Here is a 54274-nt window from a genome sequence, read left to right on the forward strand (position 1 = left end):
CTCGGCCAGCTTGCGGCTGCCGCGCAGCCAGTCGAGGTAGCGCGTGACCAGCGGGTCTGGCGGCGGCGCTGCGCCGCCGGCGGGAGCAGGCGGCGCGACCGCGTCGCGCGGCGGCCGGCGTGCAGTCATGGCGTCACGGCGTCGGGCCCGGAGCGCGGCTTCAGTCGCGCAGCCGGTTCAGCGCGGCGCCGGCGACTTCACCGATCTGCGACAGGTAGGCGGTACCCATGCCTTCATGGAAACGGCGCGGGTCGGGCGAGCCCAGCACCAGCAGGCCAAAGGCGGCGCCGCGCACGTCGGCGCCGGCCTCGGCCTCGCCGGCGCGCACCGGCACGCGCAGCGTCACCATCGCCAGCGAGGTGACATCGTCGCGCTCCAGCAGGCTGGCCGCCTCGAAGCCGCTGTTGCTGCCGCAGTACGGCGCGCGCAGGCCTTCGGCAAAGATGCGCAGGTCCTCGCTGGCGCCCTGTGCCACTTCCATGTGCGCGTACTGTTCGGCGACATCCCACAGCTTGAGCGCCACCGCCGGCACGTCGAACACCTGCTGCAGGCCGTCCTGCACCGCATACGGCAGCGCATGCGAATCGGCCTCGGCCAGCAGGCGCAGTTGCCAGTCATGCAGGCGCTGCTGGGTGCGGTCGTTCTCGTGGCCATGGCGGACCAGGTCCGCCAGGCGCAGCTCCAGGCCCTTGTTCTTCTCGCGCAGGATTTCCATCTGGCGCTCCTGCAGCGACACGGCACGATGGCTGTGCGGGCTGGTCAGCTGCACCGCGGCCAGCAGCTCGGCATGCTCTTCGAAGAATTCAGGATGGCTCTGCAGGTAGGCGGCAACGTCTTGGGCGTTCATGGGGCGTGGACCGGTAGAGGTAAAGTGGGTGGCAGTTTAGCAAAGGGGCCATGACGGGCGCTGCGAAAGCGTTCGAACCCGCGCTGACAGACTCCCTCTCCCGCTTGCGGGAGAGGGAGCAACCCTCACTACGTCTGGATCAGCCGCTTCTGCCGCGAAATGCTCATCAGGATGCCGATGCCCGCGCCCAGCGTCACCAGCGCGGTGCCGCCGTAGCTCAGCAGCGGCAGCGGCACGCCCACCACCGGCAGGATGCCGCTGACCATGCCCATGTTGACGAAGGCATAGGTGAAGAAGATCAGCGTGATCGACCCCGCCAGCAGCCGCGAGAACAGCGTCGGCGCATTGGCCGCGATAAAGAGTCCGCGGAAGATCAGCAGCAGGTACAGCACCAGCAGCACCGCGTTGCCGATCAGGCCGAACTCTTCCGAGTACACGGCGAAGATAAAGTCGGTGTGCTTTTCCGGGATGAACTCCAGATGGGTCTGCGTCCCCTTGAGCCAGCCCTTGCCCTCGACTCCGCCCGAGCCGATCGCGATGATCGACTGGATCGTGTGGAAACCCTTGCCCAGCGGATCGCTGGTCGGGTCGAGCAGCGTGCAGACGCGGTGCTGCTGGTAGTCGTGCAGCACCGGCCAGTTCACGCCCGGCGCGCACATGTCGTTCTGGAACGTGATCAGCAGCGTGATGGCGACCACCAGGATGCCCATCAGCGGCAGGATCAGCTTCCACGACAGCCCGGCGAAGTAGATCACGTAAAGGCCCGCGGCCATCACCAGCAGCGCCGTGCCCAGGTCCGGCTGCTTGGCGATCAGGCCAACCGGGATCAGCAGCAGGCCCAGCGCGACGATGAAGTCGAACCAGCGGATCACGCCTTCGCGCTTCTGGAAATACCACGCCAGCATCAGCGGCATCGAGATCTTCATGATCTCGGACGGCTGGATCACCATGCCGACATAGAGCCAGCGGCGCGCGCCCTTGCGGATCAGGCCGAACATGGCCACCGCGATCAGCAGCGCCACCCCCACCGTATAGATCGGCACCGCCACCCGCATCAGCGTCTGCGTCGGCAGGTAGGCGATCACGAACATCACCACGTACGACAGCAGGATATTGCGCAGCTGGTCCTCGACCCGGCCCGGCATGTCGATGGCGGCCGAGTACAGCGCCACGATGCCGGTGGCGAACAGCAGGAATACGATCAGCGAGAGCGGCTTGTCAAAACCGGTCAGCGCGGTCTTGACCAGGGACATGACGCGGCGTCGATCCATGCGCGTCTCCTTCAGCGAGTGGCGTCGGCACCGCTGGCTGCCTTGGCAGCCACGGGCCTGACGCGTGGTTTGGGCGCGGGCGCCTTGGCCGGCACGGCCGCCGCCGAGGCCGGCGCGGGAGTCTGCGGCTTGCTATGGCCCAGCGCCTGCAGCATGCGCTGGTCCAGCGTCTGCACCGCCGAGGCCGGGGCGATGGCGTCGGGGTCGAGCATCGCGGCGATCGCCTCCGGCGTCGGCACCTGCGCGGCCGAGGCCGCCGCCACCGCGCTGGCGTCAGCGCCGCTGGCCGGGGCGCCGCCGCTGGACATCACCGTGGCGCTGGCAATGCTGGCGGTCTGGCCGGTGGTGAACACGCTTGGCGTATCCACCGGCGCGCGGCCGGCCACGCGCTCGCCGGCGGGCGGGGCAATCGCCTCCAGGTCGGCGGGCCACTTGCCGGTCAGGTAGTAGTCCATCACCTTGCGCGCGATCGGCGCCGCCACCGCGGCGCCGAAGCCGGCGTTCTCGACGATCAGCGCGATCGCGATCTTTGGCTGGTCCGCCGGCGCGAACGCGGTGTACAGCGAATGGTCGCGCTTGTGCTCGGCCAGCGCGTGGTGGTTGTACTTCTCGCCCTTGGCCAGGCTGTAGGTCTGCGCCGTGCCGGTCTTGCCCGCGGACTCGTAGGCGGCGCCGGCAAACACGCGCGCGGCCGTGCCCGAGTGTGTCACCGCCACCATGGCGCGCTTGATCACGTTGATATCGGCCTGCTTGAACGGGATGGTGTAGCTTTCCTTGGGCACGGTCAGCGTGCGCTTGCGCGTGACCGCGTCTTCGATGGCCTTGACCAGGTGCGGCTTCATCACCTTGCCGTCGTTGACGATGACCGAGGTCGCCTGCGCCAGCTGCAGGATGGTGAAGCTGTTGTAGCCCTGGCCGATGCCCAGCGAGATGGTCTCGCCCTCATACCACCTCTGCTGCTCGGGCTTGCGGTAGGCCTTGCGCTTCCAGTCGGTCGACGGCAGGATGCCGCGGCTTTCGCCCTCGATGTCGATGCCGGTGATCTGGCCGAATCCCAGCGGCTTCATGAAGTCATGGATGCCATTGACGCCCATGTCGCGCGCCAGCGCGTAGTAATAGGTGTCGCACGAATGCACGATCGAGCTGTGCATGTCGACCCAGCCGTGGCCGCCCGGCTTGTCGTCGCGGAAGGTGTGGTTGCCCAGCGTGAAATAGCCCGGGTCGGACATGCCCCACGCCGCGGTGCGCTTGCCGGTGGTCAGCGCCGCCAGGGCCATGAACGGCTTGTAGGTCGAGCCCGGCGGATAGGTGCCCCGCAGCGGCCGGTTCAGCAGCGGCTTGTCGGGCGAGCCGTTGAGCTCGTTCCAGGTATTGGTATCGATGCCCTCGACGAACAGGTTGGGGTCGAAGGTCGGCTTGGAGACGAAGGCCAGGATGTCGCCGGTGGACGGCTCGATCGCCACCAGCGCGCCGCGGCGGTTGCCATAGAGCGCCTCGGCCAGCTGCTGCAGGCGGATGTCGAGCGACAGGATCAGGTTGTTGCCGGGGGTGGCGGGCGAGGTCGACAGCGTGCGGATCGGGCGCCCGCCCGCGCTGACTTCCACTTCCTCGAAGCCGGTCAGGCCGTGCAGCTCGCTCTCGTAGCTCTGCTCCAGGCCGATCTTGCCGATGTAGTTGGTGCCCTTGTAGTTGTCGGCATCCTTGCGCGGGTCATACTTGGCGCCGTCGGCATCGTTGGCCACGTCCATGGCCTCGATGCGCTCCTGGTCGCGCTGCGAGATCCGGCCCAGGTAGCCGATCACGTGCGAGGCCGACTCGCCCAGCGGGTACTGGCGGAACAGTCGGGCGCGCACGTCCACGCCAGGGAAGCGGAAGCGCTGCGCGGAGAATCGCGCCACCTCCGCGTCGGTCAGCTGGCTGCGGATCGGCAGGCTTTCGAAGCTGCGCGACTCCTCCATCAGCCGCTTGAAGCGGCGCCGGTCGCGCGGCTGGATTTCGACCAGGCTGGACAGGCCCTCGATGGTGTTGTCGAGCGTATCGGTCAGCTTGGACGGGGTGATCTCCAGCGTGTACGCCGAATAGTTGCGCGCCAGCACGATGCCGTTGCGGTCCATGATGATGCCGCGGTTGGGCTCGATCGGCGCAACCGAAATGCGGTTGTCCTCGGCCTTGGCCGAGTACTGGTCATGCTTGTACCACTGCAGCCACAGGAAGCGCGAGAACAGCAGGCCGAAGCAGACCACCGTAAACAGCGCCGCGGCCGCCACGCGGATGCGGAAGCGGCCGATTTCCAGTTCGACGTTGCGGATTTCGGTCATGGTACTGCGTGGCCTGGAGAAATCGGTGGTGGACGGTGGCGGGCGATGGCGATGACGATGGCGGCGTCAGATCGGCCGGGTCTCGTCGACATCGGTCGAGCGGCGCTGCGGCGCCAGCAGCAGGCTGGTGGCGAGCGGCCACAGCAGCGCCTCGATCGCCGGCGCCAGCAGCAGCGGCCAGCCGGGCAGCGGCGCGCCCATCGCCAGCCGGATCAGCACCGGCACCGCGTGCGCGATGAACAGCAGCGGCAGCACGTGCAGCGCCTGGGTATAGACCGTGAACCACAGCACGCGGCGGTGGATGGTGATGGCGAAGTAGGCCAGCAGCGTGTACGCCAGCGCGTGCTCGCCCAGCAGCCGGGCATCGTGCACGTCCATCAGCAGGCCCAGCAGGAAGGCCACGCCCATGCCCACCTTGCGCGGCTGGTGGATGTTCCAGAACACCAGCACCAGCGCCACCATGTCCGGGATCCACAACGTGGTGCCCCACGGCATCAGGTTGAACAGGAACGCCAGCACGAAGCTGAAGGCAATGAAGGCCGGGTTGACCGGCCGCAGCAGGTATTGGGGATTGGTCACCGTGGTGCCTCCTTGGCGGGCGCGGCCTTGCCGGCCGCGGCGCTGTCGGCGGCGGCGCGCGCCGCGGCGGACTTGGCGCCCTTGACCGGCGCTTCCGGCCGGGCCTCGACCGCTTCGCGCGCCGGGATGGCGGCGTCGTAGCGCACCACCAGCAACTGGCGGTGCGCGCGCACGCCGGCCACCGGCTCGCAATAGACGCGCGAAAACGCGGTATCGGCCTTGCGCTCGATCTGCACGATCTTCGCCACCGGCAGGCCGGGCGGATAAGTGCCGTCGAGGCCCGAGGTCACCAGCAGGTCGCCCTGCTGCAAGTCGGCGGCGGCGGCCATGAAGCGCAGGTCGAGGTGGCCCGCGCGCGCGCCGCCGAAGGCCACGCTGCGCAGGCCGTTGCGCACCACCTGCACCGGGATCGCCTGGTCCTTGTCGGTCAGCAGCGTCACCTCGGACTGGAACGGGGACACGCGCGTGACCTGCCCCACCACGCCGCGCTCGTCGATCACCGGGTAGCCGGCGCGCAGGCCGTGCTGGCTGCCCTTGTCGATGACGATGCGCTGGCTGTACGGGTCGCGCGCGTCATACAGGATCTCGGCCGCGGTCACCGGCGTGGCCGACTGCTGGGCAAGCCCGAGCAGCTTGCGCAGCTGGTTGTTCTCGGCCTCGAGCTGGGCCTGGCGCACCGAGGCCTGCGCCTGCTGCACCGCGTTCTGGCGCAGCTCGCGGTTCTCGGTGGCGAGCGTCGCCGACGACTGCGCATAGTCGAACATGGTGCGCAGCGCGTCGCGCGGCGCCAGCACCAGGCGCTCGACCGGCATCAGCACGGTGGCGGCAACCTGCCGGCCCACTCGCAGCGCGTCGAAACGGGCGTCGACCACCAGCAGCGCCAGCGCGATGCCCACGTACAGGACCAGCCTGGCGACAGCCGAGGTGCCTTGCTTGAAGAGCGGCGGAGGGGAGTAATCCATTTACCCGAACAAAGGCCGGAGGCCACGCGGAAACGCCCCGCCGCCCGCCTTGCCGCGCCCCGTCCCCTGGCGGGGACAGGCGCGGCACGGTCGGGCGGCGGGAGCTGCCAGGGCCCGGCCCCGGCGGATGCGGCGCCGCGACGCCGCCATGATCGGTCGATCCGGCAGGCCGCGCATCGCCACGTGAGCGTCCTGCTTACTCGTAGGAGAAGATGCTGCCGAGCTTGTCCATGCGTTCCAGCGCCATGCCGGAGCCGCGCACCACGCAGGTCAGCGGGTCTTCGGCGACCAGCACCGGCAGGCCGGTTTCTTCCGCCAGCAGGCGGTCCAGGTCGCGCAGCAGCGCGCCGCCGCCGGTCAGCATCATGCCGCGCTCGGCGATGTCGGCGCCCAGTTCGGGCGGGGTCTGTTCCAGCGCGATCTTCACCGCCGACACGATCTGGTTGAGCGGATCGGTCAGGGCTTCCAGGATTTCGTTGGACGAGACCGTGAAGGCGCGCGGGATGCCCTCCGACAGGTTGCGGCCCTTGACTTCCATCTCGCGGACCTCGGAGCCCGGGAAGGCCGAGCCGATTTCCTTCTTGATGGCCTCGGCGGTCTGCTCGCCGATCAGCATGCCGTAGTTGCGGCGGATGTAGTTGACGATGGCCTCGTCGAACTTGTCGCCGCCGACGCGCACCGAACCCTTGTAGACCATGCCGCCCAGCGAGATGATGCCCACCTCGGTGGTGCCGCCGCCGATATCCACCACCATCGAGCCCGAAGGCTCCGACACCGGCAGGCCGGCGCCGATCGCGGCCGACATCGGCTCCTCGATCAGGTACACCTGGCTGGCGCCGGCGCCCAGCGCCGATTCACGGATGGCGCGGCGCTCGACCTGGGTCGAGCCGCACGGCACGCAGATGATGATGCGCGGGCTCGGGCGCAGCAGCTTGCTGTCATGCACCATCTTGATGAATTGCTTGAGCATCTGCTCGGTGACGGTGAAGTCGGCGATCACGCCGTCCTTCATCGGGCGGATCGCCTCGATGTTGCCCGGCACCTTGCCCAGCATCTGCTTGGCTTCCTTGCCCACCGCCGTGATGGTCTTCTTGGCGTTGGGGCCGCCCTCCTGGCGGATCGCGACGACCGAGGGCTCGTCCAGCACGATGCCCTTGTCGCGCATGTAGATCAGCGTGTTGGCGGTGCCGAGGTCGATCGCCAGGTCGTTGGAGAAGTAGCTGCGGAGAAATCCGAACATCAGGAATCCTGTCTGTGATGGTGTTCGCGGGTAGGCGAAGCGGCCGGCGCCGCGAGCGGCCCGGCCACGAAATACGTTGTGTTGAATACGGAATGGTTCTCGGCTTCCCGCTCCGCCCGCCGCCCGGGCCGGAGGCTGTCCGGCCGGATGGGGATGGGATCGGCACCGCCGGCGCCACGCACGCGCCGGCCCTACGGGAACCTTTGATTAGACCCCGCCGAAAAGTTCGCGGAAATGTGCAGACGCCGGCGCATCATGCTGGCTGTCGCGCAACATGCGGGGACCGGCGGCAAGGCCTAATCAGAGGACCCAGGTTTGCCCTTCGGGCGCCTTCGGACACCGGGCGCGCAGGCGCCGGCCGCAGGCCATGTGGCGTAGGCGTTGCCAAAGGTCGGTAACTCGCAATGATACCTTATAATTCTGGCTGCTTCGGGCGTTTACAGCCTGAAAATACCTGCAATTCTGACGACTCCGGGGCGCCCTCCGGCGCCCATGGTCAGGCCCCGGGCCGCGCGACGCAGCGGCCCCGTGAGCCAGCCGCCGGCGCAGCCCGCGCCACCCTTCGTATCTGAGTATCCGAGCATCGATCCACACGCCATGGCCCTCGACCTATCCGACGTCAAGCGCATTGCCCACCTCGCCCGCATCGAAACCAGCGATGACGAGGCCGCCCAGACGCTTGCGCAGCTGAACAACTTTTTCTCGCTGGTCGAGCAGATGCAGGCGGTCGACACCACCGGCATCGAGCCGCTGGCGCATCCGCTGTCGGCCGTGCGCGACATGGTCCAGCGCCTGCGCGAGGACGTGGTCACCGAAGCCGACCGCCGCGCCGACTACCAGCGCCCCGCGCCGGCCACCGAAAACGGCCTGTACCTGGTGCCCAAGGTCATCGAATGACCCTTGCCCGGCCCGTGCCGCCCCGCGCCGCCAGGCACGACACGGTCCGCCCGCCAGTACAACACCCCTGATGCCAACCGACTGTCATGCCCTTTTCCGCTGATTCCGTGACTTCCCTGCGCCAGCTTGCCGACGCCCTGGCCGCGCGCACCGTCTCCGCCGAGGAACTCGCGCGCGAGTTCCTGGCCCGCATCGAGCAGGCCGCCGCGCTCAACGCCTTTATCCACGTCGATGCCGAACTGACCCTGGCCCAGGCCCGCGCCGCCGACCAACGCCGCGCGCGCGGCGAAGCCGCGCCGCTGACCGGCGTGCCGGTCGCGCACAAGGATGTGTTCGTCACGCGCGGCTGGCGCGCCACCGCCGGCTCGAAGATGCTGGGCAACTATGAAAGCCCGTTCGATGCCACCGTGGTCGAGCGCATGGCCGCCGCCGGCATGGTCACGCTGGGCAAGACCAACATGGACGAGTTCGCGATGGGCTCGTCCAACGAGAACTCGCACTTCGGCCCGGTGCAGAATCCGTGGGACACCAGCCGCGTGCCCGGCGGCTCGTCGGGCGGCTCGGCCGCCGCGGTCGCCGCAGGCCTGGCGCCCGCCGCCACCGGCACCGATACCGGCGGCTCGATCCGCCAGCCGGCATCGTTCTCGGGCATCACCGGCATCAAGCCGACCTACGGCCGCGTGTCGCGCTACGGCATGATCGCCTTTGCCTCGTCGCTGGACCAGGGCGGCCCGATGGCCCACACCGCCGAGGACTGCGCGCTGCTGCTCAACGCCATGGCCGGCTTCGACCCCCGTGACTCGACCAGCATCCCGCCCGCGCAGGGCGGCGTGGACGAGGACTACACCCGCCTGCTGGGCCAGCCGCGCGCCGGCGCCACGGCCGAGCGTCCGCTGGCCGGCCTGCGCATCGGCCTGCCGAAGGAGTACTTCGGCAAGGGCCTCGCTGCCGACGTCGAGCAGGCCGTGCGCGCCGCGCTGGCCGAGTACGAGAAGCTGGGCGCGACGCTGGTCGAGGTGTCGCTGCCCAAGACCGAGCTGTCGATCCCGGTGTACTACGTGATCGCGCCGGCCGAGGCCTCGTCCAACCTGTCGCGCTTCGACGGCGTGCGCTACGGCCACCGCGCCGCCGACTACCGCGACCTGCTCGACATGTACAAGAAGACGCGCGCCGAAGGCTTCGGCGCCGAGGTCAAGCGCCGCATCATGGTCGGCACCTACGTGCTGTCGCACGGCTACTACGACGCCTACTACCTGCAGGCGCAGAAGATCCGCCGCATCATCGCCGACGACTTCCAGCGCGCCTTCGCCCAGTGCGACGTGATCATGGGCCCGGTGGCGCCGACGGTGGCGTGGAAGCTGGGCGAGAAGACCTCGGACCCGGTGCAGATGTACCTGGCCGACATCTTCACGCTGTCGACCAGCCTGGCCGGCCTGCCCGGCATGAGCGTGCCGTGCGGCTTCGGCGAGGGCAACATGCCCGTCGGCCTGCAGCTGATCGGCAACTACTTCGACGAGGCGCGCCTGCTGCAGGCCGCGCATGCGTTCCAGCAGGCGACCGACTGGCACCTGCGCCGCCCCGCCAAGGCCTGACCATGACCCGCACCCTGCTCCGCCTGCTTGCCGCCGCGGCGCTCGCCGCGCTCGTCGCCGGCTGCATCCAGCTGCCGATCATCGGCAAGCCCACGCCGATCGCCAGCCGCGACATCGACCTGGCCGGCGACTGCCGCCGCACCGAGGAAGACGGCTTCCGCGAAGACGCGCAGCTGCGCATCTCGGACAACAGCGTGCAGCAGTTGTCGTGGAAGCTGTGGGTCGGCAAGCGCGGCTCGTGCAGCTTCAACCTGGCCGACTTCCGCCAGACCCAGAAGAAGCCGCATATCGAGCTGCGCGCCAACGACGGCAGCGGCTGCAAGCTGATGGTGTGGCAGGATCCGCGCCGCGTCACGCTGGCGCACGCCAACTGCCAGCAGCGCTGCAGCCCGGGCATCTATGAGGAAGCCTGGCCCGTGATGTTCGAGCCGGGCACCGGCGCCTGCGCCCGCACGCGCTGAAGCCACTGTCGCCACTGAAACCACTGAAGCCGGCCATGGTCCACGCCCCCGCCACCACGCAACACGCGCCGCGCGCCGCCCGTCCGGCGCGCGCGTGGCTGCGCGCCGCGGTGGCGCTGGGGTTTAGCGCATGGCTGGCCGGCGCCGCGGCGCATACGCCGGATCTGCCGGCACCCGCGCTGGACGCGCCGGCACCGCTGACGCCGGCGGGCGTGCTGGCGCCCAACGCGGTGAGCCGCGCCGCGCCCGCCTCATCGGCAGCCGCCAGAACGGCAGCCGCGCCCGTGCCCGCGCAGCGGGTCCAGCTGCGCGGCGATGCCGCCACGCCGGCGCTGACCGCCTACTGGTTCCTGCCGCGCGAAGGCGCCACGCCGCGCGCGCTGCCGGTGGTGGTGGCGCTGCACGGCTGCGGCGGCCTGCTGGCGCAGCGCGCCGCGCGCGACGGCACCGCCGCAGCGGGCACCGACACCGCCGACGTTGCCGCGCTGCTGCAGCAACGCTACCGCGAATACGCGCACTGGCTCACCGAACGCGGCTACGCGGTGCTGATGCCAGACAGCTTCAGCGCGCGCGGCAAGCCGCACGGCATCTGCGCCGAACCCATCGACAACCGTGCCATCGACGACCGCACCCGTCGCGCCGACGCGCTCGCCGCGCTGCGCTGGGTGGCGCAGCAGCCCGCGGTCGACGCCGCGCGCATCGTGCTGCTGGGCTGGTCGAACGGCGCGCAGGCGGTGCTGGCCACCGTCGACGCCAGCCGCCCGTGGCCGGCCGGCACGCCGCAGGTCGAGCGCGCGGTGGCGTTCTACCCGGGCTGCAAGCGCGCGGTGCAGCAGCACAGCTTCCGCCTGCGCTCGCCCTTGCTGCTGATGATCGGCGGCGCCGACGACTGGACCCCGGCGACCCGCTGCGCCATGCTGCAGAGCGCGGTGCAGGCGCGCCAGCCGGGCGCGCGCTTCCGGCTGGAAATCTTCCCGGGCGCCTATCACGGCTTTGACGGCACCAGCGAGCTGCATCGGCGCACCGACGTGCCCGCTGCCGCCATGCGCAAGAGCCAGAGCGTCACGGTGGGCGGCGACGCGGTGGCACGCGTGGCCGCGCTGGCCCAGCTCGACTCCTGGCTGGCCAGTCCCGACCCCTGACGGCACACGAACACCAGACAGAACACCGGGGCGGCGCTGCCGCTCCCTTGCAACAGACAACACCGAAAGAACCGAACAGGAATACCGCCATGCAATGGGAAGTGGTGATCGGCCTCGAAACGCACGCGCAGCTGTCGACGGCCTCCAAGATTTTTTCCGGCACCTCCACCGCCTTCGGCGCCGAGGCCAACACGCAGGCATCGCCGGTGGACCTGGCGCTGCCGGGCGTGCTGCCGGTGCTGAACCAGGGCGCGGTCGAGCGCGCGATCCAGTTCGGCCTGGCGATCGGCGCCACCATCGCGCCGCGCAGCGTCTTTGCGCGCAAGAACTACTTCTACCCCGACCTGCCCAAGGGCTACCAGATCAGCCAGTATGAGATCCCGGTGGTACAGGGCGGCACCATCACCATCCAGGTCGAGGGCAAGCAGGGCGAGTCTTACGAGAAGACCGTCAACCTGACGCGCGCGCACCTGGAAGAAGACGCGGGCAAGTCGCTGCACGAAGACTTTGCCGGCATGACCGGCATCGACCTGAACCGTGCCGGCACGCCGCTGCTGGAAATCGTCACCGAGCCCGACATGCGCAGCGCCGCCGAAGCGGTGGCGTACGCCAAGGCGCTGCACTCGCTGGTGGTGTGGCTGGGCATCTGCGACGGCAACATGCAGGAAGGCAGCTTCCGCTGCGACGCCAACGTGTCGGTGCGCCCGGTCGGCCAGAAGGAATTCGGCACGCGCCGCGAGATCAAGAACCTGAACTCGTTCCGCTTCCTGCAGCAGGCCATCGAATACGAAGTGCAGTGGCAGATCGCCGAGATCGAAGACGGCCGCAAGATCCAGCAAGCCACCGTGCTGTTCGACCCGGACACCGGCGAAACCCGCGCCATGCGCACCAAGGAAGACGCGCACGACTACCGCTACTTCCCCGACCCGGACCTGATGCCACTGGAAATCGACGCCGGCTGGATCGAGCGCGTGCGCGGCGAACTGCCGGAGCTGCCGGCGGCGATGCAGGCGCGTTTCGTCTCGCAATACGGCCTGTCGGCGTATGACGCCACCATGCTGACCGCGACCAAAGCTTTCGCCGCCTACTACGAAGCCGTGGTCGCCGGCGCGGGCGCCGCCAGCGCCAAGCCCGCCGCCAACTGGCTGATGGGCGACGTGGCCTCGCAGCTCAACCGCGAGGGCATCGCCATCGACGCCGCACCGGTCACGCCGGCGCAACTGGCCAGCCTGCTCGCGCGCATCGCCGACGGCACGGTGTCGAACAACACCGCCAAGAAGGACGTGTTCCCGGCAATGTGGGCGGGCGAGCACGGCGGCGACGCCGACGCCATCATCGCGGCCAAGGGGCTGAAGCAGATGTCCGACAGCGGCGAGCTGGAGAAGATCATCGACGACGTGCTGGCCGCCAATGCCAAGTCGGTCGAGGAATTCCGCTCGGGCAAGGAAAAGGCATTCAATGCGCTGGTCGGGCAGGCGATGAAGGCGACCAAGGGCAAGGCGAATCCGGCGCAGGTGAACGAGTTGTTGAGGAAGAAGCTGGGCTGAGCCCGAGCGGTTCAACCTGCGCCGGTTTGCGCCCCTCTCCCGCTTGCGGGAGAGGGGCCGCGTTGTCGTGACGGGCAGTTCTTGCCTACATCCCCGCCCTTCCCTTCACCGTCTCCTCCAGCAGCGACCTCAGCTTCGCCAGCGATCCCGGGTCTCCACCCGCCGCGGAGCGCGCGTACCAGATCTTCGCCTGCTCGATATCCTGGTCGACCACGCCAGGCTCGCCGCGCTCGTAGAAGCTGCCGACGATGTACTGCGCGCCGCCATCCCCCGCGCTCGCCGCGCGCCGGTACCACGCAAACGCCTGCGCGTAGTCGCGCGGCACGCCGCGCCCGGTGAAATAGTTCGTCGCCAGTTCCATCTGCGCCTGCACATGGCCGCCCTGCGCCGCGCGCTCGTACCAGCGGTTCGCTTCTTCCAGCGATTTTGGCACCAGTTCGCCGCGCTCGTAGAGATCGCCCCAGGTGTATTGCGCGTGGGTCATGCCGTTGTCGGCCGCCTTGCGCAGCCACGCCAGCGCCTCTTGCGGCCGCGCGGCGGTGCCCTCGCCGCGCAGCAGCATCATCGCGTAGTTGAACTGCGCGAGGCGGTTGCCCTGGCGCGCGGCGCCGGCGAAACCGTGCAAGGCTTCATCGAAGCGGCCCGATTCGTAAGCCGCGACAGCGTCGCGGGTCTGCGCCTGCGCGGGAGCTGGCGGCTGCGGGGCGGCGGCGGCCGGAGGCAGGCACAGCCATGCGCTGAGGATGCCGGCCAGCACGGCGGCATGCGGGGAACGGGCTTTCGACATGGCGGACTCCGGGCGCTGGGCCTTCTCTGTTCCAGTTTAGGAGTCAGCCGGAGTACCGGATAGCGGCTGGATTATCGACGCGAATAATCAAGCAGCCAGCAATGACGACCCGATCATTCGTCGCGCTAATGGATACAAAGCCCAGCTCAGATCCAGCCCGCGCGGTGCAGCCGCCGCCACAGCGCGCCACACGCCACCGCGGTCACGCCAATCACCGCCGGATAGGCGTAGTGGACTTTCAGCTCGGGCATGAAATCGAAGTTCATGCCGTACAGGCTGAACACCACGGTCGGGATCGCCAGGATCGCGCCCCAGCCGGCCAGCCGCTTGACCACCTCGTTCTGGCCGACGGTCACCAGCGCCAGGTTGACCTGCACCGCCGTGGTCAGCATTTCGCGCACCACGTCGAGCGTGCGCACCAGCCGGCTGGCGTGGTCTTCGATGTCGCGGAAGTAGGCGCGCAGCTCCTTCGGCACCAGGTCTTCGTGCAGCCGGATCAACTGGCCGCACATGTCCTCGATCGGGCTGACCGCATTGCGCAGGCGCAGCACCTGGCGCTTGATCTGGTACAGGCGCTCGATTGCGGCGCGGTCGAATTCATCCCGGAAGATGCCTTGCTCCAGCGCCTCGAAGGTGTCCTCCAGGCGCGTGACGATGGGCAGGTAGTGGTCGACGACAAAGTCCATCAGCGCGTACAGCACGTAGCCGGGGCCGTTCGCCAGGCCGTGCGGGTCGTGCTCGCAGCGCTCGCGCACCGGCGCATAGGTGCTGCTGGCGCCGTGGCGCACCGAGACCACGTAGTTGGGGCCGACGAAGAGATGGGTCTCGCCGACCGCGACTTCGTCTTCCACCAGTTGCGCGGTGTTGAGCACCACGAACACCGAATCGCCATACGCCTCGAGCTTGGGGCGCTGGTGCGCGTTCGTCGCGTCCTCGACCGCGAGGTCGTGCAGGCCGAACGCCTGTTGCGCCTGGCGCAGCAGCGCCAGCTCAGGCTCGTGCAGGCCCAGCCAGATAAAGGTGCCGGGCACCGCCAGCACCGCCGGGATTTCCTCCATGCTCACCGTGCCGAGCCGCTTGCCCTGCCGGTAAGCCACGCAATTGACGATGGCGCCCATGGAAACTCCGCTGATCAGATGGCGCAATCGTAACAAGGCTTTGCACGATGCCCGCACGGCGCGGTTCCGCTGCCGCGCAAGCCGCGCCGGCCCCACTTGCGCCGCGCCACCGGCGTGCGCATGGAGCCCACGCGCCACCTGCGGTACATATCGATCCAATTGTTACAGTTCGCGACAGATACAACGTTAGAATGTGGCATTTCCACGGTCACCCGGCTATGTCCCAGAAGAAATCGCCACGCTTCGAGCTGCGCAGTGGCAACGTCGACGCCCTCCTTCTCGCCCTCCAGACCGCCGACATGGCTGCGCTGCGGGATGACCTCCTCACCCGCTTCGAAGCCACCCCCGACTTCTTCTCCAATGACGTGATCGCGCTGGACCTGCGCGCGCTGGAAGACGACAGCGAAGTCGCGCTCGGCACCGTGATCGACACGCTGGCCACGCTCAAGGCCCGCGCCATCGGCGTGGTGGCCCGTGCGGGCCAGCGCGAGTGGGCCGAGCGCTTCGGCCTGCCGCTGCTCGACAGCCAGTCCCGCCGCAGCGGCGCCACCGAGCGTGCCGCCGAGGCCAAGGCCGCTGCCGAACAGGCGGCGCGCGAGGAAGCCACCCGCGCCGCGGCGCAGGCGGCCACCGACGCCGCCGTGGCCGCCGCCATGCGCCAGACCCAGACCCTGCTGATCGACAAGCCGCTGCGCTCCGGCCAGCAGGTCTACGCGCATGGCGACGTGGTCATCATGGACGTGGTCAGCTACGGTGCCGAGGTCATCGCAGAAGGCAACATTCATATCTATGCCCCGCTGCGCGGCCGCGCGCTGGCGGGCGTCAAGGGCAACACCGCCGCGCGCATCTTCAGCACGTGCATGGAGCCCGAACTGATTTCCATCGCCGGCATCTACCGGACCGCGGAGCAGACGCTTCCGGCCGATGTGCACGGCAAGACCGCCCAGGTGCGCCTGGCCGATGAAAAACTGATCCTCGAAGCGCTGCGGCTCAAGTAACCGCTCGCCCCTCGGGACCGAATCGCAGAGAGCGCAAGCTTCAACTTATTACTGGACCAAAGAGCCATGGCAAAAATCATCGTTGTGACCTCCGGCAAGGGAGGCGTCGGCAAGACCACCACCAGCGCCAGCTTTGCCGCCGGCCTGGCCCTGCGCGGCCACAAGACTGCCGTGATCGACTTCGACGTCGGCCTGCGCAACCTCGACCTGATCATGGGTTGCGAACGCCGCGTGGTGTATGACCTGATCAACGTGGTGCAGGGCGAAGCCAACCTGCGCCAGGCGCTGATCAAGGACAAGAAGTGCGAGAACCTGTTCATCCTGCCGGCCTCGCAGACGCGCGACAAGGACGCGCTCACGCGCGAGGGCGTCGAGAAGGTGATCGACGGCCTGATCGAGATGGATTTCGAATACATCGTCTGCGACTCGCCCGCCGGCATCGAATCGGGTGCGCTGATGGCGATGTACTTCGCCGACGAGGCGCTGATCGTGACCAACCCGGAAGTGTCGTCGGTGCGCGATTCGGACCGCATCCTCGGCATCCTGGCGTCCAAGACCAAGCGTGCCACCGAGGGCGGCGAGCCGATCAAGGAACACCTGCTGATCACCCGCTACAACCCCAAGCGCGTGCATGGCGGCGAGATGCTGTCGCTGACCGACATCCAGGAAATCCTGCGCATCAAGCTGATCGGCGTGGTGCCGGAATCGGAAGCGGTGCTGCACGCCTCCAACCAGGGCACGCCCGCCATCCACCTGGAAGGCAGCGACGTGTCCGACGCCTACAGCGACGTGGTGGACCGCTTCCTCGGCAAGGACAAGCCGATGCGCTTCACCGACTACCAGAAGCCGGGGCTGTTCTCGCGCATCTTCGGCAACAAGTAACGGTCAAGGAGGGCTCACCCCATGTCGATCCTTTCCTTCCTGCTGGGAGAGAAGAAGAAATCCGCGTCGGTCGCCAAGGAGCGGCTGCAGATCATTCTGGCGCATGAGCGCACCGGCCATTCCGCCCCCGCCGACTACCTGCCCGCGCTGCAGCGCGAGCTGGTGGCGGTGATCTCCAAGTACGTCAAGATCGGCGACCAGGACCTGCGCGTCAGCCTGGAACGCCAGGACAACCTCGAGGTGCTCGAGGTCAAGATCGAAATCCCGCAGCACTGAGGACAGGACCCGGCAACGCCGGGTCCATGCACCTTCGGGGCTCCCCGCCCCGTCCCTGCTTCCACCTTCGCACCCCTCACGTGCGCCCCGCCGCCGCGCCAGCGCGCGGCTTCCAGGCCGTGCTGTATCGCTGCCGCAGCCCCCGAATGCAGAATTCTGTAGCGGCCAGACAACGGAATTGCACCAATTTCCTGCTTGAAAGCGCGGCTCCAAGGAGTTTTGTGTCCTTGTTCCTTACGTTTTGTTAAATTTTCGCGGCGTTTACACGAAACGTAGACCTTATCCCCGCCGTGATCCGGCGAAGGGCACAGTACAAGACAGAAAAGGAGCACCATGAAGAAATCGGCCATCGTCCTCGCAGCCGGCAGCCTGTTGGCAGGTTCGGCTTTCGCACAAACCTCCGTCACCCTGTACGGTATCGTCGACCAGAGCATCCGCTTCCAGACGAACGCGAACGCCAACAATGACAACTCGTGGGAACTGACCAACGGCGCCATCACCAACAGCCGCTGGGGTATGAAGGGCAGCGAAGCCCTGGGCAACAACCTGAAGGCGATCTTCCAGCTGGAAGGCGGCTTTGACCCGGATACCGGCCGCGCCAACCAGAACAACAGCCTGTTTGGCCGTCAGGCGTATGTCGGCCTGTCGGGCGACTTTGGCACGATCAAGCTGGGCCGCCAGTACACCGAAGGCTTTAACTTCTTCGGCGACTACGATCCGCTGACCATCGGCAACTACACCAACAACGCCTGGCCGTTCTTCCTGACCCAGTTCCGCAACAACAACGTGGTCAGCTACGCCGGCAAGTTCGGCGGCCTGGAGGTCGGCGCCAGCTACGGCTTCGGCGAGCAGCCGGGCAGCATGAGCCAGAACCAGTACTGGGGCACCCGTGCCGCCTACTCGTTCGGTCCGTTCGGCATCGGCGGCGTGTACCAGGAAGTCCGCGATATCAACGGCAACAAGCAGCAAATGTGGGGCGCTGCCGGTAAGTACGCCTTTGGCCCGGCCAAGCTGTTCGTCGGTTACATCGGCGGCAAGGACCGCACCGGCGTCATCGACAACGGCTTCCTGAACAACTCGGCTGCCGCTCCGGCACCGGGCGTGGTCGCCGCCGGCGCCGCCAGCAACCCGCGCAAGGACACCATCGGCTACATCGGCCTGACCTACCAGGCCACCCCGGCCCTGGCGCTGACCGGCGTGTTCTACGGCGACTACGTCGAGAACAAGAACGGCGTGAACAACAACAACGGCCGCCGCTACACCGGCGTGCTGCTGGCCGAGTACTCGCTGTCCAAGCGCACCCAGGTCTACGGCACGGTTGACTTCAACAAGGTTTCGGGCGGCACCACCACCGAAATGCCTGGCCGCAACAACCAGACCGGCGCTGCGCTGGGCATCCGCCACATCTTCTGATCGGGACCTGATCAGCAGTTCCTGGCAAAAGGCACCTTCGGGTGCCTTTTTTCATGGGCGCGGCCGGCGCCGCAGCCACAGGTACCAGCCGGCCTGCGCGGCAGCGCCCTGCATCGGCTGCAGCGGCACCAGCAGCCCGCCATGGCGCGCCACCACGCGCTGCGCGCACAGCAGCGCGGGTCCGGGACGGGCCAGTTGCGCGGCGCCCGAGTCATCGGGCTGGAACACGATCGACAGCGCCACGCCACCGGCATGGCCCCGGCACGCGGTGCGCAACGCCGTGCCAGGCGCCGCCGCGCCGATGGCGCTGGCCAGCAGCCATTCCAGCGTGCTGGCGAGCATCGCCGCGTCGCCGCCGATGCGCGGCAGGCGCCCGGCCGGGCGTTCCAGCCGGATCCCGGCCTCGCCGGCTTCGGACCAGACGCGGTCCAGCACTGCATCGAGCAGGGTTTCCATGGCGATCCGCCGCATCCGGTAGGCATGCCGGGTTTCGCGCAGCAGCCGGTTCAGGTCGTCGATATGGCGCAGCGAGCGGCGCGCATGGCCGCCCACCTGCGCCATCAGCGCCGCATCGGCCTGCGAGCGGGTCTGGCGCAGCGCCAGCCACGCCAGCAGCGACGCGTTGGGCTGGCGCAGGTCGTGGCCCAGCACATGCAGCAGCATGTCCAGCACGGCGGCCGGGTCGCGCACGTTGCTGCCGCTTGCTGGCGCCGGCACCGCAGGGGCGCCGCAGCTTCGTCGCACCAGCCGGCTGGCGCCCAGGCACAACGCCGCAGCAACCAGCGCAAGGCGCAACTGACGCGCCGTCATGCCGCGGCCCGCTCGGCATGTGCCACGCGCTCCAGCCGATAGCCATGCGTATAGACCGGGGTCAGCCGCATGCCGTGCTCGGCCTGCAGCCCCAGCTTGCTGCGCACGCGCGATACGTGGGTATCGATGGTGCGCGACATCGGCGAGATCTCGCGGCCCCAGACCGCGGCGGTGATGTGGTCGCGCGTGACGATGCGACCTTCGTGGCGGAACAGCAGCACGGCGAGATCGAACTCCTTGGGCGTCAGGCCGATCGGCTGCCCGTTGCAGGTGACCCGGCGCAAGGCGCAGTCGAAGGCGTAGTCGCCCAAGCGCAGCGGCGCGTGCGGCGATGCCTGCGCGGGATACGCGCGCCGCAGCAGGCATTCGATGCGCGCGGCCAGCTCGGCCGGGCGGATCGGCTTGACCATGTAGTCATCGGCGCCCGCGGCGAGCGCGCTGACGATATCGTGCTCGGCATCGCGGCAGCTCAGGAACATGACCGGGATGCGCCGGTCCAGGTGGGTGCGCACCCAGGCCAGCACCTCGCGGCCGGACAGGTCCGGCATCTGCCAGTCCAGCAGCAGCAGGTCGAAGCCGGCGTCGCGCAGCGCCAGCAGCAGGCGCCGGCTTTCGCTGAAGCTGACGCATTCGAATCCCGCGCTGGCGACGACCTGGCGGATCAGCGCCGCATCCGCGGGCGCGTCCTCGAGCGATGCAATGCGCGATGCCGTTTTCTTTCCCATGTTGCCTCCGACGTAGCTGGCCATCAGCGGGACATTTAATCCGGTGTCGCGGCCCGCCCGAATAGGAAAGCGCTCAATCTCGCCTTTCAACAATCTTTTACTTCTCGCCTCAGCGGGCCGCTCCTACCATGGGCTTCGCTGCGGGCCGACCCGTGCCCACGCAACCTGTTTGTCGAGCTGTGTCCACCCCGGCGGCGCACTGCGGTGCGTCCGCGCACAGGAGCCACGTCCGTGAAGATCGCCGCGCTGCAGGCGGACCCCACCCTCGCCGTCAGCATCGAACAGACCCTGCGCCTGAACGGCCACCAATGCACGCGCTACCTCAGCGGGCGCGCACTGATCGGCGCGCTGCGCGGCAGGTCGTTCGACCTGCTGATGCTGGATTGCGATACGCCGGGCCTGCCGGCGCTGGAAGTGCTGGCGTGGGTGCGCCGCACCTTGGGCAACGAGATGCCGGTGATGCTGACCGGGGCCTCGAACGAAGAAGGCTTTGTCGCCGCCTGCCTGGCGCAGGGCGCGGACAGCTACGTACCCAAGCCGCTGCGCAGCGCGGAACTGGCCGCGCGCGTGCTGGCGCTGCTGCGCCGAGCGCGGCCGGCCAGCGCCGACTGCGACCTGGAACACGGCCCGTTCCGCTTTGCCACCGCCGAGCGGCAGGTGTGGGTGCAGGGCAAGCCGGTGCTGCTGGCCCCGAAGGAATTCGACCTGGCGGTGCTGCTGTTCCGCAACCTGGGTTCGCTGGTGCTGCGCCAGACCATGGTCGACCAGGTCTGGCGCTATCACATGGACGCGGCCTCGCGCACCGTGGACAGCCACTTGTCGCGCGTGCGCACCAAGCTGGCGCTGTGGCCGCACAACGGCGTGCGGCTGTCGTCGGTGTACGGGCTGGGCAGCCGGCTCGATGCGGCCTAGCGCGGCCGCGGTGCCGGCGCCCGGCTGGTGATTCAGTCAGCCTTGATGCCGGCTTCCCTGACGATGCGGGCGTTCTCCGCGGACTCTTCGCGGATGGCCTTGGCAAACTGCGCCGGCGTGCCGCCGGTCGGCACTTCGCCGCCCTTGAGCAGGCGCTCATGGACTTCCGGCTCGGCCAGCGCCTTGTTCAGCTCGGCGTTCAGGCGGTTGATGATGGCCGCGGGCGTCTTGCCCGGCGCGAACACGCCGAAGGTGGAGGTGAGGTTGGCCTTGGGGTAGCCCAGCTCGGCCAGCGTCGGCACGGCGGGCAGGCTCTCCAGGCGCTTCGGCGCGCCCACCGCCAGCGCGCGCAGGCGGCCGGCCTGCATATGCTGGCTCAGCACCGGGCTGGCGTTGGTGCTCATCACCTCGAACTGGCCGCCGAGCGCATCGTTCATCTGCTGGCCCGCGCCCTTGTACGGAATCAGCACGATGTCGGACTTCGACTTCTGCTTGACCTGTTCCAGCACCACATGGCCGACGGTGCCCAGGCCCGAGGTGGCCCAGCGTACCGAGCCAGGCCTGGCACTGGCCTGGCCGACCACGTCGGCAAAGCTCTTGCCGCTGAAGGCGGAAGTCGCGACAACCAGCACCGGCGAGTACATCACGCTCATCACCGGCGCCACGTCCTTCTGCGGATCGTAGTTGACGCGTCCCACATGCGGATTCAGCGTCAGCGGGCTGGTCGCGGCGAAGCCAAGGGTGTAGCCGTCCGGCGCGGCCTTGGCCACCGCATCGATGCCGATGCTGCCGCCCGCGCCGGCCTTGTTCTCGACCACCACCGAGGTACCCATCTGCGCCGACAGGCGCTCGCCGAGCGCACGCGCGACGGTGTCGCTGATGCCGCCGGTGGGATAGGCGACGATCAGGCGGATCGGGCGGCTGGGATAGGCGTCGGCCGCGGCGGCCGTGGCGGGGGCCAGAGCGGCGGCACTGAAGGCGCACGCTGCGGCCAGCAGCGACGAGCGGAAGGGAATGGCCATGATGGGAAAGCGGGAGAGATTCGACGGAAGCGGCCGCGCGGCGGCAATGGGCCGGCGCGGCGCGGAACAGCCGCTATCTTAGCCGATCATGCGGCGTGCTCAGCGCTCCAGCGGCCGCTCCGGCACCCACGAGACAAAGAGCTCGTTGGCGCGGTCGTAGAGCCGCCAGCCCGTGCCGCAGTCGCGGCAGCAGAACGACAGCATGCTGTACGGCACCCCGGCGGCGCTCTGGGTGACTACCGGGGCCGTGCCCCGCAGCGCCAGGCAGGCCGGCGGCTCGCGCCGGCGCGGGTCGTCGGCCAGCGCCAGGCAGCGCTCGCAGGGCGGCGTGGCGGGGGCGGCGGAAGGGTCTGGGGCGGCTGGCATCGTCGGCGGGAACGGGCACGTCTGACTTGAGTGCCCGCCATGATGCCGCAAAATTCCGCCCGGCAGCAGCACCCTTCGCGGATGACATCAGGCCGTCTGCGCGCGCGCCACCGTGGCGGGCGCGGCCGCGCGCTGGCCAAGCCACACGCTGCCCAGCACCAGCAGCGCGCCCGCCGCCTGCACCGCCGTCAATGCCTGCCCCAGCACCAGGAAGCCGAGCACCGTGGCGCTGACCGGACTGAGCAAGCCCAGCGCCGCCACCGCCGCCGACGGCATGCGCCCCACCCCGCGGAACCACAGCGCGTAGCTGAAGCCGGCGCCGACAACGCTGAGCCACGCGTAGCCGAGCCAGTTGGCCAGCGTGAAATGCCCAGGCAGCGGTTCCAGCACCAGCGCGAACGGCAGCAGGAACAGCCCGCCCGCGCACAACTGCCATGCCGTCAGCACCAGCGGCGAGACCGGCGGCTGCCAGTGGCGCGTCAGCACCGTGCCCACCGCCATCGACACCGCTCCCGCCGCCGCCGCCGCCACCCCGACGGCATCCAGCCGCGCGGCCGGTCCGAGCACCAGCAACGCCACGCCCAGCAGCCCGCCCGCGCCGGCCATCCAGGCGGCCGGACGCGGTCGCGCCCCCAGCCAGGCCCATGCCAGCACCACCACGATCAGCGGCTGGATCGCGCCGACCGTGGCCGCCACGCCGCCCGGCAGGCGGTAGGCGGCGATAAACAGCATCGCCTGGAAGAAGCCGATATTGAGCACGCCCAGCACCGCCGCGCGCCACCACCAGCCGCCCCGCGGCAACTGCCTGCCGAAGGCAAGCATCGCCAGACCGGCCGGCAGTGCCCGGATCACGCCGGAAAGCAAGGGCTGCCCCGGTGGCAGCCACTGGCTGGTGACAAGGTAGGTGCTGCCCCAGATCGCCGGGGCCAGGCCGGTCAGCAGGATGTCCTTCAGGCTCGGACCGGCTGCGCCGGAAGTGGAAGTGGAAGTGCCATTCGCCTTCATGTCGATATTCTTGACGTCAAGATAATTCACTTTACGAAGGCGATCGATTGATGTCAAGATACTTCGATCCGTTTCGTTCTGCCGCCCTGCCCTGATGACCGCCCGCCGCAAATCCGAAGACCCACCCGACCATGTCGACGGCATCCTCGCCCAATGGGCGCGCGAACGCCCCGATCTCGATGCCTCGCCGATGGGCATCCTGGGGCGGCTGGGCCGGCTCAACCGTCATACCGGCCGGGCCATCGAGGCCGCGCTGGGCGCAACCGGGCTGCAGCCATGGGAATTCGATGTGCTCGCGACGCTGCGGCGGGCCGGGCCGCCCTATGCGCTGTCGCCGGGCGCGCTGATCGGCTCGCTGATGATCACCTCGGGCACCATGACCAACCGGCTCGACCACCTGGAGCGGGCCGGGCTGGTGCGGCGCGAGCCCAACCCGGAGGACCGGCGCGGGCTGCTGGTGGCGCTGACCGACGCCGGCCGCGAGCGCGTCGACCACGCGGTGGAGCTGCACGTGGCCAACGAGCACCGCCTGCTGGAAGGGTTGACCGCAACCGAGCGCGCGCAGCTGGCCGCGCTGCTGCGCCGCTGGCTGCGCATGTTCGAGCCGCCAGCGGGCGATGGCGGCGAAGGCAAGCCAGGCGACTGAGCGCCGCGCTTGCCGGAGGCGCCTCAGGCGCGCTGCGGACGCTCGCGCAGATCCGGCAGGAACACCGTCAGCAAGCCCAGCAGCGGCAGGTAGGCGCAGTACTCGTACACCGCGCGGATGCCGTGCGTATCGGCCATGCCGCCCAGCACCGCGGCGCCGATGCCACCCATGCCGAAGGCAAAGCCGAAAAACAGGCCCGAGACCATGCCGACCTTGCCGGGGATCAGTTCCTGCGCGAACACCAGGATCGCCGAGAACGCCGAGGCCAGGATAAAGCCGATGATGAAGGTCAGCACCGTGGTCCAGAACAGGCCCACGTGCGGCAGCAGCAGCGTGAACGGCGCCACGCCCAGGATCGAGGCCCAGATCACGCGCTTGCGGCCGATGCGGTCGCCGATCGGGCCGCCCAGGATGGTGCCGGCGGCGACCGCGAACAGGAACAGGAACAGGTGCAGCTGCGCGTCCTGGCGCGCCAGCGAAAAGCGCTCCATCAGGTAGAAGGTGTAGTACGAGGTCAGGCTGGCCATGTAGAAGTACTTGGAGAACACCAGCACCATCAGCACTACCATGGCCCGCACCACCACGCGCGTGGCCACCGGCCTGGCCGTGGCGCCGGCCGCCTTGCGCTTGCGCGCGCCCTGCGCCAGCTGGCGCGCGTACCAGCCGCCGATGCGCCACAGCACCACGATGCCCACCAGCGCCGCCAGCGAGAACCACGCCAGGCTGGCCTGCTGGTGCACGATCAGCGCGGCCAGCAGCGGGCCCATGGCGCTGCCGCCGTTGCCGCCCACCTGGAAGATCGACTGTGCCAGCCCGTGCTGGCCGCCCGACGCCATGCGCGCCACGCGCGACGACTCGGGGTGGAAGATCGACGAGCCGGTGCCGACCAGCGCCGCGGCCACCACCAGCACACCATAGGTAGGCGCGACCGACAGCAGCAGCAGGCCGGCCAGCGTAAAGGCCATCGCCACCGCCAGCGAATGCGGCTTGGGATGCTTGTCGGTGTACAGGCCCACCACCGGCTGCAGCAGCGACGCCGTGATCTGGTAGGTCATGGTCAGCAGCCCGATCTGGGTGAAGCTCAGGTTGAAGCCGCCCTTCAGCATCGGATAGATCGCCAGGATCAGCGACTGGATCATGTCGTTGAGGAAATGGGCGAAGCTGATGGCCGACAGCACGCGGAAACCGGTGCGTTCCGCCTGCGGTGACGCAGAAAGGGACGGGGCCAGGGATGGGGTCGCGGGGGCTGCGCCAGCCGGCGCGGAGTCGATGGTTGTGCTCATTGGCGGCTCTCGACAAACGGAAAGCGGCCAGCGGGGGCGCCGGCCGGGAAAGGATCTGAGCACCGATGCTAGCTGGCGCGCCCACGCCTGTCCTGCGAGAATAGGTCCGCAACCTTGGAGAAAAGGACATGGCGCGCGCCCCCCGCCCTCTTCCCGCCGCGGCACCCACCAGCCGCCGATCCCGGCAGCCGCTGCCCGATCCCACGCCCGAGACCCTGGCGCTGGGCGATACCTACGCCGATCCGCCGCCCTATTTCCGCTTCGACCGCAGCCCGCTGCCGGTCACCGCGATGGCCGCCGACTACCTGCCCGGCCACATGACCCAGCCGCACCAGCATCCGCACGCGCAGCTGATCCACGCGGTGCACGGCGTGATGGTGGTGGCTACGGCCGATGGCCAGTGGATCGTGCCGCCCACGCGCGGCATGTGGATGCCGGGCGGCACCACGCATTGGATCCGCATGGTGGGCCGGGTGCAGATGCGCACCGCCTATATCCGCCCCGATGCCGCGCCGGACCTGCCGCAGCGCTGCACCGTGCTGGGCATCTCGCCGCTGCTGCGCGAACTGATCCTGGCCGCGGTGGAGATTGCCCTGCCCTACGCGCCCGACACGCGTGACGCGCGGCTGATGCGGCTGCTGCTCGATGAAGTGATGCTGGTGCCGTCGCTGCCGCTGCACCTGCCGCGCCCGGCCGATGCCAGCCTTCGGCAGATCTGCGACGCCATCGCCGGCGCGCCCGACACCGCGCTGACGCTGGCGGACTGGGGCGCGCGGCTGGGGCTGGATCCCAAGACCATCCAGCGCCGCTTTGCGCGCGAAACCGGCATGACCTTCGGCCAATGGCGCCAGCAGGCGCGCCTGCTGGCCGCGCTGGAAAAACTGGCGGCCGGCAGCAAGGTGGTGGATGTGGCGCTGGACCTGGGCTATGACAGCCCGAGCGCGTTCGCCACCATGTTCCGGCGCCAGTTCGGCGTGCCGCCGAGCGCGTTCTTCCGCTAGGGCAATGCGGGCGCGAGGCGCAAGCCGTGCTCAGTTGCCCAGGTAGCGCTCCACCAGCCGCGTCCAGTAAGCGGCGCCAACGGTCAGGTTGTCGTCGTTGAAGTCATAGCCGGCGTTGTGCAGCAGCGGCTGGTTGGCGCCGTTGCCCAGGCGCACGAAGCAGCCGGGACGCTGCTGCAGGAAGTAGGCAAAGTCCTCGCTGCCGGCGATGCGCGCGGCGTGGTCCACCACCTTGCCGCCGCCGACCAGTTCCTCGGCCACCTGGCGCGCGAACTCGGTCTCGCGCTCGCTGTTGACCAGCACCGGGTAGCCGCGCACGTAATCGATCTCGGCCACCGCGCCATAGCCTTCGGCGTGCGAGGTGGCGAGCTGGCGGATGCGGTGCTCCAGCGCGGCCCGCACCTCGGGGCTGAACGAGCGCACGCTGAGCTCCATGCGCGCGTGGTCGGGGATCACATTGGGCGCGTGGCCGGCGTGCAGCGTGCCGATCGTGACCACCGCGGTTTCGTTGGGGTCGACATAGCGCGACACCACCGACTGCAGCGCCATCACCAGGCTGCCCGCCACCAGGATCGGGTCGACCGACTGGTGCGGCCGCGCGGCGTGGCCGCCCTTGCCGCGGATGGTGATGGTGACGGTGTCGCACGCGGCCATGAACGGGCCCGCGCGGAACAGGAATGTGCCCTGCTCCACGCCCGGATGGTTATGCAGGCCGAAGATGGCATCGCACGGAAAGCGCTCGAACAGCCCGTCGGCAAGCATGCGCTCGGCGCCGCCGCCAGCGCCGATTTCCTCGGCCGGCTGGAAGATCAGGTGCACGGTGCCGTTGAAATTGCGCGTGCGCGCCAGTTGCCGGGCCGCGCCAAGCAGGATCGCGGTGTGGCCGTCGTGGCCGCAGGCGTGCATGCGACCGGCATTGGCGCTGGCGTATGGCAGCGCGGTGCGCTCATGGATCGGCAAGGCGTCCATGTCGGCGCGGATGCCCACGCTATGGCCGCTCTCACCACAGCGCAGCGTACCCACCACCCCGGTGCCGCCCACGCCGCGCGTGACCGCGTAGCCCCACCCTTCGAGCAAGGTGGCGACCAGGCCGGCGGTGCGGACCTCTTCGAAGGCAAGTTCGGGATGCTGGTGGATATTGCGCCGGATGGCTTCGAGCTCGGCGCGGCTGTCGAGGGTATCGGCCAGCGCGCAGTATCGGTGCTTCAGCGATGAGGCGGGGGACTGAAGAGTGGCGCCGAGGTAAGACTCGATTTCGGGGGCGTGCTCGGACATGACGTTTTGCTCTCTGGCGAAACCTGTATAACCAGTATTTCACGCAGAAAAGGCGAGCGAAACGTCAGGCCCCGGATTTCCTGTAAAACCATGTAATCCGGCCGCTTTGTGCGCCGGAACTGTTGCCCTAATCGTACGCTTTGTGTGAAAACCAAACGCTTTGTATGAAAGCGTATCGATGGGGAACCCTTCCGGCGGCCGCGGTCACCGCTCGCCGTAGGCCACGACCCGCTGCGATTGCTCGCCCAGCCCGTCCACGCCCAGACGCATGGTGTCGCCGGCCTTCAGGAAGCGCGGCGGCTTGCAGCCCATGCCGACGCCGGGCGGCGTGCCGGTCGCGATCAGGTCGCCCGGCAGCAGCGTCATGAAGCGGCTGACATAGCTCACCAGCGTGGCCACGTCGAACACCATGGTGGCGGTGGTGCCCTGCTGCACGCGCTCGCCGTTGACCTCCAGCCACAGCCCCAGCGCCTGCGGATCCGCCACTTCGTCGCGCGTTACCAGCCACGGGCCGGCCGGGCAGAAGGTGTCGCAGCCCTTGCCCTTGTCCCAGGTGCCGCCGCGCTCGATCTGGAACTCGCGCTCCGAGACATCGTTGACCACGCAGTAGCCGGCCACGTGCTCCAGCGCCAGTTCGCGCGAGACGTTGCGCGCGGTGGTGCCGATGACCACGCCAAGCTCCACTTCCCAGTCGGTCTTGTGCGAGCCGAACGGCAGCATCACCGCGTCGTTGGGGCCATTGAGCGAGCTGTTGGCCTTCAGGAACACGATCGGCTCGGCCGGCAGCGGCATGCCGGCTTCGGCAGCGTGGTCGGCATAGTTCAGGCCAATCGCGACGATCTTGCCGAGTCCGGTCCAGGGCACGCCAAAACGCGCGCCTTCGATGACAGGCAGGGTCTGCGGGTCGATCTGCGCCAGCGCATCCAGCGCGGCCGGCGCCAGCTGCGCCGCATCGACATCGGGGATCACGCCGGACAGGTCGCGCACGCGGCCTGCCTCATCGATCATGCCAGGGCGCTCGGCGCCGGGATTGCCTACTCGAACCAGTTTCATCGTCGTCGTGGGGTGGTGTGTTCTTGGAAGGGGTTCAGGCGGATTGCTTGAGCGCGCCGTTGCGCGCGTGGCCCTCGGCCAGCGTTTGCGCCACCACGGTCAGCACTTCCCGGGCGGTGTTCTCGGAATGGCTGCGCAGCACCTGGGCCAGCCGCGGCCGGCCGGGTTCGCGCAGCGCGGCCATGATGGCCTCGTGTTCCTCGTGCGACTCCTGCCAGCGCAGGGTATCGGCGTTGGCGGCGCCGCGGGCCCGGTGCACCTTGCTCATCAGCGAGGCGTAGACGCTGGCCAGCACCGGGTTGGCGGCGCCGTCGATGATGAGCTGGTGGATCTCCTGGTTGATGCGGAAATAGTCGGTGCGCCGGCCAGCGGCATGGGCGTCGATCATGGCCTGGTGGCGCCGCTCCAGCTTGGCCATCGCGGCCGCGCCCAGACGCTGCGCCGCCAGTTCCCCCGCCAGCGCCTCCAGCCCGTGCAGGGTTTCGAAGGTGGCGCGCAGTTCTTCCAGGTCCAGCGGCGCCACGCGGTAGCCGATGTACTGCCGGTGCAGCACCAGCCCCTCGGACACCAGCACCTTCAGCGCCTCGCGCAGCGGCGTCTTGGACACATCGAAGGTCTCGCAGAAGGCCCGTTCGTCGATGCGCGCGCCGGGCGGCAGTTCGCCCTCTTCGATCATGGTGCGCAGCCGCGCGGCGATTTCGGCCGACATGCCAAGCGTGCGCAGGCGCGCGGAAGGGGAAAGCGTTTGTGTCACAGACGTCACCAAAATGGGGAAATGCACCACAGCAAGGCTACCACACCCCGAAATTGTGCATTCGCAACATCGTAAAATCAATGACTTACACGCGTAGTAATTACAGATTACGTATCCTATACTCCGGCCTGTTGCGCGACACCCATCAGAACTGCCTCAACCAAAGGACGAAAACAGGAGACGCCGTCATGCAGACGACAACGCGGGCAACAGCGCTGACCGAGGCCAAAACCTCGGTGCGCTGGAAGATTTTTTTGATGATGCTGTTTCTCATCGCGATCAACTACATTGATCGCGCCTCGCTGTCGGTGGCCATGCCGCTGATCGCCAAGGAGTTCGACCTCAGCCCCGCCATGCAGGGCCTGATCCTCAGTTCCTTCTTCTGGACCTACGCACTGATGCAGGTGCCGGGCGGCATGCTGGCCGACAAGTACAAGCCGCGCATCGTGATCGCGTGCGCCACCGTGTTCTGGGGCATTGCCCAGGCCGTGGCGGCATTTACCACCAACGCCACGCAGCTGCTGCTGACGCGCCTGGGCCTGGGCGCCGCCGAGGCGCCGATCTACCCGGCCGGCGGCAAGCTCAATGCGATCTGGATGACGCAGAACGAGCGCGGCCGCGGCGCCACGCTGCTGGACGGCGGCGCCCCGCTGGGCGCGGCCCTGGGCGCGATCATCATTACCTGGCTGATCGCCGCGCTGGACTCGTGGCGGCTGGCCTATATCGTCGCCGGCGTCGGCACGGTGCTGGCCGGCATAGTGGCCTGGTACTACGTGCGCAACTCCCCGCGCGAGCACCGCGGCGTCAACGAACTGGAAGCGCGCTACATCGAGGAAGCCCTGGCCAATGAGCACCGCGCCGAGCCGGCCAACCTGTCGGGCCGCTCGCTCGACTTCTTCAAGTACCGCTCGGTGTGGTGCATGGCGATCGGCTGGATGTGCTTCAACACCGTGTTCTACGGCCTGCTGACCTGGATGCCCAACTACCTGAACAAGGTGCACGGCTTCGACATCAAGCAGATGGGCGGCGCCAGCTTCATCATCTTCTTCAGCGGCTTCGTCGGCGAACTGATCGGCGGCTGGATCGCCGACAAATGGAAGGAAGCCGGCGGCCGGCCCAACGTGGTGATGCGCACGCTGTTCGGCATCGCCGCGGTGGTGGCGACGGCGTCGATCTTCTCGGTGGCCTACGTCACCGACCCGGTGGTGGTGGTCGTGCTGCTGTCTTCCACGCTGTTCTTCCTGCGCTGGTGCGGCCTGTTCTGGTGCGTGCCGTCGATGCTGGGCACGCGCAACAAGGTCGGCTTCCTGGGCGGCGTGATGAACCTGGGCGGCAATATCGGCGGCATCTCGGTGCCGATCATCGTCGGCATGATCGTGCAGTTCACCGGCTCGTACTTCCTGGCGCTGATGTTCTTCGCCGCGGCCGGCGTGGGCCTGCTGCTGGCTTCCACCGCGATCGACTACGAGACTAAGATCCCGGTCTGAAGACCCGTCGGATCACCGAGTTCCGCAAGACCAACAAACCCGCGACAGGCGCCGGCAACGTCCCGGCGCCCGCACTCACTCCTGAGACAGAACCACAATGACCAAGCAAATCCGACTCGGCATGCTGACGCCGTCTTCCAACACCGCGCTCGAACCCATCACCAGCGCGATGGTGGCCGGCCTGCCCAATGTCAGCGCCCATTTCTCGCGCTTCACCGTTACCGAGATCTCGCTGCGCGACCAGGCCCTGGGCCAGTTCAACCTCGACAAGATCCTGGCCGCGGCCAGCCTGCTGGCCGACGCGCGCGTCGATGTCATCGCGTGGAACGGGACCTCTTCCGGCTGGCTCGGCTTCGACAAGGACGAAGCGCTGTGCAAACAGATCACCGAAGCCACCGGCATCCCGGCCACCACCTCGGTGCTGGCGCTCAACGAGATCCTGGAAAAGACCGGCGCGCGCAACTTCGGCCTGGCCACACCGTACCTGGACGACGTGCAGCAGCGCATCATCGCCAACTATGAGCGCAGCGGCTTCCATTGCGTGGCGGAGAGCCACCTGGACCTGCACGTGAACTACAGCTTCGCCGAGGTCGAGGAAGACACCATCCGCGAGATGGTGCGCGGCCTGGCGCAGCACCAGCCGCAGGCCATTACCACGTTCTGCACCAACCTGCGCGCCGCGCACCTGGCCGAAGAACTGGAAGCCGAAACCGGCATCCCGCTGTACGACACGATCTCGACGGTGGTATGGAAGTCGCTGCGCCTGTGCGGCGTGGATACGCGCGAGCTGCGCGGCTGGGGCCGCCTGTTCCGCGAAGTCGAGTAAGCCGGGACAGCCATCGTCCTGTGCAGATCTGCAATGCGCGTCCGCAAGGACGCGCATTGCTGCATAAGGGGCCCGATCCTAGACTGCCTGCACGGCCGCCGCATGGCGTGGCGGCCAGGCAACCACCACAGGATCGCGATGAAGCTCTACTACACTCCGGGCGTCTGCTCGATGGCCGTCCATATCGCCCTGCGCGAAGCCGGCCTGCCGGTCACGCTGGCCAGGGTCGACCTGCACACCCACAAGCTGGCCGTGCCCGAGAACGACACCGACGACTACTACACCATCAACCCGCGCGGCTACGTGCCGCTGCTGCAGCTGGACGACGGCTCGCGCCACACCGAGGTGGCGTCGCTGCTGCAGTACATCGCCGACCTCGTTCCCGAACGCAAGCTGCTGCCTGCGGCCGGCACCCGCGAGCGCCTCGAAGCCACCGGCTGGATCACGCTGGTCTCGACCGAATTGCACAAGGTGTTCAGCCCCTGGCTGTGGCACAAGGAAACCGCGCAAAGCACGCAGGACGAATGCAAAGCCAGGCTGCAGCGCCGCTTCGCTGAATTCGACCAGCACCTGCAAACCCGCCAGTACCTGACCGGCGACACCTTTACGGTGGCCGATGCGTACTGCTTCACCATCGTCGGCTGGGCCCGCATCCTGAAGCTGCCGCTCAATGACTACCCGGCGCTGCAGCAATACCTGTCGCGGGTTGCGGCGCGGCCCGCGGTGCAGGAAGCGATGCGAGCCGAAGGGCTGGTGCGCGACTAAGCCCGGCCGCGCGGCGGATCGCTGCTCAGCGCGGCGCGGCGAGCAGCGATTCGATCCTCGCCACCAGTTCCTTGTCGTCCGGCGCGGTGCGGCTGCCGTAGCTGGCCACCACCTTGCCGTCGCGGCCGATCAGGTATTTGTAGAAGTTCCATTTCGGCGCGGTGCCGGTCTGCTTGGCCAGCAGCGCGTACATCGGGTTGGCCTCGCTGCCGCGCACATGCGATTTGCCCAGCATCGGGAACTTGACGCCGTAGGTGTTGTAGCAGAAGTCCGCGATCTCTTTCTGCGAGCCCGGCTCCTGCGAGAAGTCGTTGGACGGGAAGCCCAGCACCACCAGGCCGCGCGCGTTGTACTTCGCGTACAGCGCCTCGAGCCCTTCGTACTGCGGCGTGAAACCGCAATAGCTCGCGGTATTGACCACCAGCACCACCTTGCCCGCGTACTGGCACAGGTTCTGCGGCGCATCGTCCTGCAGGCGCGGGAAGGTGAAATTGAGCGATGCCGGGCAGGTGCCAGCGGCGACGGGCGTGGCAGGCTTGTCGGCTGCGCGCAGCGGTGCCGGCAACAGGGCCGCGCTGGCGGCTGCCAGGGTGAAGGCGGCAGCCAGGGGAACGGACAGGCGGAAAGGCAGGGGGCGACGGCTCATGGCGACGGGGCTCCGGTGGTCGGCTCGCTGGTTCGGGTACGCGTAGTTTACGCCGATGGCGGCCGGCCGGATGCGGCCCGCTTTCCGTCCGGTCAGTCCATCGCCAGGGTGGCGGCGTGCTCGGTGACGCTGCTGCGCAGTTCCACGTCCGGCATGCGGCGCACGATCAGCAGCGCCAGCACCGCCGCCGCGGCGCCCACCGCAAAGATCAGGTGGAAGCCGGACTCCACGCCGCCGGCCAGCACGGCGCGCACCGACGGCGACAGCTGCGCGAAGGCCTCGCTGCCATGGCGCAGCGCGCCCAGGTCCAGCGCCTGCGTGACCCCGGAAGCCGCCAGCGCCTGACGGAATTCCAGCGTCAGCAGCGTGCCGGCCAGGGCGCCGCCAAGCGCGCTGCCGAGCGAACGCAGCACCAGCAGCGCGCCGGTGCCGGCGCCGGTATCGCGGCGCTCCAGCGCGTTCTGCACGCTCATCAGCGTCGCCACCATGGTGATGCCCAGGCCCACGCCGGCCAGCGTCATCGCCGCCAGCACCACCGCCAGCGGCACGGCCGGAGTCACCAGCGCCAGCACGATCAGGCCCAGCGCGCCGGCGATATAGCCCGCGGTCAGGATGCCGCGCATGCGGCCCACGCGCGGCGCCAGCCACGCGACGATGAAGTTGCCCGCCACCGTCGCCAGCAGGAACGGCATCACCAGCAGGCCCGAGGTCGACGCATCGGCGCCGCGCACCAGCTGGAAGTGCAGGGGCAGGGCGAAGATGCACAGGAAGATGTCGAGCGCGGCCAGCGCCGACGCGGCCACGCCCAGCACATAGGCCCGGTTGGCGAACAGGCGCGGCGGCAGCATCGGGTCGGCCGCGCGGCGTTCCTGCCAGGTCAGCAGCAGCACGGCCGCGACCGCGGCCAGCAGCAGGGCGCCCAGCTCGGGCGAGAGCCAGTCGTAGACATCGCCGCCCCAGCTCATTGCCAGCAGGAAGGCGACGATGGCCACCGCCAGCAGCAGCGCGCCCAGCCAGTCCACGCGCGCGCGCCCGCCGCGCGCGGGCAGCATGGCCAGGCCGCGGTAGCACATGAACATCGCCAGCAGCCCCAGCGGCACGTTGACCCAGAACAGCCAGCGCCACGACATGTGGTCAGAGACCCAGCCGCCCACCAGCGGCCCGGCGATCGACGCCACCGCCCATACCGTGGCCAGGTAGCCCTGGTAGCGCCCGCGCTGGCGCGGCGCCACCACGTCGGCGATGGCGGCCTGCGCCAGCGACATCAGCCCGCCGCCGCCCACGCCCTGCAAAGCGCGGAACAGGATCAGCTGGCCCAGTGTCTGCGCCAGCGCGCACGCTACCGAGGCACCGATAAACAGCGTGATCGCCACCATCAGCAGGCGCCGCCGCCCGAAGCTGTCCGACAGCTTGCCGTACAACGGCGTCGTCACCGTCGACACGATCAGGTAGGCCGTGACGATCCACGACAGGTGGCCGAAGCCGTTCAGGTCATTGGCAATTGCCGGCACCGCCGGGATCACCACGGTCTGGTCGAGCGCGGCCAGCAGGATGCACAGCACGATGCCGCCAATCACGCGCATGACGGCGCGGTGATCATGGACGGGCAGGGCGTTGGTGTTGGCGGAGCCAGGCGAAACTGCGGGTGCGGCGGAAGCGGGCGAAGACATGGGCAAGCACAAGCCGCAGCCATGTGCGGCGAAAGCAACGTCAAATGCGGGGAATATCGGCCGGGAACCGCGCGGGGGAGGCGTGAAGCCGGGGCGGATGGCCTAATTCAGCGAACGCATAATTATATGCGGCCAGCGAATATCGTGCTTGCGGCCAGCGTGGGCCGGCCTGCCAGGCGATGCAGGCGCCGGTGGCGGTCGCGCTTATCCGTTGATACGGAAAACGGGCGCGACCAGTCCACCGGCCACACTGCGGGCTTAATGCCCGCCGCCGGTGATGTAATGCTCCAGCTGCTCGATGATGAACTGCTGTTCCGAGATGATGTCCTTGACCAGGTCGCCGATCGACAGCATGCCGATCAGCTCGTCGCCCTGCATCACCGGCAGGTGGCGCAGCCGGTGCCGGGTCATCAGCGCCATGCATTCGTCGGTGGTCTGGTTGGCGCTGACGTAGATGACCGCATTGGTCATGATGTCGCGCACCAGCGTCTCGCGCGAGGTGCGCTGCATCAGGATCACCTTGCGCGCGTAGTCGCGCTCGCTGAGGATGCCCTTGATCTCGCCATGCTCGATGACCAGCAGCGCACCGATGCCCTTCTCGGCCATCAGCTGCAGCGCGGCGTACACGGACGCCGTGGGGGGAATGCTGTAGATGGCCTGACTCGGCTTGGACTCCAGAACCTGGCGTGCGGTTTTCATCACCAACTCCTTTTCCGTCGAGAAAACATGCGGCTGGCGCTACCTGGCTTGCTGCCAATGGAACCAGAGTAGCAAAGGAATGCGCGGGCTTACAGGGTGACTTACGCTAATCTTTGTAAGCAAGGGTGTGACGCTCGCACTGCTGGCGACACCCCAACTACTCGGTCAGCATCCGCACCTTCACCTTCTTGCCCTTGACCTTGCCGGCGTTGAGCCGCTTCACCGCCTCGCGCCCGATGCTGCGTTCCACGGCGATATAGGTCGACATTTCCAGCACATTGATCTTGCCGATCTGCTCCTTGGCAAAGCCTGCCTCGCCGGTCAGCGCGCCCAGGATGTCGCCGGGACGGATCTTCTCCTTGCGGCCGCCCAGCATCTGCAGCGTCACCATCGGCGGCAGCAGGCGCTCGGCGCTGGCGGGGGTCAGCTCGGCCAGCGGATGCCATTCGAATTCGCCGCCGTGGTGCTGCTCCAGGTTGCCCACGCGGCCCATCTCGTCCATGCTCACCAGGCTGAAGGCCCAGCCCTCCTGGTCCGCACGGCCGGTGCGGCCGATGCGGTGCACATGCACCTCCGGATCGGGCGTGATCTCGACATTGATGACCGCCTCGAGCTGCGCGATATCGAGCCCGCGCGCGGCCACGTCGGTGGCCACCAGCACCGAACAGCTGCGGTTGGCAAACTGCACCAGCACCTGGTCGCGCTCGCGCTGCTCCAGTTCGCCGTGCAGCGCCAGCGCCTGGTAGCCCTGCGCGCGCAGCAGCTCCACCAGGTCGCGGCAGCGCGCCTTGGTATTGCAGAAGGCCAGCGTGCTGGCCGGGCGGAAGTGGTCCAGCAGCCGCCCCACGGCGTTCAGGCGCTCGCTCTCGTCCACCTCGTAGAAGCGCTGGCGGATGGTGCTGTTGTCATGCGTGGCTTCCAGCTTGAGCGACTGTGGATTGCGCAGGAAGCGATGGCTGAGCTTGTCGATGCCGGGCGGGTAAGTCGCGGAAAACAGCAGCGTCTGGCGCTCCTTCGGGCACCGGCTGACCACATAGGCGATATCGTCGAAGAAACCCATGTCGAGCATGCGGTCGGCCTCGTCCAGCACCAGCGTATTGATGGCCGACAGGTCCAGGCTGCCGCGGTCGAGGTGGTCCAGGATGCGGCCCGGCGTGCCCACCACGATATGCGCACCGTGGATCAGGCTGTCGACCTGCGGGCGCATCGGCGAGCCCCCGCACAGCGTCAGCACCTTGACGTTCTCTTCGGCGCGCGCCAGGCGGCGGATTTCCTGCGTGACCTGGTCGGCCAGTTCGCGCGTAGGGCACAGCACCATGGCCTGCACGTCGAAGCGGCGCGGATCGAGCCGGTGCAGCAGCGCCAGCCCGAACGCCGCGGTCTTGCCGCTGCCGGTCTTGGCCTGCGCCACCAGGTCATGCCCCGCCAATGTGATCGGCAGGCTGGCCGCCTGGATCGGCGTCATTTCGTCATAGCCCAGCTGCGCCAGCGTGGCGAGCATGGCGGGCGACAAGGGCAGGGTGGAGAAAGCGGCGCCGGCTTGCGGCTGCGGGTGTGCTTGCACAGGGGTCGAGTTCATGCGGGATTATAGCGATCCGGCGTCAGGCATCCGCATCAGCCGGCGGCGTCCAGCCCAGCCGCTCCAGCAACGCCTGCGCGGCGGCCGGCGCGCGTTCCTTGGCACCGTTGATGAAAAAGAGAAAGACCTCGCGCTTGCGTGCCGCGGGCTGGCGGTCTTCGAGCATCGGCAGGTCTTCCGGCTGCGCGCCCTGCGCCCACGCCCGCGCGCGTGCGGCCCATTGGTCGAGCGCCTTCGGACCATAGCCGGTCTTCAGCTTCTCGCTGCTTTCCATCAGCCGCGCGTAGACAAAATCGGCGGTCAGGTCCGCCATCGACGGAAACCTGGGCGAATCCGTAAAGACCGTGGCGGCCTTGTATTTCCGGGCGAGCTTCAGGTAATCGGGCGAGCGGAAGCTGTCGTGGCGCACCTCCAGCACGTGGCGCAGCGTCACGCCTTCCACGGATGCCGGCAGCAATTGCAGGAAGGCCTCGAAGTCGTCCGCATCGAACTGCTTGGTCGGCGCGAACTGCCACACCACCGGCCCCAGCTTGCGGCCCAGCTCGGCAATGCCGCTGTCGATAAAGCGCGCGATCGAATCGCCTGACTCCGCCAGCACGCGGCGATTGGTGGCAAAACGCGAGGCCTTTACCGCAAAGACGAAGTCATCGGGGGTCTCGTCGCGCCATTTGGCAAACGACGTGCGCTTCTGCGTGCCGTGGTACGTGCTGTTGATTTCGATCGCGCTGAGGTGTCGGCTGGCGTAGGCCAGTTCGCGCGCCTGCGGCAGTTTGGCGGGATAGAAGTTGTCGCGCCACGGTGCGTAATTCCAGCCGCCGATGCCGACGCGCACCAGCCCGGCCGCCGTGGCGGCCTTGCGCGATGGCGTGCCCGATCTGGGCCTGGCTGCGGCCGCAGCGGGTGCGGCAGGCGTGGATGCGGCCTTCGCCGCGGGGCGTGCTGGCATGGCGCGGTCTCCCGAATCGCGAGACTGGCAGTCTAGCGGGAATCCGAGCCAGGCGGGTGAGGGCGTCGCTAAACCGAGCGCCCATGAAAAAACCGGAAGAGGGCAATGCCCCCTTCCGGCCCGCTCCCCGATCCCCCGGGTTCAGAACGAGAAATTGAGCAGCACGTCCGCGATGTTGACGTCCGCGGGCTGCGTCTGCACGGCACCGGTGATGCTGGTGGCCTGGATGCTGTACTTGCCTGCCGCAGCGCCATCCGGCGACAGCGGGATCGGCAGCGCGGCCTGGTAGGTGCCGATCACCGGCGCGGCCACCGGCAGCGCGGGCTCGGTCGCAAACAGGCTGTAGGCGCCGGTATCGCTGGCCGCCGCGGTCGCGGCGATTTCAAAGGTGCCGCCGTTGACCAGCTGCAGCGCGCGCAGCGTGGCTTCGGCCGAAGCCGGCGCCACCACGCCCGAGACGCGGCGATAGGTCGATGCCGGCAGCGTCATCGGCGCCGCGGCGGTCGAGATCGCCGTGGGCGTGCCCACCACCACCGGCACGCCGCGCACGATGCCCGCCGCCTTGGCGTTGGCCGCACCCGGCACCACCACCACGTCGACCGGACCGGCCGTGCTGCTTTGCTCGATCGGCGACAGGCGGAAGCTGCCGTTGGCATCCGCCACGGTCGACTTCACCACCACGCCATTGCGCTCGGCATAGACGCGCGCACCCGGGGCCGCGGCGACCACGCCGTTGACTTCGCCGCTGACGGTCATCGGGATCGCGGTCACCACCGGCTTCAGGCCATAGGTGCCATTGCCGCGCGTCACCACCGACTTGCACGCGTCGAAGTCCAGCACCAGGTCGGTCAGCGTGTCGCGCGCCACCGTGAACGGACGATTGATCTTGATGCCCGACTGCACCGCGCTGGGCGTGTCGAGCGGCTGCTCGGCGCCACCCACGGGCACCACCGAATTGGCCAGGGCCGAGGCACCGCTGCCGCGGTTGGCATCCAGCACCAGGCGCACCTGCTGGTAATCACCGGCCGGCAGTGCGGTCTGGCCCAGCACCGTCATCACGCCGTTGGTCAGCGACAGCAGGTCGATCCTGCGCGCGGGCACGACGTCGATATCGACCCAGCCCCCGGCGCTGGCCTCGGCGCTGGCGCTGCTGTGCACGCGCACCTTGTTGACGGTCACGAAGACATTGTTGAAACCGCAGGCCGGCGCATCGGTCATCGATACCTGCAGCGTGCCGCGCCCGGGGCCGTCGTCGCCGCCGCCGCCGCCGCAAGCGGCCAGCGCAAGCACGCCGCTCAGGGCCAGCAGGCGCAACGGAGCAGAAGTATTAGAAAGGACTGACACGGTAGTTTCTCCGCATTGTTGTTTGTGGGGTGATCGGAGCTTATGTTGAGGTTCGCATAACCGTTGTAAATCTTTGTAATACGTTGTGAAAAAGTCCGCGCCTTGTCTGCATGACCGGTCATGGCTGCTACCGGAAGGTACAAGGGCGATGACCAGCCGGATTCCATGCAATGCGGCATCGGCTCTGCTGCGGCCGGCCCCTTGCCGGCACACATCGATCCCGGCGCTGCCATTGCGCCGCAACGCGACGCTTATTGCGTTGCACTGCCAGCGCCGGACAGGCTGCGTCCGGACGCCTCGGTTTCGGCCCGCGTATCGGTGAGCATCGCGGCAGCCAGCCCGCCCAAGCGCCGGCTCGCGCACGAATTCACCGCATTGTTTCGTCAACGTCTGCGTACTGCGCGCGATATGCATCACATCGCTCAAGTCGGCAGGCCGCGCACCGTATACAGCGGGGTGGAAATCCCACGCTGCAGCTTGCTGCAAACGCCCCCAACGATTCCTTACGAAGGATTCCCCTTGATGTTCACTACCATCCGCGCGCGGATCGTGGCCCTGTGCGTCGCCATCGTGGTCGCCGCGCTCGCCATCAACACGGCACTGAACCAGTTCGTTGCCAATCGCTATAACGAAGACGCCATCGACGGCAGCCTCGCCGCCGTGCAGAGCGGACACGCCAGCGCCATCGTCGACTGGGTGGCCTCGCACAGCCGGATGATCGAGTCGCTGCAGGACGCCGTGCTGCAGCCCGAACCCGATGCTGCGCTCAGGCAGATCGCCCAGGCCGGCGGCTTCACCAATGTGTACGTCGGTTACGCCGACAAGACCGCGAAGTTTTCCAACCCGCAAGGCATCCCGCCCGGCTACGACCCCACCGGTCGTCCGTGGTACCGGCAAGCGGCCGCGGCCGGCAAACCCGTGGTCACGCCGCCTTATGTCGATGCCGGCACGGGCAAGCTGGTGGTGGCCTTCGCCGCGCCGGTGGTGCGCGACGGTACCGTGCAGGCCGTGGTGTCCGGCGATGTGGCAATGGATACCGTGATCGCCAACGTCAAGGCGATCCACCCGTCGCCGGCCAGCTTCGGCATGCTGGTGGCCAGGAACGGTGACATCGTCGCGCACACCGACGACAAGCTCACGCTCAAGCCCGTCACGGACCTGGTGCCCGCGCTGAGCGCCGACAAGCTGGCCGCTTTAGCCGGCGCGAAGACGCCGCTGGAAGTCGAAGTCGGCGGCAGCGCCAAGCTGCTGGGTGCGCGCGCCATCCCGGGCACCGACTGGATGGTCATCGTCGCGCTCGACAAGGCCGAGGCCACCGCCGGCATGCGCTCGGTGCTGATCGCGTCAGTGATCGCGCTGGTGCTGATCGCCGGCGTGGCCGCCGCGGTGGTGTGGGGCGTGGCGACGATGTCGCTGCGCGGCCTGTCCACCGTGCGCGACGCCATGGACGCGATCGGCTCGGGCGACGGCGACCTGACCCAGCGCCTGCCCGCCGGCGGCAACGACGAGGTCGCGCAGATCGCGCGCGCCTTCAACACCTTCGCCGACAAGCTCTGCTCGATCATGCGCCAGATCCGCGACGCCAGCGAATCGGTGCGCGCCGCCGCCGACGAAATCGCCGCCGGCAACATGGACCTGTCGCGCCGCACCGAGTCCGCCGCCGCGAGCCTGCAGCAGACCGCCGCCTCGATGGAAGAGATCACCGCCACCGTGGGCCAGTCGGCCAGTTCGGCGCAGCACGCCAACGACTCCGTCGCCGCCGCCTCGCGCGTAGCCGCCGACGGCGGCGTGGTGATCGGCGAAGTGATCAGCACCATGGGCCAGATCGAGACCGCGTCGGTCAAGGTGTCGGACATCATCGGCGTGATCGAGGGCATCGCCTTCCAGACCAACATCCTGGCGCTCAACGCCGCCGTCGAAGCCGCGCGCGCCGGCGACCAGGGCCGGGGCTTCGCCGTGGTCGCCGGCGAAGTGCGGGCGCTGGCCCAGCGCAGCGCCCAGGCCGCGCGCGAGATCAAGACCCTGATCGAAACCACCGTGGGCAGCGTCGCCTCGGGCTCCGACCAGGTTCGCCGCGCCGGCGACACCATGGGCGAGATCGTCGGCAACGTCTCGAAAGTGACCGGCATTATTAACGAGATCACTCACGCAGCGATGGAACAGACTCGCGGCATTCAAGAGGTGAATATGGCGGTGAGCCAGCTGGACCAGATGGTGCAGCAGAACGCGGCGCTGGTGGAGCAGTCGACCGCGGCGGCGGCGGCGCTGCAGGCGCAGGCCGGCAGCCTTGCGGGGGCGGTGGGTCAGTTCAGGCTGGGCTGAGATCCCCGGCAGTCATCGCGCCTTGGCCGGCGGCACGGGCGGATGCTCGCGCCGCCCGCCGATCGCGCCGGTGCTCGCCGCCCGCACGATCCTGCGGAAGGTCGGGCACTCCATATGGCTCGGCGCCGGGCAAACCGCCGCATGCCGCAGTCCGTCGCGCATCGCCGTCAGCTTGCGGATGGTCCGGTCGAGCTCGTCGGCCTTGGCCGCCAGCATCTGCCGGTCGATGCGCGGCTGGCCCTGCGGCGAGAACATCCGCGCAATGTCGTCCAGCGAGAAGCCGGCGGCCCGCCCCAGCGCGATCAGCGCCAGCCGCTCCAGCACGCCCGCATCGAACACGCGCCGCATCCCGCGCCGGCCGATCGACGCGATCAGTCCCTTTTCCTCGTAATACCGCAGCGTCGAGGCCGGCACGCCGGCCTGCCGGGCCACCTCCGCAATATCCAGGCTTTTCACGTCTTGACCTCAAGTCCACTTGAACTGGCACAGTGTAGCTTCCAGCCACACAAGGGGGTAAGACCATGGGTGAACAACGGCAAACCAGCGGCAACGGCGGCGAGCAGGCCGCACTGTGGAACGGCGCCTCCGGCCAGGCCTGGGTCGAACACCAGGGCCTGCTGGACAATATGTTCCGGCCCCTGGAAGCGCAACTGGTCCAGGCCGCCGGCAACGCCGCGGCGCAGCGCATCCTCGACGTGGGCTGCGGCACCGGCAGCACCACGCTGGCGCTGGCGCGGCACATCGGTGTGAAAGGCCGCTGCACCGGCATCGATATTTCCGCGCCGATGCTCGCCGCCGCGCGCACCCGCGCCCAGCGCGAAGGCATCGACGCAAGCTTTGTCCACGCCGATGCGCAGGAGCACGCCTTCGCCCCGGCCAGCTTCGACCTGATCGTGTCGCGCCTGGGCGTGATGTTCTTCGACGATCCGGTGCTCGCCTTCGCCAACCTGCGCTGGGCCGCGACGTCCGACGCCACGCTGCACTGCATCGCCTGGCGCAGCGCCGCCGAGAACCCCTTCATGACCACCGCCGAGCGCGCCGCCGCCCCGCTGCTGCCCGGGCTGCCGCCACGGCGACCCGGTGCACCCGGTCAGTTCGCCTTCGGCGACCGCGAGCGCGTGCTGTCGATCCTGCAGGCGAGCGGCTGGGACGATATCGACATCGTCCCGACCGATGTCACCTGCACCCTGCCGGAGCCGGCCCTGACCGGCTACCTGTCCCGGCTGGGCCCGATCGGGCTGGCGCTGCAAGGCGCCGACGCCACCACGCGCGCGCGCGTCATCGACATCGTGCGCGCCGCATTCGCGCCCTATGTGCATGGCGACACCGTACGCTACACCGCGGCGTGCTGGACCATCACGGCCCGCGCGACCGCAGCCGCTTCGCCCATTGCCCGGGACCGGGACCGGGACCATGCCTGAAACCACCGCGATGCTGCTCCACGCTACGCTGATCGGCACCGGCGCCACGCTGGTCATGGACGCCTGGGCCATCCTGCGCCAACGGCTGCTCGGCGTGCCCGCGTTGAACTATGGCCTGGTCGGGCGCTGGCTCGGCTGGCTGCCGCGCGGACGTTTCCGCCATCACCCCATCGCCGCCACGCCACCGGTGCGCGGCGAGCAGGCCATCGGCTGGATCGCCCATTACCTGACCGGCATCGCGTTTGCGGGAATATTGCTGGCCTTATGGGGTCTCGACTGGACGCACCGGCCGACGCTGGCACCGGCGCTGATCGTCGGCCTCGGCAGCGTTGCCGCGCCCTTCCTGCTGATGCAGCCCGCGATGGGCGCCGGCATCGCGGCCAGCCGCACGCCAAGGCCGAACGTGGCGCGGCTGCATAGTCTGGTGACGCATGCGGTGTTCGGGATGGGGTTGTATGGGGCGGGTTGGGTGATACGGCTGGTAGCGGGATAGCGCTGGCCCCCAGATCTGCGCGCACGCCATCGCGCCATGCCGGCGCGGGGCTTATTCGGGCACCGGATACTTCCTCGCATTCATCTCCATCTTCGCCCGCACCGCCGCGTCCAGGTCTACCCCGAGCGCCGTCACCAGCTGGGTCAGATAGATGGTGATATCCGCAAGCTCCTGCTCCACGTGCTCGCGCTTGGGCGTGGCCATGATGGCGCGCGATTCCTCCTCGGTCTGCCACTGGAAGATCTCGACCAGTTCGGAGACCTCGACGCTCAGTGCCATCGCCAGGTTCTTGGGGCTGTGGTATTTGCCCCAGTGACGGGCTTCGCCGAAGTCGTAGGCGGCTTGCTGCAGGTTCTTGATATCGATCAGGGACGTCATGGCGTGGCGATAGGGTTAGCCGCGTACCGGGAGCCGGCGGGCGCGAGACGCAGATTTAAGCATGACCTGCCCGCCCTCGACATCCTGGCCGGCCCAGGCTTACCCTTCGCTTGTGCATCCACCGTCGCAACGGAGGTCCCCATGCGCCCGACTCCTGGCATGGCGCTCGCCACGCTGGCCGGCACGACCGCCTACCTGGCCATCGCCATCGCCGGCTGGGGCGGCATCGCGCCCTTCTTCGCGCACCCGGCACGCGTGGCGCTGGCCGGGGTGCTGTTCGCCCTGGCCGCCGCCGCGCTCTTTTCCGGGGGCAACCTCAGCAGTGGCATGCGCGAGGACCGCGGCAACCGCTGGGTGCTGGCCGTGTTCGGCGTGCTCGGATTGCTGGCGGCGTACCTGCCGCCCTTTACCGACCGCATCGGCGTCTGGACCATCGATGGCGACACCATGCGCTGGATCGGCGTGGCGCTGTTCGCCGGCGGCGGCGTGCTGCGGCTGTGGCCCGTGTTTGTGCTGGGGCGGCGCTTCAGCGGGCTGGTGGCGATCCAGCCCGGGCACACGCTGGTCACGACCGGCATCTACGGCGTGATCCGGCACCCCAGCTACCTCGGTTTGCTGATCAGTTCGCTGGGATGGGTACTGGCCTTTCGCTCCGGCGTGGGCGTGGTGCTGACACTGCTGATGGTGCCGGCGCTGCTGGCGCGCATCCGGGCGGAAGAGGCGCTGCTGCGCGATCAGTTTGGCGATGCGTACGCGTCGTACTGCGCCAGGACGTGGCGCCTGCTGCCGGGGATCTACTGATCGACGAAGCGGCGCCGCGGGCACCTCCGCGATGAATTTCCCGCTCACCAAGGGTTATCCCTAGGCACGCATTCCCATTTTCCGGGACTGGCAGTTTTGATTTCCGGGAATCCGGTCCTATTCTTGGGCCCCATGTTGAATGCAGTCGACTCCACCATCGCCCCCGCGCCTGCGGCGACCACGCCCGCCGCATCCGCCCAGCCCGCGGCCGGCGCCGATCGCGTGCTGTTCGTGCTGGCCGCGCTGGCGCAGCACGGCGCGCCGATCACGGTGCGCGAGCTGGTGGCCCGGACCGGCCTGCCCAAGAGCACCCTCTACCGCCAGCTGATGCTGCTCAAGCGCTGGGGCTTCGTGCTCGAGTCCGATGGGGAATACGCGCCGGGCCCGATCAGCCTGCAGCTCGCCCTCGGTTTCGACATGGCCTCGCACCTCGCCCGCGAAGCCTTGCCGGATATGCGGCTGCTGGCGCAGCAGTCCGATGAAAGCGTCGGCCTGGTGGTGGCCGTCAAGGATCACGCGGTGTGCCTGGAGATGGTGGAGAGCCGCCAGTCGCTGCGCTGCTCGTTTGAGAAAGGCCGCGGCGTGCCGCTGCGCGCGGGCGCGTCGGCCAAGTCGCTGCTGGCCTTCATGCGCGACGAGGCGCGCGAGCGCCTGGTGCGCGCGCAGTGCGAGCCGGCCGAAGCCGAACAGCTGCTGCAGGAACTCGCCGCCATTCGCGACACCGGCTATGCCGTCAGCGAAGGCGAAGTGGATCCGGGCGTGTGGGGCGTGAGCGCGCCGCTGTTCTCGCGCCGCGCCAAGGCCGACGCGCTGGGCTCCATCACCCTGATGGTGCCGGCCACGCGCCGGCAAGGGCGCGAAGGCGCGCTGATCGACATGACCGTGGCGGCAGCCATGCGGATTTCCGCGCGGCTGCAGTCTTACTGAAACCCAAGCAACCATTACCGCCGTGCGCACCTCCGCGCGACGGCAGATTTCCCGTTCCCGGAAAAAAAGGAGACCCCCATGAACCTTCGTCGCAAATGCCTGATCGCCGCCGTTTCGGCCGTGGCCGGACTGACCCTCGGCACCGCCGCGCATGCGCAGGACAGCAACGTGCTGCGCGTGGCCACCGACGCCACCTTCCCGCCGATGGAATTCATCGAGAACGGCAAGCGCACCGGCTTTGACGTGGAGCTGGTGGAGGCGATGGCCAAGACCATGGGCAAGCAGGTGGAATGGACCAACATCGACTTCAAGGGCCTGATCCCGGGCCTGGTCTCGCGCCGCTTCGACATGGCGGTGTCCGGCATCTACATCACCCCCGAGCGCCGCAAGGTGGTGGACTTTACCGAGCCCTACTACACCGGCGGCCTGGTGGCGCTGGTCAAGAGCGGCAACAACACCATCAACAAGCCGGAAGACCTGAACGGCAAGAAGGTCAGCGTGCAGGTGGGGACCAAGTCGGTCAGCTTCCTGCGCGACACGTATCCGCAGGTGCAGCGCGTGGAAGTGGAGAAGAACCAGGAAATGTTCAACCTGGTCGAGATCGGCCGCGCCGACGCCGCCGTGACCGGCAAGCCGGCCGCGATGCAATACGTCAAGACCCGCGGCGGCCTGCGCATGGTGGAGCAGCAACTGACCACCGAGGAATACGGCATGGCCGTGCGCAAGGACACGCCCGAGCTGACGCGCGCGCTGAACGCCGCGCTGGCCAAGGTCAAGGCCGACGGCACCTACGCCAAGCTGACCCAGAAGTGGTTCGGCAGCGCCGCCAAGTAAGCCACGCGGACCGACATCATGGAACTGGATTTTTCTCCCGTCTTCGCCGGGTGGCCCGACATCCTCCACGGTGCCGTCATCACCGTGCAGGTGACGGCGTGCGCGCTGGTGCTGGGCTGCGTGATGGGGCTGCTGGTCGGCATCGGCCGGCTGGACCCGAAGCGCCGCATCATCTATAGCATCTGCACCGCCTATGTCACCTTCATCCGCGGCACGCCGCTGCTGGTGCAGCTGTTCCTGCTGTTCTTCGGCCTGCCGCAGTTCAACATCCTGCTGCCGGCCTTTGTGTGCGGCGTGATCGGACTGGGCATCTATTCCGGCGCCTACGTCTCCGAGATCGTGCGCGGCGCGATCCAGTCGGTGGACAAGGGCCAGATGGAAGCCGCGCGCTCGATCGGCATGTCGTCCGGGCAGGCCATGCGCGCGATCATCCTGCCGCAGGCCATCGTGCGCATGATCCCGCCGCTGGGCAACGAGTTCATCGCCCTGATCAAGAACTCGGCGCTGGTGTCGCTGCTGACCATCGCCGACCTGATGCATGAGGGGCAGAAGATCATCAGCGTGTCGTACCGCTCGCTCGAGGTCTACCTGGCGATCGCGCTGGTCTATCTGATCCTGACGAGCGCGGCCGGGCTGATCCTGCGCCGCGCAGAACAACGGATGCGCATGGGAGGCATGGTGCAATGAGCGATTCCGCAATCATCCGGATCCGCAACCTGGGCAAATCGTTCGGCAGCCACACGGTGTTGCGCGGCATCGATTTCGATGTGGAGCCGTCGCAGGTGGTGGTGGTGATCGGCCCCAGCGGCTCGGGCAAGAGCACCTTCCTGCGCTGCTGCAACGGACTGGAGCAGCCCGAGGCCGGCACCATCGACATCGTCGGCAAGCGCCTGGTGACCGACGGCCAGCTGATCGGCGAGCAGGAACTGAACCAGCTGCGCACCGAAGTGGGCATGGTGTTCCAGTCATTCAACCTGTTCCCGCACCTGTCGGTGCTGCACAACGTCACGGTGGGGCCGCGCATGCTGCGCGGCGTCTCGCGCGAGGACGCGGAGCGCAAGGCGCTCAGCCTGCTCGAGAAAGTCGGCCTGGCGCACAAGGCCCACGCCATGCCGGCCAGCCTGTCAGGCGGCCAGAAGCAGCGCGTGGCCATCGCCCGCGCGCTGGCCATGGAGCCGCGCGTGATGCTGTTCGACGAACCGACCTCCGCGCTGGACCCCGAACTGGTGGGCGAAGTGCTGCAGGTGATGAAGCTGCTGGCCGCCGAAGGCATGACCATGGTCGTGGTCACCCATGAAATGGGCTTTGCCCGTGAAGTGGCCGATGTGGTGGTCGTCATGGATGGCGGCGGCATCATCGAAGCGGGACCGCCGTCGGTCATTTTCTCCGCGCCGACGCAGGAACGCACGCGCGGCTTCCTGCAGGCCGTGCTGACGCGGGCGTGAGCATGGCAGTGACCCATCATCCGTGGCAAGGCCGTGTCGACCACGGCGAGCAGGGCGACACCACGCGGCTGTTCCGGATCGTGCAGGCGCTGGACCCGTCGGACGCCACGCCCCTGGGCAGCGCACCGGTATTGCTCGGCTTCCGTTGCGATGCCGGGGTGCTGCGCAACCAGGGCCGCCCCGGCGCCGCCCAGGGCCCCGACGCCATCCGCCAGGCACTGGCCAACGTGCCGGCGCACGGCCTGCCGGTGCTGCATGACGCCGGCAATGTCGACTGCGACGACGGCGACCTCGAATCGGCGCAGCAGGCGCTGGCCGACACGGTGCGCGCGGTCCTGGCGCGCGGCGGCGTTCCGCTGGTGCTGGGCGGCGGCCATGAAGTGGCCTGGGGCACGTGGCAGGGCCTGCGCGCGCACCTGGATGCGCAGGACGATGGCGGCCGCGTGCTGATCGTCAATATCGACGCCCACTTCGACCTGCGCACCAGCCGGCCCGCCAGCTCCGGCACGCCCTTCGACCAGATCGCCCACGCCTGCGCGGAGCGCGGCCAGCCGTTCGACTATGTCTGCCTGGGCGTCAGCCGGCTCAGCAATACGCCGGCGCTGTTCCGTCGCGCCGAGGCGCTGGGCGTCTGCTATGTGGAAGACGTCGACATGCAGGAACGCCACCTGGAAGCGCGGCTGGCGGAACTGGCGGCGCGCATCGATGCCGCCGACCATGTCTACCTGACCATCGACCTCGACGCACTGCCGGGCGCCGTAATGCCCGGCGTGTCGGCGCCCGCCGCTTACGGCGTGCCGTTGCCGGTGGTGGAAGACGTGGCCCGGCTGATCCGCCGCAGCGGCAAGCTGCGCGTGGCCGACCTCGCCGAGTACAACCCCCAGTACGATCGCGACCACCAGGGCGCGCGCGTGGCGGCCCGGCTGGCCTGGCGCCTGTTGCGCTGACAGTCAGACCGCATACCCTTCCGGCAGTTGGCAGCCGCCGCGCGCGGCGATAGTATTGCCCTTCGCTAGATTTAGCGATTCTGATCAGAATTGATAAAACCAGGCGAGGGCAGTCCTGCGCCGGCGCGGCCTTGGCCGCGTCCGCGCGCGGGCCACCTTGCCGCGTTACGGGCGGAAGGGTCTGCGTGATCGAACACATCGTTATCGTCGGTTTTGGCTGCATCGGCCAGGCCGTGCTGCCGCTGCTGGAGCGAGCCTGGCCGGCTGCGGCGATCACCGTGGTCGACCGCGCGCTGGACCACGCTCGCCAGGCGCTGGTCGTCCGGCACGGGCTGCATGCCATCCACGCCGCCATCACCGCGGCCAATTTTGAAGCAACGCTAGGCCCGCTGCTGCGGCCCGGCGCCTTCCTGCTGAACCTGGCCCCGTCCGTCTGCAGCCGCGACCTGATCGCGCTGGCGCAAGCGCATGGCGCCTTCTATGTCGATGCCGGCATCGAACCCTGGGACTATGAAGCCGATGCGCAGGCCTCGCACCTGAGCAACTACGCGCTGCGCCACGAGATGCTGGCCTTCGCCCGCGGCCGCGAGGCCCTCCCGACCGCGCTGGTCGCCCATGGCGCCAACCCGGGCCTGGTCTCGGTGCTGGTCAAGGCCGCGCTGATGGCGCTGGCCAGCAAGGCGGAAATACATCAGCCGGAACCCCGGGATCGCGCCGGTTGGGCCGCGCTGGCGCGCGCGCTGGACGTACGCGTCGTCCAGGTGGCCGAATACGACAGCCAGCAGGCCCCCGGCTATCCGCGCGACGGCGAATTCGCCAACACCTGGTCCGCCGAAGGCTTTATCACCGAGTGCCTGCAGGACGCCGAACTGGGCTGGGGCAGCCATGAGCCGGCGCTGCCGCCCGATGGCTACCGCCACGGCTATGGCAGCGGCGCGGCGATCGCATTGGACCGGCCAGGCCACCGCACGCGCGTGCGGTCGTGGTCGCCGGTGCATGGCCCGTTCGACGCCTACCTGATCACGCACAACGAATCGATCTCGATTGCCGAGTACCTGACCGACACCCGCGCCGGCCAGCCGCTGTATCGGCCCACCGTCTACTACGCCTACCGCCCCACCACCGCCACGCAGGCCTCGATGCAATGGCTGGATGACCGCGCCGCCCCGCGCGTGCGCGGCGAACGCATCCTGCGCGACGAGATCCAGTGCGGCGAAGACGAGCTCGGCGTGCTGCTGATGAGCGGCCGGCACGGCGCGGTCTGGCATGGCTCGCGCCTGTCGGTGCAGCGTGCGCGCGCGCTGGCGCCGTACAACACCGCCACCAGCCTGCAGGTGGCATCGAGCCTGGTCGCCGGCATGCAGTGGATGCTGGCCAACCCGTCGCGCGGCGTAGTGGAATCCGATGCGCTCGACTTCGGCCCGGTGCTGGCCGATGCCGCGCACTGGTGGGCGCCACTTTGCACGCAGTTCACCGACTGGCTGCCGCGGCCCGGTGCCACCTCGCTCGCCTTCACCGACTTCCTGCTGGACCACGCCAAGGTCCGGCCCGATCCCGCTCTCCTGACCCTTGCCTGCTGATGCAACGCATCCCGCAAACCCCGCGCCGCAACTGGCCGCGCGAACTCGAGAAGGTGGGCTTCCACTTCCATTCGCTGGACGAGTTCAACGTCCCGCGCGAAGTCGATGACCACACCTTCTTCTACTGGCGCGAAGACGCCGCCTACGCCTTCAGCAAGCAAGAGGTGGAAACGCTCTATGCCGCCGCGTACGACCTGAACCAGCGCTGCCTGGAAGCCGTGCAGCACGTGATCGACCACGACCTGTTCGCGCGCCTGGCCATCGACAAGGATTTCGCGCAGCTGATTCGCACCTCGTGGGACCGCGACGAGCCCACGCTGTTCGGCCGCTTCGACATGACGCTGGACCCGCACGGTGTGCCGAAGCTGTACGAGTTCAACGCCGACACCCCGACCTCGCTGATCGAATCCGCCGTCGCCCAGTGGTACTGGAAAGACGCCGTGCAGCCGCAGGCCGACCAGTTCAACAGCCTGCACGACGCCCTGGTGGCGCGCTGGCAGTGGCTGCGCAACCACTACCGCAACGCCAGCCTGCTGCACCTGGCGTGCATGTTCGACAGCCAGGAAGACATCTGCAACACCGAGTACCTGATGGACACCGCGCTGCAGGCCGGCTGGTCGGTCAAGCTGGTCGACCTGCAAGAGATCGGCACCGACGGCCACGGCAACTTCTACGACGCCGACAACGTGCCGATGGAAGTCGTGTTCAAGCTCTACCCGTGGGAATGGATGGCCACCTCCGACTACCGCGACCAGCTCGCGCACAGCCCCGTGCGCTGGGTCGAGCCGCCATGGAAGGCGGTGCTGTCCAACAAGGCCATCCTGCCGATCCTGTGGGAGCTGTTCCCGGGACACCCCAACCTGATCGAAGCCAGCTTCGACCCGGGCCACTTCGCCGCCCGGCCGCACGCGAAGAAGCCCTTCCTGTCGCGCGAAGGCGAAAGCGTGACCCTGGTCACCCCCGAAGGCGACCGCGTCCACAATCCCGGCGAGTATGGCGAAGAAGGCTTCATCTACCAGGCCTACGAACCGGCGCGGCGCTTTGACGGCCGCTACACCACGCTCGGCGTCTGGATCGTCGACGATGTGCCCAGCGGCCTGTGCGTGCGCGAAGAATCCGGGCCCATCGCCAAGAACACCAGCTTCTTCGTCCCCCACTACTTCACCCACGCGTAAGCCATGGCCAACAAGAAGAAGGGCACCAAGCGCTCCAAGTACGGCAGCCCATATCAGCCCGGCAGGGGCGGCTCCGGCGGCCCGTCGCCGCGCATCGCCGCCTACCAGGCCGAACAGAAGAAGCAGGGCGGCTCGCCCGCGCTGTGGATCGTCGGCGCCTGCGCCGTGGTCGCCAGCGTGGCCGTGCTCGGCTCCTGCAGCGACGACGCCGACGACGACCCGGGCGTAACCGTGCGCCGCGCCAGCTACGCCACGCTGGAAGACTGCGAAGCCGACTGGAACACGCCCAACGACTGCGAGAGCGTGCCGCTCGACGACCCCAGCACCATCTACAGCTCCAGCCTCAACGCCCCCGCCAGCGAAGCCGCGGGCAGCTCCGGCACCACGCACAGCAGCAGCGCGTACTACGCGCGCTGGTACGGCCCGTACTACACCGCCAGCGGCACCGTCTACCATCCCAACGGCACCCAGACCCAGCGCGACATGTCGTCCGGCCCGCTGCGCCCGATGCACGTCTACGACCGCAACGGCACGCCCACGCAGTCCTTCACCAACGCCACCCCGCGCGCCGCCATGGTGGAAGAAGCCACCGTACGCCGCAGCTCGCTCAGCGGCGGACGCTCCATGGGCCTGACCATGCGCTCCGCAGCCGTGTCGCGCGCACCGGTGGTATCTCGCGGCGGCTTCACCAGCCGCTTCGGCAGCTCCGGCCGCTCCGGCGGCGGCTGAACGACGCCCGCCGTTCGCCATCTCGCTAGCAAACCCTGACAACTGACAACGAGTCCATCCAATGGTCAATACCATGCACCCGGCGCTTGCCTACCTGATCTACATCGTCACCAGCTTTGCCATGCTGGGATTGTTCCTGCTCGTCTATACGCGGGTCACACCGCATCGGGAATTCACGCTGATCCGCGAAGGGAACGTCGCGGCGGCATTGTCGCTGGGCGGGGCGGTGCTGGGGTTCTCGCTGACTTTGTCGTCGAGCATCCAGCACAACGCTACGTTTGCGATGTTCTTGCTGTGGGCGTTCGGGGCGTTTGCGGTGCAGGTTGTGGCTTATCTGGTGGCGGCGCGGGCGCTGGGGGGTGTGGGTGAGGCGATTGCCAGTGATAACCGGGGGGTGGGGGCGGTGATGGGGGTGATTTCGTTGTCGGTGGGGGTGGTGAATGCGGCTTGTTTGACGTGAGACTGCGGTCCGGGACCGGCAACGCGACGGGTTGCGCCGAGCGCCCCCGCCTGGTGTCCCAACCAGGACACCCAGGCAGTGCTGTCACGGCGCTTACTTCGCCGGCGTCTTGACCGCGTCGCCGGTGTAGCTCAGCGAAGCAAGGTCGGCCTGCGCCTTTTCCGGCGTTTCCAATTCCAGCACGACGCGGCCCACCATCAGCCCCATCGACGGTGAGCTGCGCACGTACTTCGTCTCGCCAGCATCCAGCACGAAGCTCAGCGTCTTCTCGGTTTCGGTCGCAGCGGAGGCTACGTACTTGCCGGCAGGCCGGTCCACAAAGAAAAAGCCGCCGGGCTTGGACTCTCCCACCACCTGATTATTAAGACGCAGATCCGGCTGGATCGCGGCGCCGAACATCGACGCCGAGCGAAGGAAGTAGACCCGACCCTCGTTCGGCTTCAGCGTCGGTATCGACGCTGCCATGTCGGCGTGTTTCACACCCGAAGCACACCCCGCCAGCAGCGAAGATACCGCCAGTCCGGCGATCAGCATGCGTGCAACCCGTTTCATTCCGATTCTCCCAAGTTCAAAGGTACTGCTGTGGATAGCGGGGAATAATTCTGCTCCCCTGGCAAATAGAAGCCCACCAAGGTCTTGTCGCGGATGACCAGGTAGGCCTCGTGGACCTGACGGCCCTCGATCGTGAAAATGGTGCCGATGGCCCGGTAAACGTCGCCCTGCGGAACACGACCCACCCTCGACCAGACTGACCTCTCAGGCAGCGTGCGGGAATAGCCCGTGTCAAGTTGGACGGTTGTGGCGCTCAGGATCTGGATGCGTCGTGCGGCCACGCTTGGTTGGGTGACCTCGATAGTCGATGGGACCGTCGCAATCATGGGGGCACAGGCGGAAAGCGCCAGGCAATAGCCCGCGGCGAGCCGCGCGCGGCTTGGGCTGCAAAGGAAGGGAGCTTTCATGATTGAATCCGCTTGAATCTATATTTCGCGAAATACCTAGCCGTTCCGGTCGGGATTGCGCCAAGTCGCAGGCTCATGTGGACCTGCATGCCCCGTTCAAGAATGAGGTTTCCAGAAGGATCTAGATACAGAGTGACGACCGAGTCGGAGCGATTTGGTCCATACTCAGATCGCCCGCCGTCGCTCGCCCCTCCCCAAGAAATTATTCCATTTGCACCAGTACACACAAATCTCCCCTTGTCCTCAAAGGAGGAAACATACTCAATCGATTTTCCATTCTCATAACGCAAATTGAGTTTCGCAATACGGCTTGCCATTGTCACCATGACATAAGTAGGGGACGCGTACCGCCCGTCGCTTGATCGGGACGCAGCGAGCACTTCCTGCGCTTGACGATTGTCCTGAAAGGGAAAGACATTTGAAAGCCGCCATTTCCTCGCTGCTTGTTGCGCTGTTGCATCCCCTTCGACGAGTTCACCAATCCCCTCATACCGCCCGCTCAAATCCGGGCAATCCGCTGCCGCATACGCTGCTGGATCAAGATTATTGCCTCCAGCACCGGGGTAGTTCGGTGGGGAATGAAGGCACCCCGAACAGACCAGGGCCAACATCGCAACTATTGTCCATCCTTTCACATTCGTTCCTTCGATTGCTGGGTC

57 protein-coding genes (2 of these 57 only partly in view) are annotated in these 54274 nt (G+C 68.2%); 29 read left to right on the forward strand and 28 right to left on the reverse strand.

Annotated features, from left to right (window positions below; translation table 11 throughout):
* The 7 genes from GA0116996_RS20330 to GA0116996_RS20360 form a co-directional block, all read right to left on the reverse strand.
* On the reverse strand, window positions 1-129 hold the 5' portion of the coding sequence (locus GA0116996_RS20330; RefSeq protein WP_092315228.1) for a tyrosine recombinase XerC. The gene continues 957 nt to the left of window position 1, outside the view; 129 of the gene's 1086 nt are visible here — the first part of the coding sequence; it begins with the start codon at window positions 127-129; its stop codon lies off the left edge, out of view.
* A gap of 31 nt (window positions 130-160) precedes the next feature.
* Entirely contained in the window at window positions 161-847 is a 687-nt protein-coding gene (locus GA0116996_RS20335) for a DUF484 family protein (RefSeq protein WP_092315230.1), read from the reverse strand.
* A 128-nt stretch (window positions 848-975) separates the two neighbouring features.
* Complete coding sequence (gene rodA, locus GA0116996_RS20340; protein WP_092315232.1) at window positions 976-2118, reverse strand: rod shape-determining protein RodA; 1143 nt, start codon at window positions 2116-2118, stop codon at window positions 976-978.
* An 11-nt stretch (window positions 2119-2129) separates the two neighbouring features.
* Window positions 2130-4436, reverse strand: a complete 2307-nt coding sequence (mrdA, locus tag GA0116996_RS20345) for a penicillin-binding protein 2 (protein WP_092315234.1) — start codon at window positions 4434-4436, stop codon at window positions 2130-2132.
* Between the two features lie 66 nt (window positions 4437-4502).
* A complete protein-coding gene (mreD, locus tag GA0116996_RS20350) occupies window positions 4503-5015 on the reverse strand; it encodes a rod shape-determining protein MreD (RefSeq protein ID WP_012351397.1) in 513 nt (170 codons plus the stop codon).
* Complete coding sequence (mreC, locus tag GA0116996_RS20355; RefSeq protein ID WP_092315236.1) at window positions 5012-5977, reverse strand: rod shape-determining protein MreC; 966 nt, start codon at window positions 5975-5977, stop codon at window positions 5012-5014. Before mreC ends, mreD begins: the two co-directional genes overlap by 4 nt.
* A 196-nt stretch (window positions 5978-6173) precedes the next feature.
* The gene (locus GA0116996_RS20360) at window positions 6174-7217 is read right to left on the reverse strand and encodes a rod shape-determining protein (RefSeq protein ID WP_008648066.1); all 1044 of its coding nucleotides are present in this window, start codon (window positions 7215-7217) and stop codon (window positions 6174-6176) included.
* Between the two features lie 597 nt (window positions 7218-7814).
* On the opposite strand from GA0116996_RS20360, the gene gatC reads away from it, so the two are divergent.
* From gatC to gatB, 5 genes are all read left to right on the forward strand, one after another.
* Window positions 7815-8114, forward strand: a complete 300-nt coding sequence (gene gatC / locus GA0116996_RS20365; RefSeq protein ID WP_018006687.1) for an Asp-tRNA(Asn)/Glu-tRNA(Gln) amidotransferase subunit GatC — start codon at window positions 7815-7817, stop codon at window positions 8112-8114.
* Window positions 8115-8200: 86 nt separating this feature from the next.
* Window positions 8201-9706, forward strand: coding sequence for an Asp-tRNA(Asn)/Glu-tRNA(Gln) amidotransferase subunit GatA (gatA, locus tag GA0116996_RS20370; RefSeq protein WP_092315238.1), 1506 nt, complete (start codon window positions 8201-8203; stop codon window positions 9704-9706).
* A gap of 2 nt (window positions 9707-9708) precedes the next feature.
* A complete protein-coding gene (locus GA0116996_RS20375; protein WP_092315240.1) occupies window positions 9709-10167 on the forward strand; it encodes a hypothetical protein in 459 nt (152 codons plus the stop codon).
* Between the two features lie 35 nt (window positions 10168-10202).
* Complete coding sequence (locus GA0116996_RS20380; protein ID WP_092315242.1) at window positions 10203-11309, forward strand: dienelactone hydrolase family protein; 1107 nt, start codon at window positions 10203-10205, stop codon at window positions 11307-11309.
* Window positions 11310-11398: 89 nt separating this feature from the next.
* The gene (gene gatB, locus GA0116996_RS20385) at window positions 11399-12856 is read left to right on the forward strand and encodes an Asp-tRNA(Asn)/Glu-tRNA(Gln) amidotransferase subunit GatB (RefSeq protein WP_092315244.1); all 1458 of its coding nucleotides are present in this window, start codon (window positions 11399-11401) and stop codon (window positions 12854-12856) included.
* An 85-nt stretch (window positions 12857-12941) separates the two neighbouring features.
* Here the strand turns inward: gatB and GA0116996_RS20390 are convergent, their stop codons facing one another.
* Together GA0116996_RS20390 and GA0116996_RS20395 are read right to left on the reverse strand one after the other, a co-directional pair.
* Window positions 12942-13643, reverse strand: a complete 702-nt coding sequence (locus tag GA0116996_RS20390) for a tetratricopeptide repeat protein (protein WP_092315246.1) — start codon at window positions 13641-13643, stop codon at window positions 12942-12944.
* 146 nt (window positions 13644-13789) lie between these two features.
* Window positions 13790-14761: a magnesium and cobalt transport protein CorA gene (locus GA0116996_RS20395; protein ID WP_092315248.1), complete on the reverse strand. Its 972-nt coding sequence runs from the start codon at window positions 14759-14761 to the stop codon at window positions 13790-13792.
* A gap of 218 nt (window positions 14762-14979) precedes the next feature.
* Between GA0116996_RS20395 and minC the strand changes: the two genes are divergently transcribed.
* The 4 genes from minC to GA0116996_RS20415 all read left to right on the forward strand — a co-directional run bounded on the left by minC (window position 14980) and on the right by GA0116996_RS20415 (window position 18330).
* Entirely contained in the window at window positions 14980-15759 is a 780-nt protein-coding gene (gene minC / locus GA0116996_RS20400) for a septum site-determining protein MinC (protein WP_092315250.1), read from the forward strand.
* Window positions 15760-15825: 66 nt separating this feature from the next.
* The gene (gene minD, locus GA0116996_RS20405) at window positions 15826-16641 is read left to right on the forward strand and encodes a septum site-determining protein MinD (RefSeq protein WP_018006695.1); all 816 of its coding nucleotides are present in this window, start codon (window positions 15826-15828) and stop codon (window positions 16639-16641) included.
* Between the two features lie 21 nt (window positions 16642-16662).
* Window positions 16663-16917 carry a cell division topological specificity factor MinE gene (minE, locus tag GA0116996_RS20410; RefSeq protein ID WP_012351386.1) on the forward strand — a complete coding sequence of 85 codons (255 nt, stop codon included), beginning with the start codon at window positions 16663-16665 and terminating at the stop codon, window positions 16915-16917.
* A 333-nt stretch (window positions 16918-17250) separates the two neighbouring features.
* Entirely contained in the window at window positions 17251-18330 is a 1080-nt protein-coding gene (locus GA0116996_RS20415; RefSeq protein ID WP_092315252.1) for a porin, read from the forward strand.
* Window positions 18331-18381: 51 nt separating this feature from the next.
* Here GA0116996_RS20415 and GA0116996_RS20420 read toward each other — a convergent pair whose 3' ends face one another.
* Window positions 18382-19140 carry a sensor histidine kinase gene (locus tag GA0116996_RS20420; protein ID WP_092315254.1) on the reverse strand — a complete coding sequence of 253 codons (759 nt, stop codon included), beginning with the start codon at window positions 19138-19140 and terminating at the stop codon, window positions 18382-18384.
* Entirely contained in the window at window positions 19137-19865 is a 729-nt protein-coding gene (locus GA0116996_RS20425) for a response regulator transcription factor (RefSeq protein WP_092315550.1), read from the reverse strand. Before GA0116996_RS20425 ends, GA0116996_RS20420 begins: the two co-directional genes overlap by 4 nt.
* Before the next feature lie 231 nt (window positions 19866-20096).
* Between GA0116996_RS20425 and GA0116996_RS20430 the strand changes: the two genes are divergently transcribed.
* A complete protein-coding gene (locus tag GA0116996_RS20430; RefSeq protein ID WP_092315256.1) occupies window positions 20097-20777 on the forward strand; it encodes a response regulator transcription factor in 681 nt (226 codons plus the stop codon).
* Window positions 20778-20809: 32 nt separating this feature from the next.
* Here GA0116996_RS20430 and GA0116996_RS20435 read toward each other — a convergent pair whose 3' ends face one another.
* From GA0116996_RS20435 to GA0116996_RS20445, 3 genes are all read right to left on the reverse strand, one after another.
* The gene (locus tag GA0116996_RS20435) at window positions 20810-21799 is read right to left on the reverse strand and encodes a Bug family tripartite tricarboxylate transporter substrate binding protein (protein WP_092315258.1); all 990 of its coding nucleotides are present in this window, start codon (window positions 21797-21799) and stop codon (window positions 20810-20812) included.
* Between the two features lie 99 nt (window positions 21800-21898).
* Complete coding sequence (locus GA0116996_RS20440) at window positions 21899-22165, reverse strand: hypothetical protein (protein WP_092315260.1); 267 nt, start codon at window positions 22163-22165, stop codon at window positions 21899-21901.
* Between the two features lie 87 nt (window positions 22166-22252).
* On the reverse strand, window positions 22253-23170 hold the full coding sequence (locus GA0116996_RS20445; protein WP_092315552.1) for an EamA family transporter: 918 nt from the start codon (window positions 23168-23170) through the stop codon (window positions 22253-22255).
* Between the two features lie 94 nt (window positions 23171-23264).
* On the opposite strand from GA0116996_RS20445, the gene GA0116996_RS20450 reads away from it, so the two are divergent.
* Complete coding sequence (locus GA0116996_RS20450; RefSeq protein WP_092315262.1) at window positions 23265-23816, forward strand: MarR family winged helix-turn-helix transcriptional regulator; 552 nt, start codon at window positions 23265-23267, stop codon at window positions 23814-23816.
* 23 nt (window positions 23817-23839) lie between these two features.
* On the opposite strand, the gene GA0116996_RS20455 is transcribed toward GA0116996_RS20450, so the two are convergent.
* Window positions 23840-25099: an MFS transporter gene (locus GA0116996_RS20455; protein WP_244159928.1), complete on the reverse strand. Its 1260-nt coding sequence runs from the start codon at window positions 25097-25099 to the stop codon at window positions 23840-23842.
* A 128-nt stretch (window positions 25100-25227) separates the two neighbouring features.
* On the opposite strand from GA0116996_RS20455, the gene GA0116996_RS20460 reads away from it, so the two are divergent.
* On the forward strand, window positions 25228-26100 hold the full coding sequence (locus tag GA0116996_RS20460; RefSeq protein ID WP_208601263.1) for an AraC family transcriptional regulator: 873 nt from the start codon (window positions 25228-25230) through the stop codon (window positions 26098-26100).
* Between the two features lie 30 nt (window positions 26101-26130).
* Here GA0116996_RS20460 and GA0116996_RS20465 read toward each other — a convergent pair whose 3' ends face one another.
* The 3 genes from GA0116996_RS20465 to GA0116996_RS20475 all read right to left on the reverse strand — a co-directional run bounded on the left by GA0116996_RS20465 (window position 26131) and on the right by GA0116996_RS20475 (window position 29182).
* Window positions 26131-27375 carry a M20 aminoacylase family protein gene (locus tag GA0116996_RS20465; RefSeq protein ID WP_092315264.1) on the reverse strand — a complete coding sequence of 415 codons (1245 nt, stop codon included), beginning with the start codon at window positions 27373-27375 and terminating at the stop codon, window positions 26131-26133.
* Window positions 27376-27579: 204 nt separating this feature from the next.
* Complete coding sequence (locus GA0116996_RS20470; RefSeq protein ID WP_092315266.1) at window positions 27580-28428, reverse strand: fumarylacetoacetate hydrolase family protein; 849 nt, start codon at window positions 28426-28428, stop codon at window positions 27580-27582.
* Window positions 28429-28462: 34 nt separating this feature from the next.
* A complete protein-coding gene (locus GA0116996_RS20475; RefSeq protein ID WP_181925741.1) occupies window positions 28463-29182 on the reverse strand; it encodes a GntR family transcriptional regulator in 720 nt (239 codons plus the stop codon).
* 188 nt (window positions 29183-29370) lie between these two features.
* Between GA0116996_RS20475 and GA0116996_RS20480 the strand changes: the two genes are divergently transcribed.
* The 3 genes from GA0116996_RS20480 (at window position 29371) to gstA (ending at window position 32260) form a co-directional block, all read left to right on the forward strand.
* A complete protein-coding gene (locus GA0116996_RS20480; RefSeq protein ID WP_092315270.1) occupies window positions 29371-30669 on the forward strand; it encodes an MFS transporter in 1299 nt (432 codons plus the stop codon).
* Window positions 30670-30766: 97 nt separating this feature from the next.
* Window positions 30767-31495, forward strand: a complete 729-nt coding sequence (locus GA0116996_RS20485; protein WP_018314317.1) for a maleate cis-trans isomerase family protein — start codon at window positions 30767-30769, stop codon at window positions 31493-31495.
* A gap of 138 nt (window positions 31496-31633) precedes the next feature.
* On the forward strand, window positions 31634-32260 hold the full coding sequence (gene gstA / locus GA0116996_RS20490) for a glutathione transferase GstA (RefSeq protein WP_092315272.1): 627 nt from the start codon (window positions 31634-31636) through the stop codon (window positions 32258-32260).
* Between the two features lie 25 nt (window positions 32261-32285).
* Here the strand turns inward: gstA and GA0116996_RS20495 are convergent, their stop codons facing one another.
* The 6 genes from GA0116996_RS20495 to GA0116996_RS20520 all read right to left on the reverse strand — a co-directional run bounded on the left by GA0116996_RS20495 (window position 32286) and on the right by GA0116996_RS20520 (window position 39144).
* Window positions 32286-32906, reverse strand: coding sequence for a glutathione peroxidase (locus GA0116996_RS20495; protein ID WP_092315274.1), 621 nt, complete (start codon window positions 32904-32906; stop codon window positions 32286-32288).
* Window positions 32907-32998: 92 nt separating this feature from the next.
* Window positions 32999-34489, reverse strand: coding sequence for an MDR family MFS transporter (locus GA0116996_RS20500; RefSeq protein ID WP_092315276.1), 1491 nt, complete (start codon window positions 34487-34489; stop codon window positions 32999-33001).
* A 345-nt stretch (window positions 34490-34834) separates the two neighbouring features.
* Window positions 34835-35275: a CBS domain-containing protein gene (locus GA0116996_RS20505; RefSeq protein WP_092315278.1), complete on the reverse strand. Its 441-nt coding sequence runs from the start codon at window positions 35273-35275 to the stop codon at window positions 34835-34837.
* Between the two features lie 157 nt (window positions 35276-35432).
* On the reverse strand, window positions 35433-36854 hold the full coding sequence (gene dbpA, locus GA0116996_RS20510) for an ATP-dependent RNA helicase DbpA (protein ID WP_092315280.1): 1422 nt from the start codon (window positions 36852-36854) through the stop codon (window positions 35433-35435).
* 22 nt (window positions 36855-36876) lie between these two features.
* Window positions 36877-37800, reverse strand: a complete 924-nt coding sequence (locus GA0116996_RS20515; protein ID WP_092315282.1) for a DUF72 domain-containing protein — start codon at window positions 37798-37800, stop codon at window positions 36877-36879.
* A gap of 141 nt (window positions 37801-37941) precedes the next feature.
* Window positions 37942-39144: a DUF4382 domain-containing protein gene (locus GA0116996_RS20520; RefSeq protein WP_092315284.1), complete on the reverse strand. Its 1203-nt coding sequence runs from the start codon at window positions 39142-39144 to the stop codon at window positions 37942-37944.
* Between the two features lie 522 nt (window positions 39145-39666).
* Between GA0116996_RS20520 and GA0116996_RS20525 the strand changes: the two genes are divergently transcribed.
* Window positions 39667-41466, forward strand: coding sequence for a methyl-accepting chemotaxis protein (locus tag GA0116996_RS20525; protein ID WP_092315286.1), 1800 nt, complete (start codon window positions 39667-39669; stop codon window positions 41464-41466).
* Between the two features lie 12 nt (window positions 41467-41478).
* Here GA0116996_RS20525 and GA0116996_RS20530 read toward each other — a convergent pair whose 3' ends face one another.
* Window positions 41479-41922 carry a helix-turn-helix domain-containing protein gene (locus GA0116996_RS20530; RefSeq protein ID WP_092315288.1) on the reverse strand — a complete coding sequence of 148 codons (444 nt, stop codon included), beginning with the start codon at window positions 41920-41922 and terminating at the stop codon, window positions 41479-41481.
* Window positions 41923-41987: 65 nt separating this feature from the next.
* Here GA0116996_RS20530 and GA0116996_RS20535 point away from each other — a divergent pair, with 65 nt between their 5' ends.
* Both GA0116996_RS20535 and GA0116996_RS20540 read left to right on the forward strand, forming a co-directional pair.
* Complete coding sequence (locus GA0116996_RS20535) at window positions 41988-42887, forward strand: class I SAM-dependent methyltransferase (protein ID WP_092315290.1); 900 nt, start codon at window positions 41988-41990, stop codon at window positions 42885-42887.
* The gene (locus GA0116996_RS20540) at window positions 42880-43380 is read left to right on the forward strand and encodes a DUF2938 domain-containing protein (protein ID WP_092315292.1); all 501 of its coding nucleotides are present in this window, start codon (window positions 42880-42882) and stop codon (window positions 43378-43380) included. The genes GA0116996_RS20535 and GA0116996_RS20540 overlap by 8 nt, the downstream gene beginning before the upstream one ends.
* A gap of 51 nt (window positions 43381-43431) precedes the next feature.
* Here the strand turns inward: GA0116996_RS20540 and GA0116996_RS20545 are convergent, their stop codons facing one another.
* A complete protein-coding gene (locus GA0116996_RS20545) occupies window positions 43432-43758 on the reverse strand; it encodes a nucleotide pyrophosphohydrolase (protein WP_092315294.1) in 327 nt (108 codons plus the stop codon).
* Between the two features lie 141 nt (window positions 43759-43899).
* Between GA0116996_RS20545 and GA0116996_RS20550 the strand changes: the two genes are divergently transcribed.
* From GA0116996_RS20550 to GA0116996_RS20595, 10 genes are all read left to right on the forward strand, one after another.
* The gene (locus tag GA0116996_RS20550) at window positions 43900-44559 is read left to right on the forward strand and encodes a methyltransferase family protein (RefSeq protein WP_092315296.1); all 660 of its coding nucleotides are present in this window, start codon (window positions 43900-43902) and stop codon (window positions 44557-44559) included.
* 132 nt (window positions 44560-44691) lie between these two features.
* Window positions 44692-45486 carry an IclR family transcriptional regulator gene (locus tag GA0116996_RS20555; RefSeq protein WP_092315298.1) on the forward strand — a complete coding sequence of 265 codons (795 nt, stop codon included), beginning with the start codon at window positions 44692-44694 and terminating at the stop codon, window positions 45484-45486.
* Window positions 45487-45564: 78 nt separating this feature from the next.
* Window positions 45565-46320: a glutamine ABC transporter substrate-binding protein gene (locus tag GA0116996_RS20560; RefSeq protein WP_092315300.1), complete on the forward strand. Its 756-nt coding sequence runs from the start codon at window positions 45565-45567 to the stop codon at window positions 46318-46320.
* Window positions 46321-46338: 18 nt separating this feature from the next.
* Window positions 46339-47007, forward strand: coding sequence for an amino acid ABC transporter permease (locus GA0116996_RS20565; RefSeq protein ID WP_092315302.1), 669 nt, complete (start codon window positions 46339-46341; stop codon window positions 47005-47007).
* Window positions 47004-47765 (forward strand): amino acid ABC transporter ATP-binding protein, encoded by a 762-nt coding sequence (locus tag GA0116996_RS20570; RefSeq protein ID WP_092315304.1) that lies wholly within the window; start codon window positions 47004-47006, stop codon window positions 47763-47765. Before GA0116996_RS20565 ends, GA0116996_RS20570 begins: the two co-directional genes overlap by 4 nt.
* Before the next feature lie 2 nt (window positions 47766-47767).
* A complete protein-coding gene (gene hutG, locus GA0116996_RS20575; RefSeq protein ID WP_092315306.1) occupies window positions 47768-48712 on the forward strand; it encodes a formimidoylglutamase in 945 nt (314 codons plus the stop codon).
* Between the two features lie 185 nt (window positions 48713-48897).
* A complete protein-coding gene (locus GA0116996_RS20580; RefSeq protein ID WP_092315308.1) occupies window positions 48898-50292 on the forward strand; it encodes a saccharopine dehydrogenase NADP-binding domain-containing protein in 1395 nt (464 codons plus the stop codon).
* Window positions 50292-51467, forward strand: a complete 1176-nt coding sequence (locus GA0116996_RS20585) for a glutathionylspermidine synthase family protein (RefSeq protein ID WP_092315310.1) — start codon at window positions 50292-50294, stop codon at window positions 51465-51467. The genes GA0116996_RS20580 and GA0116996_RS20585 overlap by 1 nt, the downstream gene beginning before the upstream one ends.
* Before the next feature lie 3 nt (window positions 51468-51470).
* Window positions 51471-52196, forward strand: a complete 726-nt coding sequence (locus tag GA0116996_RS20590; RefSeq protein WP_092315312.1) for a hypothetical protein — start codon at window positions 51471-51473, stop codon at window positions 52194-52196.
* A gap of 61 nt (window positions 52197-52257) precedes the next feature.
* Complete coding sequence (locus GA0116996_RS20595) at window positions 52258-52656, forward strand: DUF350 domain-containing protein (protein WP_092315314.1); 399 nt, start codon at window positions 52258-52260, stop codon at window positions 52654-52656.
* Between the two features lie 93 nt (window positions 52657-52749).
* Here GA0116996_RS20595 and GA0116996_RS20600 read toward each other — a convergent pair whose 3' ends face one another.
* Entirely contained in the window at window positions 52750-53208 is a 459-nt protein-coding gene (locus GA0116996_RS20600) for a DUF2846 domain-containing protein (RefSeq protein ID WP_092315316.1), read from the reverse strand.
* Entirely contained in the window at window positions 53205-53615 is a 411-nt protein-coding gene (locus GA0116996_RS20605) for a hypothetical protein (protein ID WP_092315318.1), read from the reverse strand. Before GA0116996_RS20605 ends, GA0116996_RS20600 begins: the two co-directional genes overlap by 4 nt.
* Before the next feature lie 418 nt (window positions 53616-54033).
* On the opposite strand from GA0116996_RS20605, the gene GA0116996_RS28310 reads away from it, so the two are divergent.
* Window positions 54034-54274: the 5' portion of a hypothetical protein gene (locus GA0116996_RS28310; protein ID WP_167355533.1), read on the forward strand. It continues 128 nt past the right edge of the window; the window shows 241 of its 369 coding nt (coding positions 1-241); its start codon is at window positions 54034-54036; its stop codon lies off the right edge, out of view.

The sequence above is a fragment of the Cupriavidus alkaliphilus genome, from assembly GCF_900094595.1.
Classification (GTDB): domain Bacteria; phylum Pseudomonadota; class Gammaproteobacteria; order Burkholderiales; family Burkholderiaceae; genus Cupriavidus; species Cupriavidus alkaliphilus.

What these genes read in the sequence shown, in the direction of transcription:
- GA0116996_RS20335 (WP_092315230.1), bottom strand. Translation starts at nt 847, where the DNA reads ATGAACGCCCAAGACGTTGCCGCCTACCTGCAGAGCCATCCTGAATTC.
- rodA (WP_092315232.1), bottom strand. Translation starts at nt 2,118, where the DNA reads ATGGATCGACGCCGCGTCATGTCCCTGGTCAAGACCGCGCTGACCGGT.
- mrdA (WP_092315234.1), bottom strand. Translation starts at nt 4,436, where the DNA reads ATGACCGAAATCCGCAACGTCGAACTGGAAATCGGCCGCTTCCGCATC.
- mreC (WP_092315236.1), bottom strand. Translation starts at nt 5,977, where the DNA reads ATGGATTACTCCCCTCCGCCGCTCTTCAAGCAAGGCACCTCGGCTGTC.
- GA0116996_RS20360 (WP_008648066.1), bottom strand. Translation starts at nt 7,217, where the DNA reads ATGTTCGGATTTCTCCGCAGCTACTTCTCCAACGACCTGGCGATCGAC.
- gatC (WP_018006687.1), top strand. Translation starts at nt 7,815, where the DNA reads ATGGCCCTCGACCTATCCGACGTCAAGCGCATTGCCCACCTCGCCCGC.
- gatA (WP_092315238.1), top strand. Translation starts at nt 8,201, where the DNA reads ATGCCCTTTTCCGCTGATTCCGTGACTTCCCTGCGCCAGCTTGCCGAC.
- GA0116996_RS20375 (WP_092315240.1), top strand. Translation starts at nt 9,709, where the DNA reads ATGACCCGCACCCTGCTCCGCCTGCTTGCCGCCGCGGCGCTCGCCGCG.
- GA0116996_RS20380 (WP_092315242.1), top strand. Translation starts at nt 10,203, where the DNA reads ATGGTCCACGCCCCCGCCACCACGCAACACGCGCCGCGCGCCGCCCGT.
- gatB (WP_092315244.1), top strand. Translation starts at nt 11,399, where the DNA reads ATGCAATGGGAAGTGGTGATCGGCCTCGAAACGCACGCGCAGCTGTCG.
- GA0116996_RS20390 (WP_092315246.1), bottom strand. Translation starts at nt 13,643, where the DNA reads ATGTCGAAAGCCCGTTCCCCGCATGCCGCCGTGCTGGCCGGCATCCTC.
- GA0116996_RS20395 (WP_092315248.1), bottom strand. Translation starts at nt 14,761, where the DNA reads ATGGGCGCCATCGTCAATTGCGTGGCTTACCGGCAGGGCAAGCGGCTC.
- minC (WP_092315250.1), top strand. Translation starts at nt 14,980, where the DNA reads ATGTCCCAGAAGAAATCGCCACGCTTCGAGCTGCGCAGTGGCAACGTC.
- minD (WP_018006695.1), top strand. Translation starts at nt 15,826, where the DNA reads ATGGCAAAAATCATCGTTGTGACCTCCGGCAAGGGAGGCGTCGGCAAG.
- minE (WP_012351386.1), top strand. Translation starts at nt 16,663, where the DNA reads ATGTCGATCCTTTCCTTCCTGCTGGGAGAGAAGAAGAAATCCGCGTCG.
- GA0116996_RS20415 (WP_092315252.1), top strand. Translation starts at nt 17,251, where the DNA reads ATGAAGAAATCGGCCATCGTCCTCGCAGCCGGCAGCCTGTTGGCAGGT.
- GA0116996_RS20420 (WP_092315254.1), bottom strand. Translation starts at nt 19,140, where the DNA reads ATGACGGCGCGTCAGTTGCGCCTTGCGCTGGTTGCTGCGGCGTTGTGC.
- GA0116996_RS20425 (WP_092315550.1), bottom strand. Translation starts at nt 19,865, where the DNA reads ATGGGAAAGAAAACGGCATCGCGCATTGCATCGCTCGAGGACGCGCCC.
- GA0116996_RS20435 (WP_092315258.1), bottom strand. Translation starts at nt 21,799, where the DNA reads ATGGCCATTCCCTTCCGCTCGTCGCTGCTGGCCGCAGCGTGCGCCTTC.
- GA0116996_RS20440 (WP_092315260.1), bottom strand. Translation starts at nt 22,165, where the DNA reads ATGCCAGCCGCCCCAGACCCTTCCGCCGCCCCCGCCACGCCGCCCTGC.
- GA0116996_RS20445 (WP_092315552.1), bottom strand. Translation starts at nt 23,170, where the DNA reads ATGAAGGCGAATGGCACTTCCACTTCCACTTCCGGCGCAGCCGGTCCG.
- GA0116996_RS20450 (WP_092315262.1), top strand. Translation starts at nt 23,265, where the DNA reads ATGACCGCCCGCCGCAAATCCGAAGACCCACCCGACCATGTCGACGGC.
- GA0116996_RS20455 (WP_244159928.1), bottom strand. Translation starts at nt 25,099, where the DNA reads ATGAGCACAACCATCGACTCCGCGCCGGCTGGCGCAGCCCCCGCGACC.
- GA0116996_RS20460 (WP_208601263.1), top strand. Translation starts at nt 25,228, where the DNA reads ATGGCGCGCGCCCCCCGCCCTCTTCCCGCCGCGGCACCCACCAGCCGC.
- GA0116996_RS20465 (WP_092315264.1), bottom strand. Translation starts at nt 27,375, where the DNA reads ATGTCCGAGCACGCCCCCGAAATCGAGTCTTACCTCGGCGCCACTCTT.
- GA0116996_RS20470 (WP_092315266.1), bottom strand. Translation starts at nt 28,428, where the DNA reads ATGAAACTGGTTCGAGTAGGCAATCCCGGCGCCGAGCGCCCTGGCATG.
- GA0116996_RS20480 (WP_092315270.1), top strand. Translation starts at nt 29,371, where the DNA reads ATGCAGACGACAACGCGGGCAACAGCGCTGACCGAGGCCAAAACCTCG.
- GA0116996_RS20485 (WP_018314317.1), top strand. Translation starts at nt 30,767, where the DNA reads ATGACCAAGCAAATCCGACTCGGCATGCTGACGCCGTCTTCCAACACC.
- gstA (WP_092315272.1), top strand. Translation starts at nt 31,634, where the DNA reads ATGAAGCTCTACTACACTCCGGGCGTCTGCTCGATGGCCGTCCATATC.
- GA0116996_RS20495 (WP_092315274.1), bottom strand. Translation starts at nt 32,906, where the DNA reads ATGAGCCGTCGCCCCCTGCCTTTCCGCCTGTCCGTTCCCCTGGCTGCC.
- GA0116996_RS20500 (WP_092315276.1), bottom strand. Translation starts at nt 34,489, where the DNA reads ATGCGCGTGATTGGCGGCATCGTGCTGTGCATCCTGCTGGCCGCGCTC.
- GA0116996_RS20505 (WP_092315278.1), bottom strand. Translation starts at nt 35,275, where the DNA reads ATGAAAACCGCACGCCAGGTTCTGGAGTCCAAGCCGAGTCAGGCCATC.
- dbpA (WP_092315280.1), bottom strand. Translation starts at nt 36,854, where the DNA reads ATGAACTCGACCCCTGTGCAAGCACACCCGCAGCCGCAAGCCGGCGCC.
- GA0116996_RS20515 (WP_092315282.1), bottom strand. Translation starts at nt 37,800, where the DNA reads ATGCCAGCACGCCCCGCGGCGAAGGCCGCATCCACGCCTGCCGCACCC.
- GA0116996_RS20525 (WP_092315286.1), top strand. Translation starts at nt 39,667, where the DNA reads ATGTTCACTACCATCCGCGCGCGGATCGTGGCCCTGTGCGTCGCCATC.
- GA0116996_RS20535 (WP_092315290.1), top strand. Translation starts at nt 41,988, where the DNA reads ATGGGTGAACAACGGCAAACCAGCGGCAACGGCGGCGAGCAGGCCGCA.
- GA0116996_RS20540 (WP_092315292.1), top strand. Translation starts at nt 42,880, where the DNA reads ATGCCTGAAACCACCGCGATGCTGCTCCACGCTACGCTGATCGGCACC.
- GA0116996_RS20545 (WP_092315294.1), bottom strand. Translation starts at nt 43,758, where the DNA reads ATGACGTCCCTGATCGATATCAAGAACCTGCAGCAAGCCGCCTACGAC.
- GA0116996_RS20550 (WP_092315296.1), top strand. Translation starts at nt 43,900, where the DNA reads ATGCGCCCGACTCCTGGCATGGCGCTCGCCACGCTGGCCGGCACGACC.
- GA0116996_RS20555 (WP_092315298.1), top strand. Translation starts at nt 44,692, where the DNA reads ATGTTGAATGCAGTCGACTCCACCATCGCCCCCGCGCCTGCGGCGACC.
- GA0116996_RS20560 (WP_092315300.1), top strand. Translation starts at nt 45,565, where the DNA reads ATGAACCTTCGTCGCAAATGCCTGATCGCCGCCGTTTCGGCCGTGGCC.
- GA0116996_RS20565 (WP_092315302.1), top strand. Translation starts at nt 46,339, where the DNA reads ATGGAACTGGATTTTTCTCCCGTCTTCGCCGGGTGGCCCGACATCCTC.
- GA0116996_RS20570 (WP_092315304.1), top strand. Translation starts at nt 47,004, where the DNA reads ATGAGCGATTCCGCAATCATCCGGATCCGCAACCTGGGCAAATCGTTC.
- hutG (WP_092315306.1), top strand. Translation starts at nt 47,768, where the DNA reads ATGGCAGTGACCCATCATCCGTGGCAAGGCCGTGTCGACCACGGCGAG.
- GA0116996_RS20585 (WP_092315310.1), top strand. Translation starts at nt 50,292, where the DNA reads ATGCAACGCATCCCGCAAACCCCGCGCCGCAACTGGCCGCGCGAACTC.
- GA0116996_RS20590 (WP_092315312.1), top strand. Translation starts at nt 51,471, where the DNA reads ATGGCCAACAAGAAGAAGGGCACCAAGCGCTCCAAGTACGGCAGCCCA.
- GA0116996_RS20595 (WP_092315314.1), top strand. Translation starts at nt 52,258, where the DNA reads ATGGTCAATACCATGCACCCGGCGCTTGCCTACCTGATCTACATCGTC.
- GA0116996_RS20600 (WP_092315316.1), bottom strand. Translation starts at nt 53,208, where the DNA reads ATGAAACGGGTTGCACGCATGCTGATCGCCGGACTGGCGGTATCTTCG.
- GA0116996_RS20605 (WP_092315318.1), bottom strand. Translation starts at nt 53,615, where the DNA reads ATGAAAGCTCCCTTCCTTTGCAGCCCAAGCCGCGCGCGGCTCGCCGCG.